Below are 56,631 nucleotides of genomic sequence, written 5' to 3'. Positions count from 1 at the left end.
GCATTAGATTTTTACAATCAAATGCAAAAGCGGCAGATTTTGAAAGCTAAACTTCAACAGAGTTCCTTACTTGTAAGAGAAGATAATTTGGAAGTTTTGAAAGAATTTGAAAGTTTGCAAGATGATATTTAATCAATTCGAGATTTGGATTGCAGATTTAAATCCGCAGATTGGCACTGAAACTGGAAAAACAAGACCAGTGTTAATCGTTCAAACTAATTTGCTTAACGAAGTGGAACATAATTCTACTATTGTTTGTCCGATCACCACAAATGTTAGAAATGCAGAATTCATCCGGGTTTTTTTAGATTCTAAAAAAAGCAATGTTTTTGAGGATTGTGAGATCATGATTGATCAAATCAGAGCTTTAGATAACACCAGATTCATCAAAAAAATCGGCGTAATTTCTCCGCAAATTATAAATGAAGTAAAATTAGGTCTAAAGATAGTCCTTGATCTAGAATAATGAATTACCTCGCCCATTCTTTTCTCGCTTTTACCGACGAACAAATTGTTGGTCAGTTTTTGGAAGATGTTATTCCAAACCGGGATCGCTTTTCTTTTTCCAAAAAAATACAGGAGGGAATTACTTTGCACCGGGAAATCGATACTTTCACCGATGCTCATCCTGAGCTTCGGGATGCTAAGAAGATTTTCAGTCCGTTGGTGAGATTGTATTCCGGGGCTTTTGTAGATGTTTCGATGGATTATTTCCTCGCCAATTCCTTATCAGATCAAGTTTTGAAAAACCATGCTGAAAAAGTTTATTTAGTTTTACGGAAGTATGAAGATTTACTTCCCGAAAAATTGATTCGAATGGTTAATGGAATGGAAAAAGACAATTGGCTCTACAATTACAAAGAAGATTGGGGCATCAAATATTCCATGCAGAATGTCTTGAACAAAGCAAAATATTTAGATAAAGATCTGCCGGTTTTTGAGGTTTTCATGAATAACAAGCCACAATTACAAAAGCATTTCGATGTTTTCTTTCCCGAACTTTTGGCTCATGCAAAAATGATTAACGCACAGTTTTAAAAGTTTTTGTACAGATACCGATTCGGGTAATTCAGTTTGTCGCTTTGTCTTTTACCGTCTACAATAATGTGGATGATATTCATTTGATCATCAAAATAATTGTATAAAAAACTTACGGCGGTTTCAACTTTTTTAGGTGGCTTTACGATTTCTGATTCCAGAAAGATATTCACAGATTCGCTTTCTTCCTCATAACCCAAGTAATTAATTTTCCGAAATTGATTGTCTGCTTTCAGTTTCAGATATTCTTCGCAGTATTTTTTTAAATACTCATTAATTTGCTGTTTATAAGTTGAATCGTTAAAATGAACGGCTTTTCCGTATTTTTCTTTCAAAGCATTTTCTAAATCATCCAGGAAAAATTTGCCGCTTATTTGAAAGGTTTTTGATTTTGAATTATAGTTAAATTCAACAGAACCAACATGATAAGGATGTGGTTTTTTGGCAGGCGAAAGTGTAAAAAGTAGGATTGCGAAAAAGATAAGAAGTTTTTGCATGCCACAAAATTAAAAATAAATTTTGTATTATCGTGCTCTTCAAAAATTAAGAATAAATGCAGGATTTCATTTTCTATTTAAAGCTCGGTTGGGAGCATATCATTTCCTTAGATGCCCTGGATCATCAGCTTTTCGTCTTGGTATTAGTTGCCGTATATACTTATTATGACTGGCGAAAAATTTTAATTTTAGTCACTGCATTTACGATCGGGCATTCCATTACATTGGCTTTAAGTGTTTTAGATGTTTTTAGAATTCCGGGGGACTGGGTTGAGTTTTTAATTCCGCTGACCATATTAATTACGGCGCTGGATAACATCTTGATGCGGAACAAGCAGAATAATCTCATGCAACTGAACTATTATCTCGCCTTGGTTTTTGGTTTGATTCACGGGATGGGTTTCGCAAATACTGCAAGATTGATGATGGCTGAAGAGCAGAATATTTTAATTCCTTTGGTAGGATTCAATATTGGTTTAGAACTCGGACAGGTTTTAGTCGTGTTAGTCATTTTACTGATAGAATTTTTACTCATCAGATTTTTCAAATTAAAAAAATTGCATTGGGTGGTTGCTGTTTCTACGATTACTTTACTTATTTCCCTTAAATTGTGCCTGGAAAGATTTCCTCTTTTCTAAATAATATCTTATTCAAAGCTTTGCTTCTGATTTAATTCTTTATTTTTACCTAAATTTTCAATTATAATATCTCTGAATATGAAATTTAATAGTCTTCTTGTCGTAATCCTGCTACCTTTAGGATTTGCTGCACAAAATATACAGAATAATCCCACCAGTAATCACGGCAATAAATTCGAACAACTCGGAACCATTTTACCAACGCCGAATATTTATAGAACTGCATCCGGAGCTCCGGGGCAGGGTTATTGGCAAAATAGAGCAGATTACGATATATCAGCTTTTCTTGATGAGGACAAACGAAATCTGCGTGGTTCAGAAACCATTACTTATTACAATAATTCACCAGATGATCTGGAATATTTATGGTTACAATTAGATGAGAACGAACAGTCATCTGTAAAAAATGCGGGTTTTGAGGAAAGTTTAATGTTACCCAAAATGGTGAGTTCAAACCGTTTAAAAACAACAGATCTACCGGAAAAGGATAATGGTTACGGTGTTAATCTGGAAAAAGTAACAGATGCATCAGGAAACTCGCTGAAATATGTAGTGAATAAAACGATGATGCGAATAGACCTTCCTAAAGTTTTGAAAAAAGGAGATAAATTCACTTTTAAGATAGACTGGAATTACAATATTCCAAACCGTATTGTAATGGGCGGAAGAGGAGGTTATGAAAATTTTCCGGCAGATGGTAATGATTTGTATACGATAACGCAATGGTATCCAAGAATGTGCGTTTACAGTGATTTCAAAGGCTGGCAAAACAATCAGTTCACCGGAAGAGGTGAGTTTGCTTTGGTTTTTGGAGATTTTAAAGTTGCTATGAATGTTCCGGCTGATCATATTGTTGCTGCAACTGGTGTTGGTAAAAATTACGATCAGGTCCTAACTTCGGCACAATTGGCGCGTTGGAAGCAAGCGCAGAACTCAAATGAACCAGTAGAAATTGTGACGCTGGAGGAGGCTGAAAAAGCAGAGAAATCTCAATCTAAAGAAAGAAAGATCTGGAAATTTGATGCTGATAACGTTCGTGATTTCGCCTGGACTTCCTCAAGAAAATTTATCTGGGACGGTATGAAAGTTACGATTCCTGAAAATAATAATCAGGTGATGGCCATGAGTTTATATCCGAAAGAAGCCTACAATCTTTACAGAAAATTTTCTACAAGAGCAGTTGCCCATACGATAAAAACTTATTCTGAATTCACGATACCTTATCCATATCCTGTCGCACAATCGATCGAAGCCGCAAACGGAATGGAATATCCAATGATCTGTTTTAATTATGGCAGAACAGAAAAAGACGGAACTTATTCTGAAGGTATAAAAAACGGAATGATCGGTGTAATTATTCACGAAGTTGGACATAACTTTTTTCCAATGATCGTGAACTCGGATGAAAGACAATGGTCCTGGATGGACGAAGGTTTAAATACTTTTTTAGAATATTTAACGGAGCAAAAATGGGATAATAAATTCCCCTCCCGACGCGGACCGGCTTACGAGATCGTTGATTACATGAAACTGCCGAAAGAACAGTTAGAACCGATCATGACCAATTCTGAAAACATTATTCAGTTTGGACCAAACGCCTATTCAAAACCTTCTACAGGACTGAATATTTTGCGCGAGACCATCATGGGAAGAGAACTGTTCGACAAAGCTTTTAAAACGTATGCCAAGCGATGGGCTTTCAAACACCCGGAACCTGCAGATTTTTTCAGAACTATGAACGATGCAAGTGCCGAAAATCTTGATTGGTTTTGGCGCGGTTGGTTCTACGGCATTGAACCAGTTGATATTTCTATTGATAAAGTCACGGTATCATCGCCCAATTTAGATGCTGTTCCTAAATCAAAAGAAATTAGTTACACGGTAGATCAACCTTTGCAAAGTACCTTCGAAGATATTTCGAAAATAAGAAACAGAGCAGATAAAAACATCACTTTTTACACCGATAAAGATAAAGAAACGCAGGATTTCTACTGGCGTTATGATCGCGGAATGGAAAAAGTAGATCAGGCTAAAACTTATACTTTGAAGAGTGATAACTTGGAGAAAGTTGATGCAGCAGATAAATCTAAATTAAAGAATATTACCGCGTATCAAATCGATTTCAGTAATAAAGGTGGTTTGGTAATGCCCATTATTCTTGAATTTACTTTTGAAGATGGAAGCAAATTAACAGATAAATCTTCAGCACAAATCTGGAGAAAAGATGAGCAGAAAGTTTCTAAAACTTATTATTTCGATAAGAAATTGAAATCAATTCAACTTGATCCAATGCGTGAAACGGCTGATATTGACACCACGAACAATTTCTGGGGCGAAATTCCTGCACCGACTTCTAAGTTTGAAGTTTTCAAAATGAAAAATCAGGATGCGGCGAGAGGTGCAGCTCAGGGAAAAATAAATCCAATGCAAGCGGCAGGAAAGAAATAATTCGCTACTTGCAAGATTAAATAAAAAGCTGCTTCCCGATTGGAAAGCAGCTTTTTAATTTAACATTCAAAAAAAGGGATTTACTTCCAGAAGAACCATTCTTTTCCGTTATAAATACACATTAGTTTTTTTACCGGATCATAACTCATCATTCCCGCTGCAGGTGATTTTACATTCGTAACAGGATCGATAATGTGCGGCAAGATAAGTGCTTTATCGGGAGCTTCTAAAACCAAAACACCTTCCGCAATAGATGTTCTGCTTCCGAAAATTACGGTTGCATTAGCGTAGTCTGTACCATTTAATAATATTGGAGAAATTCCCGGTTTATCGGTAAGTTCTTTCCAAAATCCATCATTATATTTCACCTTCGAGGAAGCTAAATCAAAAACAATTGTTCCCGGCGTAACATTCGTCATGGTGGCGTTATTAGTAACATTGGGCAAAATAATTCCTTTTGTTGTTCCCGCAGGAAAGTCTAAAATTCCACTGCCATCTACGGTCGTTTTCCCAATTGCGATCTGGCCGTAAGCGATATTGCATAGGAGTATTAATATTATTTTTTTCATCTTTTTAATCGTTACAAGTTTGTTTTATACAAGCCCAGGTTGTTCCATTGTACATTTTCAAGCAATCCACTCTGGTGTCATAAACTAACATTCCAGCAACGGGATTTAGGATAGAAGTTTCTGGAGTTTCTATTCTCGTGATAACGAAACCTTTTGTATTGGATTCCATGGTTAAAAATCCATTAGGAATATCTTTTGGCCAATTTGCAGTACTTCGCTGATCTCTGCTGCTAATTCCAAAATCGGTGTAGGAAGCTGGTGTACCGGTAGCTCCAGGTTTAGAGCAGGGACAGATATCGCTCGTTAATTGGTTCGACCGAATAGAACATCCGCCAGGAAAAGTTACGATAACGTAATAAACTGCACTTACCGGATCATTTGTTGAAGTTAACGTGTAGGAATTAGTTGTTGCACCTGCAATGGGAAGGTTATTTCGGTACCATTGGTAGCTTCCTAATCCAGCAGTAATCGTCATTACACTTTTACCTACGCAAGGATAGGGATAAAGCGTATCTAATGCAATTGTATAAATAGGAGTTTCCCCGAATCCGGAATAATAACCACCATAACCTGCATTTGTTTCAGCTCCGAAAATTTCAGCCTGAATGGTTCCAGCAGAAGTTACCTTTACATTACCATTAGTGTTAATAGCGTAACGGTAAGAAACCCAATTGCTAGATCCTGTAACTATGCCACCTCCAGTTGGGGATGTTGTCGGTAATGTGACACCATTAATTGTTGCAACCGGAATATTAGCCGTTCCTGCAGCTGCTAAAACAACCAGCTCCGTTCCTGTATAAACAGTGGTTCCAATTCTTCTTGCGTCAGGTACCAGATCAACCTGTGTTTGTCCGAAACAGGACAAAGGTGGAATGAACATTAAACTATTGGTGTTGTCTTGATTATTCCCATAAATTTTATGGAAAATATAAGCCGGGTTTGTTACCCTTACAAACATATTATTTGCAGTATTAAAAGAAGTCGACGGAACCATTACATAGTCACCAGCCAAAGCGAGCGTCGCAAATGGCAAAGCATTTCCGTTAACATATATTGCTGTATTTGCTTCTGTAGCCACTACAATTACTTTTTCTCTGGCAACACCGTTTCCTTTCATAATTACATGTTCCAGCCCAAGTTGATTAATGGGAACAAGTTGATCAAGTCCAATATCCCGGTTATCACTGGAACTTCCCTGTTGTAATAATCCTCCAACAATAACACTTATATTTTTGTCCGACTGCACTCTCGCGCCTAGCCAACCCTCATCTTGTGCTGTTCTTGTATTTACCACAACCGGAGCATATAAAATAAAAGACTGTCCTTTCTGTAAAGTACGGGACATGCTCGGGCCAACCAAAGTCGTTCCGCCAGACCCATTGATGAATTTAGTTCCCGGTTTAATATTAGAAATAAATACAACGGTATTGTCTTCGGTCGCCATCACGGAAAGCATATTTCCGGTTTCAGCAATCGTTGTCGTAAATTCTATTGGCGATCCACCCCAACGAAATTCTTTTCCCAGCGCCACTTTACCTTTTGTTAGTACAGATCCTGCTTGTGGGATCGATCGTGCTCTGTAATTCACATAAAATTTTTGTGAAGAAGTGAAAACCAAACCTTCCTGCGTTCCTGTTATTATAGTTCCAGATTTAATCAAAGGAACGGTAGTAGGAGTGTTTCCCGGATTTATTACGGTATTAGTATTGTCTACAAACTGCAGTCTTATTGGATTAGCATTGTTGAAGGTAAGTGTTCCTGTTGTGACATAAGTTACTGCGTTAGAAGTTAAATTAGTAACAGAAACTCTTGGGGTTCCAGCACCTGCTGGATAATTCATTTGCACTGTGATATTCCCCGTTGAAGGTGTTGAAAGATAGATGTATTCTTCGGAAAGACTTTGAGTTGTGTAAGATCCACATACGATAGGATTCAAATAATGAATATTGTCCAGTTGCAAATTACTGCGGTAATTTTTGTCTGATAAAGAATTTTTTCCTGAGCCTACTTCTAAGATCCAGTCTCCATCGGCTCCAGTAATATTGGTAGACGCGGAAACTGAAACATGCAAAGCTTTTTCAAGATAGTGGATCGCCGCCATACCCTTTGGGCCTTGCGCAAAATCGCACCCATAAATATAAAGTTCCTTTTTTCCTTTTATTTCCTTTTGAAATTTTTCAGCGATCTGCACTGCGTTAAGCCACTGGTTATCAATAAATAATTCACCCGTTTTACCGTGACTGAAGATATGAAAAGATTGAGGGGAAGTGTTTTTGCCGCTAACGGACAATTCAGAAATTGAGGAATCTATATAAACAGATGATTCTGTAAACGTTTTTCCGTAAAGTAGTGTCTGGCAAATAATTGCCAGTACAACTAATAAATTTTTTTGCATAAGTGTGTTTGGTTACTGTAATGTTTGCGTGTATGCTTTAATAAAATTCTGCCATAATTTCTTACCACTTCATTTTAAAGTGCCATTTTATCACCTTCTTTTACGTGGCACAAAATTAGTAAAAATTGCTGTATAAAAAAATTTAAAATATGTCAGTACAATTCAAACCATTAGCAGACCGTGTTCTTATTGAACCAAATGCTGCAGAAACAACTACCGCATCCGGAATTATTATTCCAGACACTGCTAAAGAAAAACCACAGGAAGGAACTGTAATTGCAGTTGGACCAGGTAAAGTAGATGAGCCAACTACCGTTAAAGAAGGTGATAAAGTTCTTTATGGTAAATATGCAGGATCCGAATTGAAGTTGGATGGTAAAGATTATTTGATCGTAAAAGAAAGTGATTTATTAGGAGTTATTGGATAATATCCTGCAGAAACTTCGAATTGCGAAATTCTAAAACACAAACAGTTTAATCAGGTACATTGATTTTGTACCTTAATATAAAGAAATTATGGCAAAAGAAATAAAATTCGATATCGAATCAAGAGACGCTTTAAAAAGAGGCGTTGATGCATTAGCAAATGCAGTTAAAGTTACCTTGGGACCAAAAGGTAGAAATGTTGTTATAGAAAAATCTTTCGGTGCGCCACACGTTACCAAAGATGGAGTTTCTGTAGCAAAAGAAATTGAGTTAGAAGACAGAGTAGAAAATATGGGCGCTCAAATGGTGAAAGAAGTTGCGTCCAGAACCAGCGATATCGCAGGAGACGGAACAACTACTGCAACTGTTTTAGCTCAGGCAATCGTTCGCGAAGGTTTGAAAAACGTTGCGGCAGGAGCAAACCCAATGGATTTAAAAAGAGGGATCGACAAAGCGGTTGCTGAAGTTGTAAAAAACTTACAGTCTCAGTCTCAAAAAGTTGGTGATTCTTCAGAAAAAATCAGACAGGTTGCTTCAATCTCGGCAAATAACGATGATACCATAGGAACTTTAATCGCCGAAGCTTTTGGGAAAGTGGGTAAAGAAGGAGTGATCACGGTTGAAGAAGCAAAAGGAACAGACACAACAGTTGATGTTGTGGAAGGAATGCAGTTCGACAGAGGTTACCAATCTCCATATTTTGTAACGAATCCGGAAAAGATGGTTGCAGAATTAGAAAATCCTTATATCCTTTTAGTAGAGAAAAAAATCTCTTCAATGAAAGACTTACTTCCAGTTCTGGAGCCCGTTGCTCAGGCAGGAAAATCTTTATTAATAATCTGTGAAGAAGTTGAAGGTGAAGCTTTAGCAACTTTAGTAGTCAATAAATTGAGAGGTTCTTTAAAAATTGCTGCTGTAAAAGCGCCAGGTTTTGGAGACAGAAGAAAAGCAATGTTAGAAGATATCGCGATCTTAACAGGTGGTACAGTTATTTCTGAGGAAAGAGGTTTCACCATGGAAAACGCTACATTAGAAATGCTTGGAACTGCTGAAAAAGTGGTGATTGACAAAGACAATACAACTTTGGTAAATGGTGGAGGAGACGAAGCTCAAATCAAAGGAAGAGTGAGTCAGATCAAAGCGCAAATGGAAACTACAACGTCTGATTACGACAAAGAAAAACTACAGGAAAGACTTGCAAAATTAGCAGGTGGAGTTGCAGTTCTTTACGTTGGAGCAGCTTCTGAGGTAGAAATGAAAGAGAAAAAAGACAGAGTTGATGATGCACTGCACGCAACCAGAGCCGCAGTAGAAGAAGGAATTGTTCCTGGTGGTGGAGTTGCTTTGGTAAGAAGCATTCCGGCTTTAGATACTTTGAAAGGTGAAAATCAGGATCAGGATACAGGAATCAAGATCGTGAAAAGAGCCATCGAAGAGCCATTAAGACAAATCGTTGCTAATGCAGGTGGCGAAGGTTCTGTGATCGTTGCGAAAGTAGCGGAAGGAACTGGAGATTACGGTTTTAATGCGAAAAACGACACGTTTGTAAACATGTTCGAAGCAGGAATCATTGATCCTACAAAAGTAGTTCGTGTTGCCCTTGAGAATGCAGCTTCAGTTGCAGGAATGTTATTGACTACAGAATGTGTGATCACAGAAGTGAAAAGCGCAGAACCGGCAATGCCAATGGGAGGCGGAATGCCCGGAATGATGTAATATCAAACAAATCGGAGCAATCCTTTTTAAATATAAGATCCGTTCAATTAATTTTGAACGGATTTTTTTGGTTTTTTGAAGCCGTCTCGTCCTTAAGACGAGATGCTCTCCACTCTACCTGCCTGTCGGCAGCCAGGTCTTTTTCTCTTCGTTCCTCGTCAAAAAAGGATGCCGTTGCGATCAGGGCTATCAATTTGGTTTCTATTAAAAAACAATTTAATAAATCTAAAAACGAAATAGGTTTTGAGTTTTTGAAATAGTTCCAAAAAAAATACGTCCCATTCGGAACGCATTTTTTATTATATTCAAAACTTCTAAATCGTAGTCAATCTCAAAGTATTTGTTTTTCCACCTTCATAAGCCGGAGTAGCATTCAGATTAATTACGAAATCACCTTTTTCTACAAAGCCGTGCGTATGCGTTAACATATTTACCTGAATAATCGTTTCATCCGTGGATTTTTCCAGATCATAATGGAACGCGCGAACACCCCAAAGTAAATTCAGCATCGTTAAAACTCTTTTATTAGAGCTGAAAACGATAATGTTTGAATTAGGTCGGTGTGCAGAAATCTGAAAGGCGGTGTAACCGGAATATGTTAAAGTAATAATAGCTTCGACATTAGTCGTTTTCGCAATTCTTACTGCAGCAAGACAAACTCGATTTGTAATGAAACGTTCATCAATACAATTGAATTCATGTTCGATAGGAGAGTTTTTTGACTGATAAAAATGAGTTTGTTCAATGTTTTTTACAATTTTCGACATATTCTTTACCACATCAACTGGATATCGTCCCACCGAGGTTTCTCCGGAAAGCATCACCGCATCAGCACCATCCAGAACGGAGTTCGCAACATCATTAACCTCAGCTCTCGTTGGTGTTAAACTGTTGATCATCGTTTCCATCATCTGGGTGGCGATAATTACTGGTTTGGAATATTTTCTTGCTATCTCTACTAAATTTTTCTGAATGGCAGGAACTTCTTCCATAGGAACTTCAACACCTAAATCTCCACGTGCAACCATTAAACCGTCACATTCTAACAAAATTTCTTCGATATTTTTTACACCTTCAGGTTTTTCAATTTTAGCAATGATCGGTGTTTTCTGTTTGTTCGTTGGATGATTTTTGATGATCTCTTTTAAATCTCTAATATCCTGAGCGTGACGCACAAACGATAAAGCGATCCAGTCCAGCTCCAAATCGAGCATGAAATTAGCATCTTCAACATCCTTTTCCGTTAAAGCGGGAAGTGACACATCGGTATTCGGAAGGTTAACTCCTTTTTTGGAACTTAATGGTCCACCTTGAATCGTTTTCGCACGAACCGTATCTATTTCGTTCGTTTCAATAACTTCTAAAACCAGTTTACCATCGTCTATCAGAATTCTTTCCCCGACTTTTACATCCTGTGGAAATTGCTGATAAGTCATGTAAACTCTCTTGGAATCTCCTTCAATTTTTTCATTGGTGAAAGTTAAAATATCACCTGGATTTAAGTAAGATCCTTCTTTTACAACTCCTACCCGAAGTTTCGGGCCTTGTAAGTCTCCAAGAATTCCAACAGAAAAGCCATATTCCTGGTTCAGCTCGCGAATGGATGCTACATTTCTTTTAACTAAATCGTAATCGGCGTGAGAAAAATTTATTCGAAAAACATCAACTCCCGCCTGGATCAACTGCAAAATAACTTCTTTGTCAGAAGAGGCAGGACCGAGCGTAGCAATGATTTTTGTCTTTTTTAAATATTTATTCATAATATTGAATTATTTGGTAAAGCGCTTCGATAGGGCTTAGGGGAAAACTCTGTATTGGGAACATAAGATTTTCCGGGAGCAAAATTAAGGAAAAATCATCAAATGGCTCCGATGTTTTGAGGAGATAATCCACATCCTGAAAATGATCAAGTAAAAACTTAGTCTCCTGTTCTCCCGAAAATAATTCGACAGCAACCTTTTTCTGAATATTTTGCGTGGATTTATTTGCTATAAACTGAATGCAAACTTTGGAATCGCAGTGGAACCCTTCAAATCTAGGGAAATAATAATCATAGTAAGTCCCATGATAAATTAAATCTGATATTCGGGAAAATTTAAAGGCGTTATGAACATTGAGCTCATAAAAAAGTTCATGATCCGGAAGTTCTTTTGCGAGACGAACTAAACCTAAAATAATTTCTTCATCGTCGTCGTCAATATCAAGCAGGATCCTTTGAGATTTCAATGATACTTTGTTTTTTATTTAAGATGTAAAAAGCCCGTTGCGCCGCTTTTTCTTCTGCTTTCTTTTTGGAAGTTTCTGTAGCGTTGGAGATCTTTTCATCATCAAGCCAAACATAACTTCTAAAAACCAGATTTTTATTCGGCTGCATTTCTTCGCAGGTTTCATACTTAATGCTGACTTTCTTTTTTTGGCTCCATTCTAAAAGCAAGCCTTTGTAGCTCACAATTTTATTTTCGAGCTTATTAATTTCAGAAGGGGTTAAAAGCCTTTCTAAAACTACTTTTTTACAAGTCTCATAATCTACATCAAGATAAAGCGCGCCAACCAGAGATTCGAAAAGGTTTCCGGTAATGTTCTCGCTCAGCATCGTGGTAGATTCTGTCTGCAAAAATTTCGTCAGGCAAAGTTCTGTTCCTAATTTATTTAGGTTTTTTCTGTTGACGATTTTGGATTTCATCTGGGTAAGATATCCTTCATTCGCATCTGGGTAAGTCGCGAAAAGATGACAGGAAATAATAGCTCCCAAAACAGAATCACCTAAAAACTCAAGTCTTTCGTAATTTTTTATCTGTTTGTTTCTGGAAGATGTTTTAAGAGAAAAAGCTTCGCGGTAAAGGTTGATATTATGAACTTGACAACCCGTAATTTTACTTATTTCGGTGGTCAAAAAATAATCCTTTTCCGAGAGGGTTTTTTTTCTGTTGATAAGGAAGTGAGAAAGGTATTTCTTTAACTCCATCCGTATGATCTTAGATTTTGGAGAAAAGTACACAGGCATTGTGTCCACCGAAACCGAAAGTATTGCTCATTCCGATATTTACTTCTTTTTTCACCGCGTGGTTAAAAGTAAAGTTTAAACGGCTGTCAATCTTTTCATCATCTGTAAAATGATTAATTGTAGGCGGCACGATACCGTGAGTAATGGTGTGCAAAACTGCGATAGCTTCAATAACACCGGCAGCACCCAAAAGATGGCCAGTTATTGATTTAGTAGAATTAATTTGAATGTCGAAGGCGTGTTCACCCAGTAATCGGGAGATTGCATTAGATTCAGCGATGTCACCCAATGGAGTAGAAGTACCATGCATGTTGATATGATCTACTTCGTTAGTTGATACACCTGCATCTTCTAAACAATTCTTCATTACGAGATAAGCTCCTAAACCTTCAGGATGTGGTGCGGTCATATGGTAAGCATCTGCGCTCATTCCACCACCTTTTAATTCGGCATAAATAGTGGCACCGCGTTTTTTCGCGTGCTCGTATTCCTCCAAAATAATTGTTCCTGCTCCTTCGCCCAGAACAAATCCATCTCTGTCTTTGTCGAATGGTCGTGAGGCAGTTTTAGGATCGTCGTTTCGGGTAGAAAGTGCCATCATTGCGTTAAATCCGCCGACTCCACTTGCTGTAACTGCTGCTTCGGAACCTCCGCAAACAATAACGTCTGCCTTTCCTAACTGGATCAGCATTTTTCCGTCGATCAGTGCATTTGCAGATGAAGCACATGCTGAAACTGTCGTGTAATTAGGACCGTGAAATCCGTATTCTATCGAAATGTGACCTCCAGTAATATCGGCGATCATTTTCGGAATAAAGAAAGGATTAAAACGGGGAATATCTGTTCCTGCCCATTCTAAAACTTCTTTTTCAAAAGTTGATAAACCTCCAATTCCAGAACCCCAAATAACACCAACTCTGTTTTTATCTACATTGTCTTCGATAATCCGAGAATGTTCTACGGCTTCTCTTGCGGCAACGAGTCCGAACTGAGTGTTTCGGTCCATCTTTTTCGCTTCTTTCTTATCGAAATAGCGCAGCGGATCGAAATCTTTAACTTCGCAGGCAAATTTGGTTTTGAAATTTGTGGCATCAAAAAGAGTAATAGGAGCGGCACCGCTCTCACCTCTCACAAGGCTTTCCCAGTAATCTTTGGCATTATTTCCAACGGGTGTAATAGCGCCGAAACCGGTAACAACTACTCTTTTTAATTCCATAAATTTTTTTCTTGTTGATAGAATATTATTTGTTCACTACTTCTTCAATATAAGCAATAGCGTGTCCTACAGTTGTAATTTTTTCTGCTTGGTCATCTGGAATTTGAATGTTAAATTCTTTTTCAAATTCCATGATTAATTCTACAGTATCCAAAGAATCAGCTCCTAAATCGTTAGTGAAGCTAGCTTCTGGAGTTACTTCTGTTTCCTCAACGTCGAGTTTATCAGCGATAATAGCTTTTACTCTTGATGCAATGTCTGACATAGTAATTTATTTTAGTTAATTGTTAATTGATGCAAATATATAAAATTCTTTATGATTTGCCGTTTTTTTAATGATAATTAAGTGATAAGTGTAAGGCTCTTTTAATGAATTGGAAACAAGACTGTTCCTGAATTCTTTATGCTAATATATGATTTTTTATCTAAAAAATAATTAATGAAATCATAAATTTTTGATAAAAGCTATCATTCCCAAAGCCTATGCCTATTAGTAGATCTCAAAAAAAAAGCAGACCGAAATGAATCGGGCTGCTTTTAAATATTAATAATTTGATTATTATTTTTTAATCACTTTGAATGATTCGTTAACACCTCCATCAAGAATAGTACTGATAATATAAACACCTGGAGCTAATTTGCTCATGTCTACTTTACCGTTAACTATTTTAGTTGATACTGGCATTTTTTGACCTGCGATGTTGTAAACATGTACAGTTTCAATTGTTTTCTTAGAATTGATTGTCAAAATGTCTTTCACAGGATTTGGATAGAAAGAAACATTTTTGTTTCCACTTTCAGATACTGCAGCTGAGGCACATTCTGCATCTATAGACCAAATACTGTCATAGTGTTGACCAGGCGCAGGTGCATAAATAACTTGAGCATAAGTAGCTCCATTATCTGTAGAACCGTAGTTTGAAGCAGTTACCCATCCTTCGGTATATTTATAACCGATCCAATAGATACTTGTTGCTGATGCTGAAGTAGCTTGTAAAGACAACCAATATCTTGTATCTGCAGCAGCATTTACCGGCAATTCATAATTTGCAAGGTCTAATTTAACTGCAAATGTAGGGTAGCCTGCAAAAGTATCAGGTAAAGCAGTAACGCTCACCGGAACAACTCCAGTCCATGTTTTAACAACTGCTCCTGGTGTGTTTGTGCCACTGTCGCTCATAAGTACAATGTCAAACGAAGCGATATCTGCTCCTCCAGTAGTTGCTAAAGGTACCATGCTGGCAGTAATTGACTGCATTTTGTATTGAGCACTTTCCATTGGAACGAAGAAATCGTTTGCAAGAGCGAAATTTAAACTTTTCGTAATGTTACTTGCCAAATCTGCAACACCAGTGTAATTTTGATCGCAGCCATAATCTGGTTCTGTTGGAACAGTTCCACATTTAACTAATCTAGAATGGGTAGTTGTACTGGTACCGCTTCCACAAGCGCTGTCTGTATGAGCATAGAATCTAACATTACCGGATAAGGTAGAAGTCCAGGTAAGACTTCCTGTTCCCGAACCTAAAACGGTAGTTCCTGTAGCATCTGCAATCGTAATAAAATACGCAGCATTTGAAAGGGAGAATGTATATGAAGTACCCATTGTTACTGTAACAACAGAGTATTCGCCTGCCCAACCAGCAGTAGTAATTGCCGTTGCAGAACCATTACAAGCTGGAACAAATGCAGCCGCAGGATATTGTCCGTTTGGTGCAGTTAAACATCCTGTTGGCGCGGCAGCACCGACTGCTATAGTGTAGTCTTCAGTTTCACCATAACCTTGAGCTTCATCACAAGCCATATCTCCAGTTGCAGTGGTGTCACCTACGGCAGCAACTCTAACGCGCATCTTGTAATTTCCATTTGCAGTTCCTGCAGGAATTGCTAAATTTCCTGAAATCACAGTTCCAGCGGTAAATTTATTACCTAAAAAGGTAAATTCCGAAGTTTCGAAAAGATCATTATTGTTATAGTCAACCCAAACAGATACTGCTTCGTAAGCCCAAGATCCATTAAAAACGGTTACCGCAATTGGATAACTCATGCCTGCAAGAATCGGCGTGCTCGTCGTCATTGCCGTAAAATCGCCATAACCATTTGTGCTACAGGTTGTAGTGTTGTTGATTCCGGCAAAATTTACATTCGTTATTAAATCTCCATCTGTACAGTCCAGTACTGGCATACAATAAGCTGCCGGAGCGTAAGAAAGATTTTGCGCAGAGCCTGGCGCAATTACAGGTTTTTGTGTTAAAGGTTTTGTTGAAACTTTTGATTGAGCATTTTGCCCAAAAGATGCCAACGGAAGTAGCGCCAACATCAACAGAGATAATTTTGTTCTCATAAGGAATAAATTTTAGTTAAACAATATTTATATTGGCACTAAATTATAAAAAATAATCAACAAAAAACAATTTTCATTAAATTATTTGTCATGAAATTCAAAATTCATTGCTTATTGTTGAATTTCAATCTCGTCCTATTAACCCAGAAATCCCTTCAATAAGGAGTTAGATGAATTTTTCAATTACTTCTTTTAAAGAAAATTATGTATCGAAAAATTTTAATTTCATTAAGAATTACTACTGCATAAACCATTCATTAACAAGCGACGCAGCTAGTCTGGCCGTCTGCTCAGAAGGATCATATTGAGGATTTACTTCTGCTACATCCAACGCGATAAGTTTATCAGACTGTAATAGATGCTTGTACAAATGCATAAAAGAAGCATCAGCAAAAATTCCATTAAAAGCAGGGGCAGAAACGCCGGGTGCGATTGAAGCATTAAAAACATCCATGCAGATTGTAATATATAAGACATCAACCTCAGCTAAAAAATTATCCAGTTTTTCATATAGGGTAGGAAGATTCTCAAAAAAGATCTCTTCAGCTAAAATATATTTCATACCGAATTGATGCGCAGTATCGAAAAGTTTTAGAGTATTAGAATTTCTTTGAATACCAATATGAAAAGAGTGAACCTTATCTAAATTAGCAATTTGCCAGAATCCGGTTCCGGAGGTTGGCCCAATTTGCGGTTCTACAGCACGATTGTCGAAATGGGCATCAAAATTAATAATACCAACTTTTTTATTAGGAAAGGCTTTTTTGATTCCGGAATAATGCGCAAACATTACTTCATGTCCGCCACCAAAAACGATTGATTTGCCGCCTTTATTCAAAATTGCCTGAACTTTTTCGGCAAGTTCGTTTTGAGATTTTTCTAAATTTCGATCCTGACATTCAATATTTCCGAAATCTTTCAACGCAAATTTTAAATCAGTAACCGGAAAGTTAGCGATATTCTTTCGAATAACATCCGGCGCAACTTTCGCGCCAACCATTCCCTTATTTCTTCCTACGCCTTCATCTACGGCAAAACCATGAAGCACAAAATCATTTTCTGTGATCTGTTCGTAATCATTTTCCAAAGAAACCCTTTGAAAAATTCTGTGGTAAAGTGGTTCATCACCATCGAAGCGTCCTGTCCAGTTCATTTTTTATTTGCAGTATCAATTAATATTTACGTTTTCTACCTTCATATTTGAGGCAAACGCCATTGCAGCATCTTTAACCCAGGCATGTTCCCGTTGCGCTTTTCTTTTTGTTTCCAGCCGTTTTTTGTTGCACGGACCGTTTCCTTTTAAAACCTCCATAAATTCATCCCAGGGTAATTCACCGAAATCATAATGTTGCGTTTCTTCGTTCCATCTTAAATTTTCATCCGGAACTTTCAAACCTAAAAATTCTGCCTGAGACACCGTAACATCTACAAATCGCTGACGTAAATCATCATTGCTTTCCCGTTTCACTCTATAATTCATCGATTTTTGAGAATTTGGAGAAGATTCATCATTCGGTCCAAACATCATTAAAGCTGGCCACCAAAAACGGTTTAAAGCTTCCTGTGCAAGATCTTTCTGTTCTTTTGTTCCGCGACAAAGCGTCATTAAAATTTCATAACCCTGTCTCTGGTGAAAAGACTCTTCTTTACAAATTCTTACCATTGCGCGGGAATAAGGTCCGTAAGAATTTCCCATCAACATTACCTGATTCATAATCGCAGCACCATCAACGAGCCAGCCGATCGCACCAATATCTGCCCAGGATAGCGCAGGGTAATTGAATATACTGGAGTATTTCGCTTTTCCGGAAAGCATATCGTTATATGTAGAATCTCTGTCTGCAGCGATTTCTCCGTTATTTAAAGTTTCTGTGGCTGCATATAGATAAAGACCGTGACCAGCCTCATCCTGAATTTTCGCAAGCAATGCCATTTTTCTCCTCAAAGTAGGAGCACGGGAAATCCAGTTGGCTTCCGGCAGCATTCCTACAATTTCGGAATGACCATGTTGAGAAATTTGGCGAACCAATAATTTTCTGTAATCATCGGGCATTACGTCCTTTGGTTCTACTTTATTTTCTGCCTGAACGTATTCTAAAAATTTTTCTTGATTCATGATAGTTGCATTAAAAAATTAATTGGAGATCATCGCTTAATCCGTAATAATAGCAATTTCTTCCGGTATGTAAATTCCAATTCGGCCCTCCGAAAATTCCCCGACGACAAAAGTGATCGTTTTCTCCGGACTTTTTATTTCGTATTGATTAAATAAATAAGGATTGCCACTCAGCGGACCAATAACTTCTATTTTTCTGTCTGAACAGTACCAATAATAATTCCAAATATTTAATCCGTCTATTTTAAATTCCTTATCAACTTCGATAAGGGCAATAAATCTCCAGTTTGCCATGACTTAATTTTTTTGATAGTTATTTAGACATCGTAGTTCAGCATCACAATATTCGTGGTTGGATGACACTGACATGTTAATACAAAACCTCGCGCAACCTCATCGTCTGTTAGGGCGAAATTTTTCTCCATAAATACTTCTCCGTCCATGACTTGGGCTTTGCAGGTGCAGCAAACGCCGCCTTTACACGCAAATGGAACCGGAAGTTTCTCATTTAAAGCTTGATCTAAAATACTGTTTTTCTTTGAATTAAGGTGAAAAGAATATTCGTCGTCATCAATAATCACAGTAATCATACTTTCTAAATTCGGAATCGCCTTAAACTCATCGCTCATTTCTGAATTCTGATCATCGTCTGGTGCGGCGTAATATTCATACATGATCTGCAAGGACGGAACCTTCTTTTCTTTTTTAAGATAATCAGATATTCCTTTGATCATATCTGAAGGTCCGCAAATGAAATATGTTGATTCTTGTACGGGTATTTCTGGAAATCTTTCGAATATGAGATCCAGTTTTTCTGCGGAAATCCGTCCTTCGAAAAGCTCATCTTCAAAATGTTTCTCTCTGGAAAGTAAATAGATCACTTTTAATCTTCCTTCGAATTTTTGAACGAGCGCATCAATCTCTTCCTTGAAAATAATTTCGTTCAAACTTTTATTGCTGAAAAGTAAATAAGCAGTACTTTTTGGCTCCTGATAAAGAGCTTCTTTAAGATTCGATAACACGGGCGAAATTCCGCTACCTGCTGCCAAACCTACGTACGTTTTCTGGTTAGAGACATGATAATGCGTATAGAAATGACCTGCGGGCGCCATCACTTCGACAATGTCACCTAACTGTAATTCTTTGTTTAAATAGGTAGAAACTTTTCCGTCCTCTAAATGTTTTACAAGTATTTCGAGATTTGAATTTCCTTCGCTTGGAGAATTGATGATAGAATAGCTCCGACGCAAATCTTCGTCCCCAAAAAGAAACCTTACGTTCAAATATTGGCCTTGTTTATAAGAAAACTCATGTTTTAAATGTTCTGGTATTTCAAAAGAAATGTGCACGCAGTCGTTGGTTTCCTGCGCTACCTTTATTGTTTTTAAAGAGTGAAAATGATTCATATAATATAAAGTCTGTGAATCCCAAATATACTGAAATTCAGAAAAACATTTCTATCAATTATTCGCAGTGATGAATCTTTAACTAAAATGCTATGCTTTAGTAAGAAAAAAAGCCAGTAAATAGCACGGTTTCTAAATTAGATTCCCAAAATTTGGATATTTCGGAAATTTCGTCAGAATAACATTTATTATAATTAGATAATTCGGAAATTTTGTCCTAATTTTATCTGAAATATACGATAGAACGCTTTTTGTGCTAAAGATTTAAGAATTAAATGATTGATATGCATTAAGAAATTAAACCTGAAAATTTGGTTTCTTAATGTTTTTTAAAGAAATTTCAACGCTTAAAAACATAATTATGAACTTAAACCAATATACCGTAAAATCTCAGGAAGCCATTCAAAAAGCACAACAGATTGCGATGGAGTTTGGCAACCAAAGTATTGAACCTCAGCATTTGCTGGAGGGAATTTTTCAGATCGATGAAAATATTTCTGAATTTTTATTGAAGAAATCAGAAGCTGAATTAACCTTAGTTCGAGAACGAAACCGCAGCAATCTTGAAAACTTGCCAAAAGTAGAAGGTGGGAATGTTTATCTCTCTCAATCTGCAAACAAAGTTTTACTGGATGCGCCCAATATCGCAAAAAAAATGGGCGATGAATTTGTGACCATCGAACATTTATGGCTTTCCTTATTAGATGTAAATTCAGATGTTTCTAAGATGCTCAAAGATATGGGCTTAACGAAAAAAGGTCTGGAAACTGCTATTAACGAATTGCGAAAAGGCTCCAAGGCAACTTCCGCAAGTTCCGAAGAAACCTATCAAAGCTTAAATAAATACGCCAAAAATTTCAACGTTCTCGCAGCGGAAGGAAAACTCGATCCTGTAATTGGTCGTGATGAAGAAATTCGGCGGGTTTTACAGATTTTATCCAGAAGAACAAAAAACAATCCCATTTTGATCGGAGAACCGGGTGTTGGTAAAACAGCCATTGCCGAAGGGATTGCGCACCGGATCATTTCCGGCGATATTCCGGAAAATTTGCAGGATAAGACCTTGTATTCTTTAGATATGGGAGCCTTAATTGCAGGTGCAAAATATAAAGGAGAATTCGAAGAAAGGTTGAAGTCTGTTATTAATGAAGTCACAAAATCCGACGGCCAGATTATTCTTTTTATCGATGAAATTCACACCTTAGTTGGTGCTGGAGGTGGCGACGGCGCGATGGATGCTGCCAATATTTTAAAACCGGCTTTAGCGCGTGGAGAATTGAGAGCAATTGGTGCTACCACTTTAAATGAATATCAGAAATATTTTGAAAAAGATAAAGCCTTAGAAAGACGTTTCCAAAAAGTAATGGTTCTGGAACCAGATACAGAATCGGCAATTTCGATCTTGCGTGGAATTAAAGATAAATATGAAGCTCACCACAAAGTTCGGATCAAAGATGAAGCTATTATTGCTGCGGTAGAGCAGTCTCAAAGATATATTTCGGACCGTTTTTTACCGGATAAAGCCATTGATCTGATTGATGAGGCTTCGGCTAAATTAAGAATGGAGATCAATTCAAAACCCGAAGAGCTTGATGTTTTGGATCGTAAACTCATGCAGATGGAAATTGAACTTGCTGCGATTTCAAGAGAAGGGAACGACATTAAAGTCGGTCATTTAAAGGAAGATATCTCAAAAGTTTCGGAAGAGCGCAACGAGATCAATGCAAAATGGCTGAAAGAAAAACAGAAATCAGAAGATCTCACCGCCATTAAAAAAGATATTGAAGCTTTAAAATTAGAAGCGGAACGCGCCTCCAGAATCGGGGATTATGCGAAAGTTGCCGAAATTCAGTATGGCAAGATCAAAGAGAAAGAAGCTGATTTGCAGAAACTCGAACTCGAAATGCAAAATCATCAGAACGAATTGATCAAAGAGGAAGTAACCGCCGAAAATATATCGGAAGTAATTTCAAAATGGACGGGAATTCCGGTGACCAGATTGATTCAGTCGGAGAGAGAAAAATTATTGCATCTTGAGGATGAACTTCATAAAAGAGTTGTTGGACAAGAAGAAGCGATTGAATCCGTTGCAGACGCGATCCGAAGAAATCGTGCGGGATTAAGTGATGAGAAAAAACCCATCGGCAGTTTTCTTTTCCTCGGAACAACCGGAGTCGGTAAGACAGAATTGGCAAAAGCGCTCGCAGAATATCTTTTCGATGACGAAAATAATATGACGCGAATCGACATGAGCGAATATCAGGAACGTCATTCAGTTTCCCGTTTGGTTGGTGCGCCTCCGGGATACGTTGGTTACGACGAAGGTGGTCAGTTAACAGAAGCTGTTCGAAGAAGACCTTATTCCGTGGTACTTTTAGATGAGATTGAAAAAGCCCATCCTGATGTTTTCAACACGTTACTGCAGGTTTTAGATGATGGTCGTTTAACGGACAATAAAGGTCGGGTGGTGAATTTTAAAAATTCAATTATCATCATGACTTCTAATCTGGGATCGCATTTGATACAGGAAAATTTCGCAACACTCACCGATGATAATGTTGATGCTGTTCTTGATAAAACGAAAGAGGAAGTTTTTGCACTGCTGAAACAGACTTTAAGACCCGAGTTTTTAAACAGGATCGATGAGATCGTATTGTTTCAGCCCTTAAACAAAAAGGAAATTGGCAAGATCGTGCATTATCAGTTGCGTGGTTTTAATCAGATGTTAGAGAAACGTGGGATTATAATGACGGCTACAGAAGATGCAATTCATTATATCACGAATAAAGGATACGATCCAAGCTTCGGTGCAAGACCACTGAAAAGAGTATTGCAACAGGAAGTTTTAAATAAATTATCAAAAGAAATTTTAGCAGGAAATGTGAACGATGGCGATCGAATTACACTCGATTACTTTGAAGAAAGCGGTTTGGTTTTTCGGAAAACAGAGTAAGTTGTTTTGGGAATTAGAATTTTTTAAATTAAAATGAGTTAAAAAACGTTCAGATGTTAAACCATTTGCGATTACCACTAATATTTATTAGCCTGATTTACAATCCTAATGAATCATATAGACAAAATAAGGCGTAATAAATTTTGTCAGTTCACAAAATATATATTTCTTTGCTATATTCTAAACGCTGTTAAAAGCTAAGGAATAAATTTTTTTTCATCATTTGTGTTTTAGAATCCATCAGTCATGATGGATTCTTTTTTTTGTGATGATCATTCGTAAAGTGTATGAAACATAAATTTGTCGCAGGTTTCTTCCTAAAGACATTTCAATTTTCCCATTTAATTGCCTAGAAAAAGAAAATAAGATCATTTTGATGAGCGATTTGTAGAACTCCTTTTTCTCAAGATAGTCTGCAATTCAATTAGTTTCACTACTTTTGCACCTCGAAAATTCACATAATAATAAGCATTCATCACTATGATTTCGGTTCAAAGTTTAGGTCTTCATCATTCAGGAAATTATCTTTTTCAAAACGTCAATTTTACCATCAAAAAAGATGATAAGATCGGTTTGGTAGGGAAAAATGGAGCAGGTAAATCTACGCTTCTGAAGATGTTGACGGGCGAAATCAATTTCTATGAAGGCAGCATTGTTCAGGAAGGAACCGTGACGATCGGTTTTTTAAAACAGGATCTTGATTTTGTTAAAGGAAGAACAGTTTGGGACGAAACCATGCAGGCGTTTGAACAGATCAATGCAATGAAAAACGAATTAGATGAGGTGAATCATCAACTCGTTACCAGAACCGATTATGAAAGTGAAGCTTATGAAAACATCATTCACAGAATGACCGAACTGAATGATCTTTTGATGCATTACGACGCCTATAATTTGGAAGGTGATGTGGAGAAAGTATTATTAGGATTAGGTTTCAAAGCAGATGATTTCCAAAAGATAACCGATGAGTTCTCTGGCGGTTGGCGAATGAGAATCGAACTGGCAAAATTGCTTTTACAGAAAAATGATCTTATGCTTCTGGATGAGCCGACCAATCACCTGGATATGGAATCGATCATTTGGTTAGAAGAATTCTTAAAAGATTATCCCGGATCGATCGTCCTGGTTAGTCACGATAAGCAATTCATGACTTCAGTTTGTAACCGAACTTTCGACATTAATAACAAAAAAGTTGACGATTACAAAGCCAACTACACCAAATATCTCGAACTCAGTAAAGAGCGAAAAGAGAAACAAACGCAGGCAAAGAAAAATCAGGATGTGGAGATTAAGCAGATGGAAGATAACATCAATCGTTTCCGTGCTTCTGCGACCAAATCTTCTTTCGCGCAATCTTTGATTAAGAAGCTGGATAAAATGGAAAGAATTGAAGTTGATACTGATGACGTTTCCAAATTTAATATTAGGTTTCAACCCGCAGTTACTCCTGGGAAAGTAGTCTTTGAAGCGAAGAATCTCGGAAAAGCATATGGTAATAAACAAGTTTTTGATGAGGTTGATTTCTTCATCGAACGTGGACAACGAATCGCTTTATTAGGACAAAATGGTCAGGGTAAAACCACGATCGCAAAAATTCTTTCCGGAGAAATTACCGATTATTCTGGTGAATGGAATCTTGGACACAACGTAAACATTGGCTATTTTGCCCAAAACCAGGAAGAAGTCTTGACCCCAAATAAAACTGTTTTAGAGGAAGCCGAAGATTCTGCGACTGAAGAAACGCGTCCTCGTGTTCGTGATCTGTTGGGAAGTTTTCTCTTTCAAGGTGATGATGTGACCAAGAAAACAAAAGTCCTTTCCGGAGGGGAGCGTAACCGTTTAGCTTTGTGTAAATTATTGCTTCGTCCATTCAATACTTTGATTATGGATGAGCCGACAAATCACCTCGACATTCAATCGAAAGAGATCATTAAGTTAGCGCTACAGAAATTTGAAGGAACGCTGATTGTAATTTCTCACGACCGGGAGTTTTTACAGGGATTAAGCGATAAGATTTTCGAGTTTCGTGATGGAAGAATGAAAGAATTTTTGGGTGATGTTAATGATTATCTGGAGTTCCGTCAGAAAGAAAGCATCCGCGAAGTTTCTGCTGAAAAGTCGAAACTACAGGAAATGCGAAACGAACCTGTTGTTGCAAAAGTTGTTGAAAAGCCTGTGGAAAAAGCGCCGGTTATCGTTACCAAAGATCAAAAGAACATTCAAAATAAAATTAAGAAAGTAGAAGAGAAAATTTCTGAACTCGAATTGAAGATTGAAGAAATGGAAGCGACTTTCACTTCAGAAAATCCTTCTGAGGAAACTTTGGAATTGTACAATGCGAAGAAAGCAGATCTTGATCTGGCTTTGCAGGAATGGGAATTTTTGGGAACGCAGTTGGAAGATTAAAAAAAGCAGCTGAATATTATTAGAGAGGAAAAAAAATAAATTTCTTAAATGTTAATTACTTCTGAATTGAATTGAAATTTTTTTTCGCTACAAAACACTTTAATTTTATCTTTGAAATTATTTATTAATCGATCTTCATTTCCAAGGGTAAATCCGAAAATCCCTTCTCCACCGCCACCAGAAATTATTTCGATTGTGCATTTACCAATTTCAAATTTAATGATGAAGACAATCATTACATCAGAATTGGTTGCGAAACTATAGTGTTGTCCGAAAAAAAGCCGTAAATCTTCTTCTTTTTTTTCAATCTTGGGACCTGATATTTCTCGTAAAAAATGCAAGATTTCATCTTTAATTAATTCATTTCCAGAAATATTGATTTTAAGATTTTTCATAAAGTAGTCAACAATAAAGACGGATTAGTCTGCCATACTGATGATATGAATAGGTAAAATGTAATTGGCAGATGCTGTTTTTCCACCAATTTTCGACAAATTACCTTCAAAGAATTTTGTTGGAATATTTTTAATGATTGCAATTACTTTTTTTTCCATACTATTTAGTTGAGCATTTGGTTCCGAAATATTTTTCATATTTATTTTCATTACGGCTATTTCATAATTTGCATTTACAGTAAAATTAATTTGATATTTTATGCTGACCTCTTCACCTTGGAAAATATCTTGAACTCTTTTGGCAACCCAATTTTGCAAATCTTTGCTTAAAGGTTTTGTTAGTTCGTTACAAGCTTTATCGGGAAAAATAACAATTCCTTTCGTGCTTACGCATTTCGATGACAAGTGTAAACAATAAAATTTTCGTTTTGTTGCTCATTTTTTTTTTTTTAATTTTTTCTAAATAGAATATGGTAAATCTATTAAATTAGTTTTATTTAAAAATTTCGAAAATTATTTGGTTTAATAAATAATGAGAAATTAAAATCTCCTGAAATTACTCGGTGAAAAATAATATCTCGCTGTTTTTGTTTCCTCGTTATTTACATCAAGTTCATACCAAGGCGAAATTTTCGGGTTGAAAGGATTTTTCAAAACATGAATCGATTGAGCCGGCGTAAAACCCTACGCAAGTAAAAATAATTTTTCTCCTTTTTTATTTTCCGAGACTCCTGCGATAAAAACAACGTGTCCCGGACTTCCGGCATTGATCAAAATATCGCCTGTTTTTAGATCACTTGTTTTCAGGATCGATTGAGTTTCTTTATTCAAAGAAATTGTTCCCGCATAATTATAGATCAACTCTAAATATTTTCTGAAGTTTTCATAGGAATCATCGAAAGATGCAGTTTTTCTGAATTTCACAGAATTCCCATTGACAAAAGCACGTGTTCCATTTTGGAAATCATTCCAGGTCAGAAGATCGCCGCTTGTAAAATGAAATTTAATTTCATCGAACATTTTGTTTTTGAATAAATATTCCGCCCGAAGCCGGATAACCGCATCGGCACATTGTTGCAGATCCTTCGTTCCGGTGTCAATATCAAAAATAGCCTCGTGCAGATCTTGGGTTGCGATTTCAGTTCCATCGTATTTCAAAATGGGCGATCCGTACTTTTTTAGCGGAAAGCTTTCCAGGTACTCACCAAATGAGTTTGGCTTTTCACTTACATATTCGAAATCTTCGGGTGCAGGAAACCGTTCTTTTATTGTGTTTTTGTCTTCATTAATTTTAATGGAAGGATTTATTTCAATATTTATCGTTTTATCTTCTTTCAAAATAGAAGGTTTCAGGTTTTTCGATTTTCCGCAGTTCAAGAACAGAACAAAAATCCCCAGAATACAAAGTTGTTTCATATTTTAAAGATAACTATTTTTATAAACATCCAGCATCCAGCATCCAGCATCCAGCATCCAGCATCCAACATCCAACATCCAGCATCCAACATCCAACATCCAACATCCAACATCCAACATCCAACAACCCTCGCCTAACATCCGACCGAATTTCCTATCTTTGAACTTTAACCTAATTTCTATGAATCACAGTCCGGTTGAAGGTTTTTCTAAACTTTCTAAACAAAGAAAAATAGATTGGCTCATTAAAGAATATCTGAATGAAGACCGCAGTTATGAACAGATTCTTCAGCAATATTGGAATGGCGATCACGCACTGCAAAAACTCCACGAAGAATTTTCAGAAAACACGATCTCCAACTTTTACATGCCTTATGGAATTGCACCCAATTTTCTGATCGATGGAAAGTTGCTCGCTTTACCAATGGCGGTCGAAGAAAGTTCGGTAGTTGCAGCAGCTTCAAAAGCTGCGAAATTCTGGATCGATAAGGGCGGTTTTAAAACGACCATCATCAACACAAAAAAATTAGGTCACACTCATTTTATTATGGATGTGGAGGCGCATAAGTTGCAGCATTTTTTCAATTTTAAACTAAAGAAAAGATTATTTGAAGCCACCGAAGCCATTACCAAAAACATGCGGAATCGCGGCGGCGGAATTTTAAACATCCGACTCGTTGATAAAACTGCAGATCTGGAAAATTATTTTCAGCTCAAAGCGAGTTTTGATACGGTTGATTCTATGGGTGCGAACTTTATCAATTCCTGCCTAGAGATTTTCGGTAAAACATTGAAAGAAGAAGTTCAAAAGGACGAAAGCTTTACGCAGGAAGAAAAAGATTCTTTACAAATCGTGATGAACATTCTTTCCAACTTCACACCCGATTGTATTGTAAGAGCGGAGGTTTCCTGTAAAATCGAAGATCTTAAAGACGACAGCGGAATTTCAAACGAAGAATTTGCAACGAAATTTAAACGTGCAGTAACTATCGCAGAAATTGAACCTTTCCGCGCTACAACTCACAACAAAGGAATTATGAACGGTGTCGATGCGGTGGTGATCGCCACCGGAAATGATTTTCGTGCAACCGCAGCTTGTGCTCATGCATACGCCGCGAAAGATGGTAAATATTCCAGTCTAACGCATTGTACGATCGACAATGGAATTTTTCGGTTTTGGATCGATCTGCCTATTTCTGTTGGAGTTGTCGGTGGTTTAACAAATCTTCATCCGTTGGTTAAATTTTCTTTAGCGCTTTTAGGAAAACCTTCTGCACAGGAACTCATGAGTATTCTGGCAGTTTCCGGATTGGCGCAAAATTTTGGCGCACTGCGTTCTTTGGTGACGACTGGCATTCAGAAAGGTCATATGAAAATGCACCTCTTCAATATTTTAAATCAGCTTGGCGCGACAGAAGAAGAAAAAAATCATTTCGTGACTTATTTTAAAGACAAAACCGTTACGCATCATGAAGTGATTAGTGAGTTTAATTTAATGAGAAATAAATAAATTATATTTGTAATAAATGATCCCAAATGGAAACTTTAATTTTAAATAACGGTTCAAAAAAAGACTTAGATCTTCTTTTGGAGATTGCAAAAAAATTGGGTTTGAACTTAACAGTTTCAAACGAAGAAGACCGATATGATCGCCTTCGCAAATTGGCTAAAAAATTAGATGATTCTGTCGTTCCAAACGAAATTTCTATGGATGAAATTGTAGAAGAAGTACGATTGGTAAGAGAAGAAAGGCAGGATTATGGAAAGGAAAATAATTCTTGATACCAATATTTGGATTTCTATATTTTTAAGAAAGAAAAATCTTGATTTCTTGGAATTTATTGTAAATAACGAAATAGTTTTAATTGCTGATAACAATTTGAGAAATGAATTAGTGAGTGTTATTTCGAGAAAGAAATTCAAATCTATTTTTTCTGCGCAAGATATTGTTGTCGCAATGGAGTTTTTTGATACTTTCTCAACTTTCATTAATACTCAAAAGGAGTTTTTCGGTAGTCCAGATATTAAGGATGATTTTCTTTTTGATTTAGCTTTTCAGTCAAAAACAGAAACTATTGTTTCAGGAGATAAAAAGTTGCTTAATTATATGGTTAAAAGAGTATCGGTAATTTCTTTAGCAGAATTTTGGGAAAACTTTAAAAATTAAACTATGTTTCAACTCGTTCTGGGACTTTTAATTTTAATATTTGGGATTTTTCTGAAAGTCACCAAAGAGCCGGGATTTGCAAAATCAAAAAGGTTTTCCTGGATGTTTATTGCAATCGGACTTTTATCCATCATCGCAGAATTGGTCATAATGTATCAAACTAGAATTATAGCATGATGGAAAATTTTAAGATTAAAAAAGGATTGTTTTTGGTGTTGATAATGCTATCGGTTTTGAGTTTTTCGCAGCAGAGAAATTTAAAGATCACTAATCTCGAGCCTCAGTCTGAAAATTTTATATTTCCTCTAATTTCGTATTCGCAGAAACCTTTAGTAGAAAAAAAGATCAATACTTTTTTGCAGGTGGATGAGTTGGAGTTTGTCCCAAATTCAGGCAAAAATCCTTATCAGTTAGCTTCTACTGCTACAAATTCTTATCAAAACTATCTCTATTTTTACAGCTGGAAAAAGTTAGAAACTCCACGAAATATTCTTTCTTTTGAAATGGAAGGTGAAGCGAGTGGCGCTTATCCGGAAGGTTTTACAAACTATAGAAACTTTGATTTACGAACAGGGAATTTTATTAATCTGGAAGATCTTTTTCAGCCTAATTCCTATTCGAAAATCGAAAAAATCATCAATGATAAAATAAGGAACAGAGTCAAAGATTACATCGTAGAACTGAAATCTACGCCAACACGTGATCAGGATGCGGAAGAACAGATTACGATGTACGAAGATTGTTTTACTGAAAATACTTTAGCCTACTTAAAATTTTATTTTCAAATGAACCAAATGACCGTTGTTGCGGGTCGGTGTTCCAATCATGCTTTGCGTGATTTAGACGATCTGGGAAGTCACGAAATTGTTTTTAAGTATAAGGAACTCGAGACGTATTTTAGTCCGTATGCGAAAAATTTATTGTCGGATTCTGATGTAGCGATTTCTCAGGGAAGCATTCAGAATAAATTATACAAAGGAAAAATTGACGGGAAATACACGATCATGCTTTTCATGAAACAAATTTACGATGACAGTTCCTTCTCCTGTGTTTATTGGTATGAAAAAAACAAGAAACTCATTGAGTGGCACGGAAACTTTAATAATAATCACATTTCTGCAACCGAGGATGATTATCATGATGAGAACTTAAGAGAATGGATTCCACGAGCAAAAATCGAAGCCGATCTGAAAGGAAGTAGGATCACTGGAACTTGGCAGGATTATAAGACAAAAAAGAATTTAAATTTAGAATTAGAGGAATTATGAAAAAAATTGCGCTGCTGGTACTGTTCTTTTTTAGTACTCATTTTTTATTTGCTCAGAATAAGAGCGTTGATATTAAAAAAGAACTAAGCAAAATTTATGGTGATTTTCAAAAGAAAGATTCAGAATTAAATAAAAAATATTTGAGTAAATACCAATCCCCATATAAAGCAGGAAATATCGATGAAAAAAAAGTCTCAGATTCTTTACACAAAATAGATTTTAAGAAATATTACGTGGAATTAAGTCCATATAAAATACAAAAAATTGAAAGTCTTGAGAAGCTTTTGGGATTACTGAATGAGGAAAATCCAATGATAGGAAAGATAACAGTATATTCCAAAGACAAACCAGAAGAGGTAGAAAAAATAGATGAAGCCAAGAAAAATCCCGAATATTCCCACTTGCAATTTATTGGGATCACAACCGATGAACAGTTAGATTTAATTGAGGATAAAGATAAAATTCAAACCATAAGAAAAGATTTTGTTGCGAATTTTGATAGTTATTATTTCAGTGATTCTGGCGCAAACGTATTGTCTGCAAAGATTTCTTTTGTTTTAGATGATGACGGTTACTTTAAAAAAATAAAACCTGTAGAAGGAAATAAAGAATTCGCCTATTTTTGTGCGATAAGTTTGTACATGATGCATAAGAAATACGAACCTACTACTTACAAAGGAAAACCTGTTCTCACCAGATATCAACTTCCTGTAAAAATGCAATTTGAATAAATTAAATAAAAAAAATTAAAATAAATGAAAAACACCACATTAATTATCGGAGCAGTTTATGGATTAATTTCCGTGATCTTAGGAGCTTTCGGCGCACATGCTTTAAAGAAAGTCATTTCTGTTGAAAAGTTGGCAAGTTTCGAAACTGGAGTTCGCTATCAAATGTACTCCGCCCTGTTTTTATTAGTAGTTGGCTACATTTTAAAATTTGAAACGCCTGCAGAAAAATGGATCTCTATTTTAATGATCGCCGGAACATTTATTTTTTCGGTGAGTATTTATCTCTTGGCATTTAGTGAAGTTGCTGCAATTCCGTCGAAACTTATCGGACCGGTAACCCCGCTTGGTGGTTTATTGATGATCATTTCCTGGGCGATGTTGATTTTCTATTTTGTAAAAAATAAAGTTTAAAGATCTTTTAAAAATTATATTTAAATGTTTTTTCTATTCGGTTTCAACAAAAAGCCAAAAGGCAAACAACAACGCAAGATTGTGAAAAATGGCGTTGAGGTGAACGCGATCATTACGGTTTACAAGAGGTATTTTGAACTTTTCTTAATCCCCATAATTCCACTTGGAAAAAGTTACAGTATTTATATACCTCATTTTGATGAATATTATGAACAGGGATTTTTTGGAAAAATGCCCGTCGAATATTTAGAGATTTGTGAACAGGTTGGAAGACTTTACTAATGCTGACCAAACCAAGAATCGCATTATTCATCGGGATTTTATGCATCTCGATTTTCCCTGTAATTGTCAGGATGAATTTAACGTCGGGTTTAACCTCTGCATTTTACAGAATGGCGATCGCAACAGCGGTCATTTTACCTGTTGCGATCTATAAAAACAAACTTAAACTGGAGAATTACAAACTCCTTCTTTCAATAGCGGTTTGCGGAATTTTATTTGCTTCCGACATTGCCGTTTGGAATATTTCCATTCAAAATTCCTCCGCGACACAGGCAACTTTATTAACCAATCTTTCCCCGATTTGGGTGGGCATTTTTTCTTTTATTTTTTTGAGTTACCGGCCGCGCAAAAGTTTTTGGCTCGGAACATCGATTGCTTTAATTGGAATGATCGTTTTTGTGGGCATTGACACGATTTTAGACTTAAAACTTAATGCTGCATTTTTCCTCGGAATTCTTTCGGGGTTACTGTACGCGGTTTATATTTTGGTCAGTAAAAATGTGTTAGCGAAATTGGAAGTCATCACTTTCATTACCTACAGCATGCTGTTTTCCACTATTTTTCTCTTCGTTATCAACTTAATTTTCGGTGAAGCATTTTTTGGCTTTTCAAATGAAGCCTGGATCTCGCTTTTAATACAGGGAATTGTTTGCCAGTTGATCGCCTGGTTACTCATCAGTTATTCCATTCAAAATATGCGGGCAACAAGAGTTTCACTTAGCTTATTAAGTCAGGCGATTTTTGCAACGATTTTAGCTGCGATATTTGTGAGTGAAAAAATAACTCCAGTTCAAATTGTCGGTAGTTTGATTATTCTGACCGGAATTGCTACAACTTTTTATGAGAAAAACGCAGTAGCCAAAATTTAATTTATATTGAAAGTAAATAATACTTCAAGTGGAGAATGGTTACGTTCATAATTCAGTAAATTAAAATTTTAGTAGGTCAATTAAAATATTTGAATATACTGCAGTCATTTCTTAATAAATAACCAATATAGCGTATAATTATGTCCAAAAAATTAGATAAAAAATAGGTTGATGCATTGTTTACTTTGCTTTAATTTATAAAATCAAAAGTTAGAACGCTATTATTGAAACGACTTGCTCAATTTTATTTCCTATTATAAAAACTAGAACTTGCTTTATTCATATTAAAAATCTATATTTGTTAAAAATAATATAATATGAATTATTCTAAAATCAAATCCGTTCTAGCGGTATTAGCAATTAGCAGTACGCTTTTAATTTCTTGTAATAAAACTGAAAAAAGTGAAGTAGTAACCGATGCACCTGTTGAAACTGTTACCAATGATGATGTTGCCAATGATGCTGCTAAGCAGGATACGATCAAAATTACATTGAATTCTAATGATAAGATGCAATATGATCTTTCAGAAATCGATGTTTATGCAGGGCAAACAGTTGTTCTAACTTTAAACCATACGGGAACTATGCCGATTGCTTCAATGGGACATAACTTCGTACTATTAAAACAAGGGACAGATCTTAACAAATTCGAAGAGAAAGCTGGTAAAGCTCAAAAAGATGGATATATTCCAACTGATAGAAGCGATATTATTGCGAATACCAAGCTAATTGGTGGTGGAGAAAGTGACACTGTAACATTCATGGCTCCTGAAAAAGGAACATATGATTACCTGTGTTCTTTCCCGGGACATTATTCCGTAATGAAAGGTAAATTTAACGTAAAATAATTTTTAGGGAATTATATTTTCTTAAACATTTAATAAAAGGATTGGTAAGTTTTTACTGATCCTTTTTATTTTTTCACCGCAATTTGTTCGCCCATTTTGATGGTCGTTTCTAAACCTTTTGAAGTGTTTGTCAGTAAATCTTGATCAATATTAATTCTGTCTTTTTCGAACAACAAAACTACGGTTGATCCTCCAAATTTGAAGTAACCTTTTTCTTCACCTTTGCTAACAGTCTTACCAGAGTAAGTTTGAATCATGCTTCCGACCATTGTTGCACCAACTTCTACCATAATCACATCGCCAAAAGCGGGACTTTTTATAATGCCATATTCTCTTTTATTCAGCCAGAAAATTTCGGCTTTTTTACGAAGTGCTAAAGGATTTACGGAATAATAATAACCATCAATTTTAGTATTTGAACTTGCTGTAGTTCCACTTACTGGGAAATGATACCGATGATAATCCGGTGGTGCAAGCCGAAAAACGATCATTGCTCCATCTTCATATTTCTTCGCTAAGTCGGGATTATTTAAAAAGGAGTCTACATTAAATCTGAAGCCTTTTATATAAAAATCAGAATTATTTACATTGGTGTACGCTAAAATTTTTCCATCTGCAGGAGAAGCTACTGCGAGGGAATCTGCAACAATTGGTCTTGCATTTGGTTTGAGTTTTCGAGTAAAAAAATCATTAAAACTGGAAAAATTCTGTTTTTGTGCGATCGTGATATCTACTTCGTAATTTTTGATGAATGGCTTAATCTTATCAGCTGACGATGGTTCGTCCATCATATCGCCGTAGATGGAACTTACTATTTTTCGTTTTGCAATGGTCCATAAAGTCGCTTCGCCAACGGGATTATGGTAGAGCCAATCTAACCATTTTTCCCCGTAAACATTTTCAATTTTTACCTGTCCGGTTGCTCTCTCCACATATCTGATAGGTGTCTGGGGCGGAACGGGAAAAATTGCGAGAAAGAAAATGACTGCTGCAATTAACCATATTGCGAGCCATTTTTTATTTGGTTTTTTAAATTTCATATTTATAAGTTGATGAACGACAAATTTAGTTAATCATTGAAACACTTTGGTCAATATTTGCAATTTAAAACAAAATTTGAGAATGGCACAAATGCTCAGGTTTAGTCGACTATCATAATGATTCAACAATTTGTTTTCGTCCGCACACATTTCACAGATTTACACGGATGAACTCTTGACACTTTTGAGAAAAGAACTTATTAAATGATCTGTGTAAATCTGTGCGCGAAAAAAATAACACCTATGAAAACTTGCTGAAAATTACAAATCTTCTAGTGATAAACCAATCGCGCCCCGACTTGAGTGGAGCTCTTTTTTATTGGTGGCTGAGCGGAGTCGAAGCCACCAATAAAAAAAGCGGGAACGGAGGGCGGAAAGGCGCCCTAAAAAAAATTAAAAAATAAGCCTTTCGACAACGTCAAATGTGCGCCCAAATAATTTAAACACGAATCCCAGTATCTAAGCAAATTTTCTTAAATTTGTAAATCTTTAAAAAAAATAAATATCTAACAAAAATAATATGAATCTTCACGAGTACCAATCGAAAGAAATTTTGGCAAAATACGGCGTAAACATCCAACGAGGTTTTATCGCAAATAATGTTGACGAAGCTGAAGCTGCAGCGAAAAAGTTGACAGAAATGAACGGAAACGAAGGCTGGGTTGTTAAAGCACAAGTTCATGCAGGTGGACGTGGAAAAGGCGGCGGCGTAAAGTTTTCTCCAACCATGGAAAAACTGAAGGAAAATGCCAAAAACATTATCGGAATGCAGTTGGTGACTCCACAAACTTCGGCAGAAGGGAAAAAAGTGAACTTCGTATTAATTGCGGAAGACGTTTATCAACCGGGCGAAACGGAAACGAAAGAATTTTATGTTTCTATTCTTTTAGACAGAGCACAGGGAAAAAATATGATTGTTTATTCTACAGAAGGTGGAATGGATATTGAGCACGTTGCAGAAGTAACGCCGCACTTAATTCATAACGAAGTTGTTGATCCGGGTGTTGGTTTGCAAGGTTTCCAAGCAAGAAAAATCGCTTTCAACTTAGGTTTAGAAGGTGCTGCTCATAAAGATTTCGTAAAGTTCATTGCTTCTTTATACAACGCTTATGTTGGAATTGATGCTTCACTTTTCGAAATTAATCCAGTTTTAAAAACTTCTGACAATAGAATTATCGCGGTTGATGCTAAAGTTTCTTTAGATGACAACGCGTTATTCCGTCACAAAGATTTGGCTGAATTAAGAGATACAAGAGAAGAAGATGCAACTGATGTTGAAGCGGGTGAAGCTGGTTTGAACTTCGTGAAGTTGGATGGTGACGTTGCCTGTATGGTAAACGGAGCCGGTCTTGCGATGGCGACAATGGATATCATTAAATTATCTGGTGGTAATCCTGCAAACTTCTTAGACGTTGGTGGTACTGCTGATGCAGAAAGAGTTCAGAAAGCTTTCGGAATTATCCTGAAAGATCCAAACGTAAAAGCAATTTTGATCAATATCTTCGGTGGAATTGTACGTTGCGACCGTGTTGCACAGGGGATCGTAGATGCTTACAAAGCAATGGGAAGCCTTCCTGTTCCTTTGATCGTTCGTCTTCAAGGTACCAATGCAGTTGAAGCGAAAAAGTTGATCGATGATTCTGGTCTGCCGGTTCATTCGGTGATCACTTTGGAAGAAGCTGCTAATAAAGTAAAAGAAGTTTTAGGTCACTAAGATTTTCAAAATATAAAAGAGAAACCGTTTCATTAATTTGAGACGGTTTTTTTTTATTTCTTTTTAGGAGCTATTTCCGGCTTGGAATTTACCCTGACCTGTCGAAGGACTTTATCTTTTTCTCCTCGTACCTCGTCAAAAAAGGATGCCGTTTCAATCCGGGCTAGTTACGATTTCCGCTCCCAACGCTTTTTAATTCTTATAAGTAAATGATGCGGCAAAAATTGAAGACGCTGTTTTTTATGGATAACATTAGTTTAGCTCGATGCAAAAAGGAAATCATCAATAAAAAGTAAGATTCAGTGAAAATATAAATGGTTTTTAAATTCGTTAATATCTAAAAAACGACTATTTCGCAATATTTGTTGCGATAAATATATTAGGATCTTGCGCAATATTGCTATATTTACTACTTGCAAAAAAATCATGAAATTCCTTTTTTCATTGCTAATGATTTCACTTTTCGGTTGTGCTTCTCAAGTACCGAATTCAAACGAAGTCCCTGTTAAATTTGAGGACGCAAACCACTTTCCTTACGAACTTATTTCAGAGAAATTTAAGATAATAGATTCTCAGGTTCAGATGGATGGTGTATTTTCTATCATTCATTCTAAGTCCAAAGGCAACCGCTTAGCTCCCATTCCATTTGTTAATGACACGGAATCCTATTTGATCTTTAAACCGCTGTTGAAAAATTCGAACGATATCGAGATCAAAGAAATCTATTTAGAAAACGATATCCTTTATGTAATTATACAGCCACTCGATAATCCTCAAATAAAAAGTTCGGGTAGGATCACGCCGAACATACTGGTGAAATTGTTACAGAAAGTTTCTTCGAAAAAAGTGATCGTTAAATAATCTTAAACAACAAATCTAATGAAAACAAAAATTTTTACTCTTTCGTGTTTACTCATCGCAATGATGGGTTTCAGCCAAAATTACTGGCAGAAAACAAACAGTGCGGCTAAAGAAAATTTAGCTCAGAGATGGGTTCAGCCTAAAACGAGTTCGGTTTATCAAGTCAACTTAGATAAAATAAAAAGTGACCTTTCTCATGTTCCGCAAAGATTTTCACCGGATCACAGTCACTTAATTACCTTTCCCGGAACCGATGGGAAATTTAAGGAATATATAGTACAGGAAGCACCGGTTATGGCTGCAGAAATGCAGGCAAAGTATCCAGATCTTCGTTCTTATGTCGGTTGGCAAAAAGACCAGCCAAAAAATTCAATCCGTTTCAGCGTAACTCCAGAAGAGGGGATTAGCGCCATGTATTTTGATGGTTGGGATATTAGTTATCTGGATAAATATACCAATGATAATTCTCAGTATATCATTTATAAAAGAAGTGATTTGCCAATTAACGATCGCCTTTTCGAATGCAATGTCGAAGGTTTGAAAGGTCAGATGACAGATGATCTTACGGGGAAAGCTCCTCTAGTTTCAGATGGTCAGTTCCGAACTTACAGATTGGCATTATCTGCTACAGGAGAATATACTGCTTTTCACGGAGGTACGGTAGCCAGAGCTTTAGCTGCAATGGTCGTAACAATGACAAGAGTTAATGGGATTTATGAAAAAACCATCTCTGTCACCATGGTTATGATACCCAACAATGTATTGATCATTTATACAGATGCAGCGACAGATCCTTTCACAAACGGTAATCCCGGCTCAATGATCACCCAAAATCAAACGAACACGAATACGGTAATTGGAACTGCAAACTATGACATTGGACACGTTTTTGGTACTAACAGTGGTGGTTTAGCTGGCCTCGGAGTTGTTTGTACCACGGGAAAAGCCAGAGGAGTTACAGGTTCCGGAGCACCGGTTAACGATCCTTTCGATATTGATTATGTCGCTCACGAAATGGGACATCAGTTTGGGGGAAATCATACCTTTAGAGCAAGCACTGCTTCTTGCAGCGGAAATGCAAATAATTCTACTGCGTATGAAGTAGGTAGTGGAACTACCATTATGGCTTATGCCGGAATTTGTGGTGTAAACAATGTGCAGCCAAATAGCGACGCTTACTTCCATTCTGCCAGTGTAAATGAAATGTATTCGGTGATTAAAAGAGCAACCGACTGTTCTGTAAAAGTATCTAATAATAATGAGGTACCCACTGCAGACGCCGGATTGGATTATACAATACCAAAAGGGACTGCCTTTGTTTTAACAGGAGTGGGAACCGATCCGGATAATGATCCAGTTTCTTATTTATGGGAACAGTTAGATAATCAATCAAGTACACAGCCGCCCGTATCCACTGCGATAGCAGGTCCTGTTTACCGTTCATTATATTCAACACCTTCGCCTTACAGGTATTTTCCTGCGATGAGTTTTGTACTGGCAAATAATCTTGTGCCGAAATGGGAAGTAACTCCAGGTGTAGCGCGAACATTAAATTTCTCTCTTTTAGTTAACGATGATCGGGCAACCGGAAATCAGGCGGCCAGAGATCTAATGGTGGTAAAAGTTGATGATGCCGGACCATTTATCGTAACCTCTCAACCTTCCAATATTGAATTTGATGCGGCCGATACGATCACCGTTACCTGGGATGTCGCTGGAACTGACGTAGCACCGGTAAACACACAGAATGTAACGCTTCTTTTGTCCAGAGATAATGGCGCTAATTTCGATGTAGTTCTCGCGGCGGGTGTTCCAAACAATGGTTCAGCCAATGTAAATCTTCCAAATGAAGATATTGCTTCTGCAAGAATCATGGTGAAGGCGGACGATAATATTTATTATGCACTAAACGCTTCTTTCTTCTCTATTAAGAAAACTTTAGCCACCGTTGAAAACAGTCGTAAAAACATTGGTATTTATCCAAATCCTGCAAAATATGAAGTAAATGTGAAAATGAACGATGCAGAAAATGCTCAGTTCACTATCTATGATGTTTCAGGAAGAGTAGTGAGCTCAGGAAATGTTGCAAGCGACGGAAAAATTAACGTTGAGAAATTACTCAACGGCAATTACATTTTGAAACTGGTCATGAAAAATGGGGAACAACTCTCCGAAAAATTAATGATCAAAAAATAATTAAAAAGATTTTGAAATAGAAGAGGGTGCTAAACAATAGCATCCTCTTTCTTATTTTTCCTGAAGTTTATCCGACTACTAAAAAAATATTTTTCTTCTTTACAGCAATGGAAATAGTCTAATTTTTTTTGATAAATCCTGGTGAATAATTCCACCAATTTCAAAAAAAAGTTCAGCTTTACAATGAATCGAAATTATTTATTCGGACCTCATTCCGCTCCAGCTTTATTAACCATTTGAGCGGCGAGATCTACTTGTGTGGCTAATTGTACGCCTTCACTTTCGAGCTTACTTTTTAATCTCATCAAGGCATCTGTTTTTACTTTGTTGATGCTTGCACCACTTTTCATAAAAAATCTAATCTGCATATAAAAAACTCCGAAAGATTGTTTTTGGATAAAGACCTGTGCATCTTCGACATGATCAGCAAAATCAAAAGTTTTAATTTCAGCCAAAATCAGATCACTCACTTTCTGCAGATCCTGATTATTTGAAATTTGAATATCTAAAAATACTTTTCGCTGTCCGGACGCAGAATAATTAGTAAATGGCGCGCTGAAAACCAACTGATTCGGAACATGTACCTTTTTACCTTCGTCTGTAATAATTTTGGTAGTTAAAAAATCAATACTTTCTACCGTTCCGGAGATATCTTTTATTGTGATATAATCACCTACGGCAAAAGCTTTATCAACACTGATCAAAGCACCGGAAAACATCGATGACACTAAATCTTTCAAGGCAACTCCGGCAATTACTCCTGCAACTCCCAAACTTCCGATAAACTTCAAGACAAATCCGCCCATTCCCATGATCTCGAGAGAAATGAAAGCTCCGGAAAGGACAATAAGGAATTTAAAAACTTTAATTAAAGTTACCACAGACGTATTTTCGCTTTTCGGAAAAAACTTGTGGAAAATTTTTACAGCTATTTTACTTAAAAAACTGCTCAACGTTAGAAAGAGGAGGAAAACCAAAATCCCAACCGCAATGCTTGGTGTAGCCCTCGCAAAACCGCTGTACCATTTGTTCAGGACAGACATTATTGTTTCGTAATAATTCATAAATTAATTGTATCACTAAATTAAGTTCTCTTCATAGCAAAATGCTTTCCAAAAGTTTATTATACAAATCTGCAGGAAAAAAAGCGATGAACAGAATTTTTGTACTGCTGTTACAGTCAATTTTTTTGAAGGTAAAGCGGTCTTTAATATAAACAATTTTGTTAGAAATACTATATTTCATTCCGATCTCTGAAAAATTCAAAAACTAAAACGTTCAAAAACCAATCACTCTACGGTTCAATTACTTCGGGCCAAACGCAAAAAAACCTATCTTTGTCGGCCACAAGAAAAACGGCTTGTTGATTCCAGATTCGTTTGGGGTAGGAAAGTCCGGACACCTTAGAGCAGCAAAGCGGATAACATCCGTCGGTCGCGAGATCAGGACAAGTGCAACAGAAAGTATGTATATTAATTTATAGTGAAACCAGGTAAACTCTTTGCGGTGCAATGTTAAGTATATCGGATTTTTTCAGCAATGAAAATAGGAGTGGCTCGCTCCAAAAACCGAGGGGTAAACAGCTCAAGTTTTGCAGCAATGTAACGCGTAGATAAATAACAGGCATTCTGGTTTCGGCCAGTTTACAGAATCCGGCTTATAGTTTCTCTTGTGGGTTTTTAAAAAAAAATAAAAGAAGCAGAAATTTAAATTTCTGCTTCTTTTTTACTGATTTTATAAAGACTAATTTTTTTTTGGATCAGTCTTTACTCAAATTATTCATTCTCCAATTCTTTTTTCGCATCATCTAAACCTGCAGTTGCTTTTTCTGAGAGCGTCGGAAATTTCAAATTCATGTTTTCCATCGCATCAATAATGATCTGGATTGCTGCAACTCTTGCAAACCATTTGTGATCTGCGGGAATCACGAACCAGGGCGCACAATCTCTGGATGTTTCGTTAATTGCTTCTTCATAAGCCTTCATATACTGAGGCCACAATGCACGTTCGGATAAATCAGCGGCTGCAAATTTCCAGTTTTTTTCGGGTTCGTTAATTCGGTCCAAAAATCTTTTCTTCTGTTCTTTTTGAGAAACGTTAAGGAATATTTTAACTATCGTAGTTCCATTTTCCGACAGATGTTTTTCGAAATTCCGAATACTTTCATATCTGTTTTTCCAGAATTCTTTGTCAAAATCATCTACGGAATCCCAGACTTTCTCGCTTAAGTTATATTCCGGGTGAACTTTGCAGACTAAAACACTTTCGTAGTAGCTTCGGTTAAAAATCCCGATCTTACCTTTTGCGGGCAGTGCGATATAATGTCGCCACAAAAAATCGTGATCATATTCTTTGGTACTTGGAGCTTTAAAACTGTGCACTACGCAACCCTGGGGATTTACTCCACCAAAAACGTGTTCGATCAAAGAATCTTTTCCCGCCGCATCCATCGCCTGTAAGACGATTAATAAAGATTGGCTTCCGTCTGCATATAGTTTTTCCTGCAATTCGCGGAGTTTTTCCTGCTCTTTATCCAGCATTTTTTTGCCTTCACTTTTCTCCAGTTTACCGGAGTATTCGGTGTTGGCATCTTTCATAGAGAACTTTCCTTTTACAATATAATTGTCGCTAAAATCTAGATCCATTCTTTTAATTTTATATAAAAATAAAAAAATCACTTCAATTACGAAGTGATTTTATCTTTTATTTTGAAAGTTGTTTTTTACAAAGCAGCTTATTTAGCTTTTACAGGAGTGGCTTTTCTGCTTTTTTGCATTTGTGCTGCAGGCATTGCTTTAGCTTCCATTTTCATTTCTGTCGCTGGCATTGCAGCTGCGCCATCGATTGTACCTTTAATGTTGATTACCGATCTGCTGTTTGCAGGATCATTAGAATAAACCTCGATAATTTTAGTAAAAGGTCCTACAATCGTCGTGTTGTAACCTACTTTTATTTCTGCAGTTTTGCCTGGCATGATTGGATCCTGGCTCCATTCCGGAGTTGTACAGCCACAAGAAGCCTGAACTTTAGAAATAATTAATGGCTTATCTCCTGTGTTTTTTACAACGAAAAGACGGTGTCCGTCTGCGCCAGCTTTAACCGTTCCGTAGTCGAAAGTTGTTTTATCGAAAGAAATAGTTTGTGCAGAAGCAAATACTAAAGAAGCAGTTAGGAATAAACCTGATAAAATCTTTTTCATATTTTTAATTTGTTTTTATTGATTGTTTGATAAAATTTGAAAGACAAAGTTAAAAATTATTTCAATATGAATATCATTTTTTTTAATTTACCTATTTTTGCAACTATTAAGCCAAAGAAAAGACTTTATGCAAATTTCAGAAAAATATAATCCTCAGGAGACCGAAAATAAATGGTACAAATACTGGTTAGAAAATAATTATTTTCATTCCGAACCGAACGAAAAACCACCTTATACGATTGTAATTCCGCCTCCTAATGTTACGGGCATTCTGCACATGGGACACATGTTGAATAATACGATCCAGGATGTTTTGGTGCGTCGTGCAAGAATGCAGGGATTTAATGCATGCTGGGTTCCGGGAACCGATCACGCCTCTATTGCAACAGAAGCGAAAGTCGTGGCAAAACTAAAATCTGAAGGTATCAATAAAGCTGATCTTTCCCGCGAAGAATTTTTAAAACACGCCTGGGAATGGACCGATAAATATGGAGGAACGATCTTGGAGCAGTTAAAAAAATTAGGATGCTCCTGCGACTGGGAAAGGACGCGTTTTACTTTAGAACCAAAATTATCTTCCCAAGTCATTAAATCTTTTGTTGATCTATATAATAAAGGACTAATTTACCGAGGTTACCGAATGGTGAATTGGGATCCGGAAGCCAAAACGAATATTTCTGATGAAGAGGTAATATTCAAAGAACAAAACGGAAAACTTTACTATTTAAAATATAAAATTGAAGGAACGGAAGAATTTCTTTCCGTCGCAACAACTCGCCCGGAAACGATCTTCGGAGACACGGCTGTTTGTATCAATCCAAATGATGAGCGTTATGCGCATTTGCGTGGTAAGAAAGTAATCGTTCCTATTGTTGATCGGGTAGTTCCAATTATTGAAGATGATTATGTAGATATTGAATTTGGAACCGGTGCTTTGAAAATTACACCTGCTCATGACACTAATGATTACGAGATCGGGAAACGACACGGTTTGCACATGATCGATTCTCTGGATGATGATGCGAATTTAAACGAACACGGATTACATTACGCCGGAAAAAACAGATTCGAAGTTCGGAAGCAAATTGCGAAAGAATTAGAAGAAAAATGTCTTTTGTTGAAAGCAGAAGATTATGTAAATAAAGTCGGGACTTCCGAAAGAACTGGCGCTGTCATCGAACCTAAAGTTTCTGTACAGTGGTTTTTGAAGATGGCAGATATGGCAAAACCCGCTTTAGAGGTCGTAATGAATGATGAGGTGAAATTTCATCCGGAAAAATTCAAGAATACTTATAAGCATTGGATGGAAAACATCCGCGACTGGAATATTTCCCGACAGTTATGGTGGGGACAGCAAATTCCAGCCTATTATTTTGGCGAAGGTGAAAATGATTTTGTCGTAGCAGAAACGATTGAAGAAGCTTTGACTTTAGCCAAAGAAAAATCCAAAAATCAGGAACTTACCGTAGAAAGTTTAAAGCAGGATAAAGATGCGCTCGATACCTGGTTTTCTTCCTGGTTGTGGCCGATCTCAGTTTTCGACGGTATTACAGATCCTGATAATAAAGAAATTAATTATTATTATCCCACTTCGGATCTGGTTACAGCTCCAGATATTATCTTTTTCTGGGTAGCCCGAATGATCATGGCGGGAATTGAATACCGAAAGGAAGTTCCATTTAAAAACGTGTACTTCACCGGAATTGTCCGCGATAAACAACGTCGGAAAATGTCTAAACAGTTAGGGAATTCTCCTGATCCAATTGAACTCATCGAAAAATATGGCGCAGATGGCGTCCGTGTTGGAAGTTTATTAAGTTCCGCCGCCGGAAATGATCTGCTTTTCGATGAAGAACTCATGTTGCAGGGACGAAATTTTGCTACAAAGATCTGGAATGCCTACAAACTAATTCAAGGCTGGAAAACAGAGACAACGATAAAAGCCAACGATTCCGACCAACAAGCCATCGCGTGGTTCGGCAATCAAATGGATAAAACCATCACAGAAATTACCGATCAGTTCGACAAATTCCGGATTTCAGATGCGCTGCACTTATTGTACAAATTGATTTGGGACGATTTCTGTTCCTGGTATCTCGAAGCCATCAAACCGAATTACGGCGAGCCTATTTCTGAAGAAGTTTATGATCAGACGATTACCTATTTTGAGGAATTAATGAAACTGCTTCATCCATTCATGCCTTTCCTTTCCGAAGAATTATGGCAGAATATTGCAGAAAGAAGTACCGATGAAGCTTTAGTGATTACGCAGCAGAGAAAAGTAGAAAGCTTTAACGAAGAGATCATTAAAAAGTTCGAAACTTCGAAAGAATTAATTTCGGGAGTTCGGAATTATCGCCAGAGCAAAGGAATTTCTCCGCGCGAAGAAGTGGAAGTATTTACCAATGCATCAGCTTTTGATAATGAAAATCTGGTAAGAAAATTAGCGAACATTTCGCAAATTAATTTCACCACAAAAACCGATAAACCAAGTTACTCCTTTTTAATTGGCGGAACGGAAATTTCAATTCCTTTAAGCGAAAAACTCGATTTAGCGGAGGAAAAAATTAAAACAGAAGACGAGATCAAATATTTAAAAGGTTTTTTAATTTCTGTGGAAAAGAAATTATCTAACGAAAAATTTATAGCCAATGCAAAATCAGAAGTTGTAGAATCTGAACGTAAGAAGCAAAAAGATGCGCAGGATAAAATTGTTCTGCTCGAAGAAAAATTAAAAACGCTCTAAATATATTTCCTGAAAACTAACTTATAAAGGCTAAAAGAACCCTCTTTTTTTAGCCTTTTTTCTTTTACCTTTGCTCTTTGATCATACTTATGGAACACCTGCAAAATATTCAAAAACTTTTCAGCAAAAATTTTGTCGAAAATCCTTTAATTGAAACTTTCGAAACCGGAAAAATTACACTTCCCACCGGAAGATTAATTGCGTGCGATCCTTTGATCACTAATGACATGAAGGAGTTTAAGATCAATTTTCCTCAAGGCGAATTTCCTGTTTTAGTTCATAAAGAAAGAGACAGCAACTGCATCGCTTACGTAGAAATAGTTTTTGGCGAAGAGGAAATTGTAGAGTGGAAACTCGCAACCACCGAAGATCAGAATATTGAAGAACTGAAAGGCGAAGAAATTTTTGGTTATCCTGTAGAAAGTGGAATGGGATGTTTTATGGATTTCGAAACTCAGGAATGTTTGAACCAGTTAGAGAAAAGATTGTTTCATAGAAAAGCCGCTGAGTTTATGGGAATTTACGAAGAGTTTTTCCACGAACATTTTTTTGATGAAAATGGTGCGATTGATCAATTTGCATTCTTAAAACCCGACGAAGAAAAAGAAGGAAATATATTTGCTTTCGAGACTGGTTATGGCGAAGGATTTTATGCAAGTTATATCGGATTCGGATTAGACGATCAGCCTTTAAAAATAGTTACAGAATTTATAGAAATAGGTAGTTAAATTAAAGTTAAAAATTACCGAATCTCTAATTAAAAGAATAAATTTGTTCGGCAATCCCACAAGGCGCGATTTATCGCGTCTTTATATTTTAAGTAAATTAAAAAGTTCAAACCTTAGAAATAATGAATATCACTTCAGAGCAACCGAAAATTATCGTTGTAGGCAGTTCTTCTATCGATTTAGTGCTGGATACAGAGCATCTTCCGAACCCCAATGAAACGGTGATGGCAGTTCAGTCTGAAAGTTTTTTTGGTGGCAAAGGTGCAAATCAGGCCGTTGGTACAGCACGACTTGGCGCAAGTACGTATTTTATCGGCTGTGTCGGAATGGATCCAAAAGGACAGCAAATACTTCGGAACCTGGTCGACGAAGGTGTAAATGTTGGTTTTGTTTCAGAGGATGAAGATATCCCAACCGGAACTGCATACGTTACTTCCTCGCATGGAGTGAACTCAATTGTCGTTGTTCCTGCTGCTAATTACTGCATGACCGTTTCTCATATTGCCGAAGCAGAAAAAATATTTGCAACCGTAGATCTGGTTTTGCTTCAATTAGAGATTCCAATGGAAGTTGTAGAATTCACAGTGGATCTGGCGCTGAAAAATAATAATAAAATTGGTATCTATGCTTCGCCGGCAAAAAAATTATCTGCGAAGATCATCGAAAATGCAAGTTTTATTGTAGCAAAAAGCAACGAGCTTTCTATCGTTTTTGGTGATGAGCAGCGGGAAGAAATTTTAAGAAAATATCCGAATAAACTTTTTGTTCGCGATGATTCTAATTCTACAACGTATTTCAACGGGTCTGTAATGAAATATTACCGCAACGATCACGATTCTCTTTTACATAAGATAGGAATTGGGGACGCTTTTACTTCGGGTTTTGCGGTCGCTTTCTGTCACGGTAATTCGGTGGACGAATGCGTGAAATTCGGAAATGATGTTTCTTTGAAAGTGGCTAAAAAAAGAGGTTCCCAAAGTGGCTTACCTTATTTAAAAGATCTGATCGAAGAGTAAATCCTATTTTCAACATACCGAAAATTTTCTCAAGACTTTATAAATTCCTTATTTTTAAAGAATTATTTCTCTGTTTATTAGTAGAGAAAGATTGTTAAAAATGCAAGAATTATTTCTAAAAACTTCGGACCAATATTCAATTGCTGTTAAAATATTTGAGCCTCAAACTCCGAATGGAAAATTACTGCTCATCAATTCTGCAACAGGCGTAAAACAACAGATCTATTTTTCCTTCGCAAAATACTTCGCCGAAAATGGCTTCACGGTTATTACTTACGATTATCGTGGGATCGGAGAATCGAAGCCTTCAAAAATGAAAGGTTTCAAAGCCTCAATGCGAATTTGGGGAACTGAAGATTTTAAAACGGTTACCGATTTTATTAAAAACAATTATTCAGATCATCGAAAATTTTGTCTCGGACATTCTGTGGGAGCATTGATTTTAGGAATGAATAGAGATGCTGACATTTTCGAAAAATTCATTTTCGTGACTACGCAAGATGCATATGTCGGAAACCTTACGTTGAAAGTAAAAATCGCCGGAATCCTCGGTTTTGGAATTGCGGTTCCTTTTACCACGGAGCTATTTGGTTATTTTCCTGCTCATCGTTTCGGTTTGGGTGAATCTTTACCGAAAGGAGTTGCCTACGATTGGCGAACTTTAATTCTAAATAAAAAATCGACAAGCCGGCTTTATGAAAAAATTGAGAAGGATTTTTCAAAAAATTTAACTCAGGAAACGTTCATTATTTACGCCGAAGACGATCCTTGGGTGACGATGAAAGGAATGGAAAATCTCATGAATAATGTCTATCCGAATTTAAAGAAAACCTACCGAAAAGTTCTGGTTTCAGAATCTCCCAAAAAGGAAATCGGTCACGTCAATTTTTTCCGGAGTTTTAATAAAAGTCTGTGGAAAATAGTCTTACATGAACTTTAAAAAAAATCCGGAACCGTTTAGCTTCCGGATTTCTTTAATTATTGAAATTGGTTTTCCAGACTTTTCAATTCCGAAATAATGCCGTCTAACTTTGCATCCTGTTTTTTAATTTCCTTTTTACCGAGATAAAAATAGGCGAAAAGCATCCAGGAATAGGTGATGGCAAATGCAAGAATCATTTTCCAAAGATCTACATTCTTTAGTAATTCGTACATGTAAATTCCCAATGCTGTTCCAAGGAAAAGGTAGTAAACCGGCATATTCCAGTGTCTTTGACTTTTCTGAAATTCTCTGAAATTCTGCCATTGTCTCAAATGAAAACCTGGCGTTTGGGTTTCATCAATATTGCTGATTTTTTTTGCCGTAAAGATCATTAGAAAGGCCTGAAGAAAACAGACGATCGAAATAATGATCATTGATGACATAATAGGCATTGTTTTTAAATTTGAGTCTAATGAAATCATTAAACCAATGATAAAAATTCCGGTTACCAGGAGCAGAATTGCACCTTTGGTATAAGTGTTTTTAAGTTTCATACGATTGTTTTTTATTTTTGAAATATTGGTTTTTTTTGTTGGGATCTTTGTTTCAGATTGTTGCCAAAGATTTTCCAGTTCTTTAAATTCTTCCATAATTGGTATATATTTCCTGAAGTTCTTTTTTGATTCTGTGAATTTTTACACGCAGATTATTTTCCGTGATTCCTGTAATTTCTGCGATTTCTTCGTAAGGTTTCTCTTCCAAAACCAATGTGATAATAATTCGCTCGCTTTCCTTTAATTTACTGATGCATTCGTACAAACGGTTGATTTCTTTTGAGTTATCGTAGGTTTCTTCGTGCACCAATTTTGAAAGAATTATTTCGGAATTTTGATCTTTGTTTTTTTCTTTCTTCAATCCAACCAAACACGTATTGATGGCGATTCTGTAAATCCAGGTTCCAATTTTACTTTCCCCTCGGAATTTGGCCAAACTGTTCCAGACTGCGATCCAGGTTTCCTGATGAAGATCGTCTGCGAAAAGTCGGTCACCCGAATAACTCAGACATAACTTGTAGATCCTGGGAGAAAATTCGTGATAAAGTTGATCAAAATCGTAAGTCATCTTTTTGGAGTTTTGCAGAAGTCAATTTTTAATTTTGGATTTTTCATTTGAAAAGTTTTCTGGTTCATAAAAGCTCTTTTTCCAATTTCTTTACATTGGATATAATTATTCTGAAATTATTACAAAAATTTTAAAAAAATAGCTCAAAGATTTTAGTTCTCAATTTCAGCGCGTCTTTTAAATTCCTTAAATTTACATCAAGCATTTAAAAAATATGAAAATATATACTAAAACTGGCGACAAAGGTGAAACTGCATTGTACGGTGGAACCCGCGTTTCCAAAGCTTCCGCACGAGTAGAATCTTACGGAACAATTGATGAATTGAATTCCTTTATCGGATTCGCAAAATCTGAGATTTCTGATGAAAAAGTTTTAAATCAACTTAAAAAAATTCAATTCGATTTATTCACTGTCGGTTCAGAATCTGCAACGCCAACTGATAAATTAACTTTAGCCAATGGGAAATCACGCCTGGCTTTAATGATTACCGACACAGAGATTGAAGAGCTTGAACATTGGATGGATGATTTTGAAACAGAACTGAAACCGCTTCAATATTTTATTCTTCCCGGCGGCGGAAAAGGACCAACTTCACTTCATATCTGCAGAACGGTTTGTCGCAGAGCCGAAAGAAGCTTGGTTTTCCTGAATGAATCGGAAGAAGTTCGTCCGGAACTAATCAAATATCTCAACCGACTTTCTGATTATTTATTTGTTTTAGCGCGTTATGTTTCGCATTTACATAACGAGGAGGAAGAATATTGGAATCCAAATAATAGAAAGTAGAAACGTTTTTGAGTTGTAAAGAAGTCTTTAGATTAGTTTCAAACACTCAAACACTCAAACATTCAAATACTTACATACTGAATTGAAAGCACTTCTTTTTATCAACGGAGTTCCGCCCAATAATCTTCCCGAAACGGAAGGTTATTCTTTGATTGCCTGTTCCGACGGCGCTTTTCATTATTTAAAAGAGAAGAAGTTTCCGCTGGAAAAATTAGATTTTATTTCAGGTGATTTCGATTCGCATTCCGGGAAAGATGAAAATATCTACGAAGAAAAATTCATTTATACTCCCGATCAGGATAAAACTGATTTTCAAAAATCCTTAGAAATTATCAAAGAACGAGGTTATACAAAAGTTGATGTTTATGGTGGAAGTGGCGGCGAAATGGATCATTTCCTAGGGAATTTGACCGTTGCTTTTCTCTTTAAAAATAATCTCAACATTACTTTTTTTGATGAATATGGAACCTATTTCTTTTCACCGAAAGAATTCGTTTTAAATAATGCAAAAGGAAAAACTATTTCCTTGTATCCTTTTCCATTTACTAAAAATATTACGACGAAGGGTTTGCAATGGCCTTTAAATAAAGGAGATCTAGAAATAACGAAAAGAATTGGAACAAGAAATGTTGCAAGTGAAGAAACCGTTTCTGTTGATTTTGAAAGTGGAGATTTGGTAGTTTTTGTTTCTAAGTAGAAAAAGTTGTTTTTCTATGAATGAAAAACTTCAAACATAATTCTATTGCAGTCTTATTAAATCTGAATAAATAAATCATTAAAACCACTTTTTTTTCTCAAATTTGCATTTCTAATTCATATACACTTTTCTATACAATGAAGATTAAATACTCAGAGCTTATTGACCAAACCCTATATTTCCCAACCGAAGAATTTAACGTTGCGGATAATACTTTACAGTTCCACGATATTCCTTTAATGGAAGTGGTAGAAAAGTTTGGAACGCCTTTGAAGTTTAATTATCTGCCAAAAATTTCGATGAATATCGAGCGTGCTAAAGGCTGGTTCAAAGAAGCTATCGAAAAACATGACTACAAAAAAGGCTATAAATACTGTTATTGTACCAAATCCAGTCAGTTTGCTTTTGTCGTAGAAGAAGCTTTGAAAAATGATATTTCCCTGGAAACTTCTTCGGCTTATGATATGGATATTATCCGTTCGCTTTACGAAAAAGGAACGTATGGAAAAGATGTAGAAGTCATTTGCAACGGTTTCAAAACCGACGATTATCTGGCAAAAATTTCAGATCTTATCAATAATGGTTTTCAAAATATTATTCCAATTCTCGATAACTATCGGGAGCTCGATAAATTGACAGAAAGTATCGACACTACTTTTAATATCGGAATTAGAATTGCTTCTGAAGAAGAACCAAAATTCGAATTTTATACCTCCAGATTAGGGATTGGTTACAAGGATATTATTCCTTATTACAGTCAGAAAATTGCAGAACATCCGAACGCAAGACTGAAGATGTTGCACTTTTTCATCAACACCGGAATTAAAGACACTGCTTATTACTGGAACGAATTATACAAATGTTTGCGCGTTTACGCCCGTTTGAAAAAAATTGCTCCGGAAGTTGATTCTCTTAATATTGGTGGTGGTTTTCCAATTAAAACTTCTTTAAATTTCGATTACGATTACCAGTATATGGTGAACGAAATCGTATCACAAATTAAAAAATTCTGTGAGGAAGAAGGTGTTGAAGAACCAAATATCTACACTGAGTTTGGTAGTTTTACCGTTGGTGAAAGTGGGGGGCATTTGTACAAAATCATCTCTCAAAAGCGCCAGAATGACCGTGAAAAATGGAACATGATCGATTCTTCTTTCATGACCACTTTACCCGATACTTGGGCGATTTCCCGAAAATTTATTATGCTTCCACTCAACCGTTGGGAAGATACTTATGAACGTGTTTTTCTGGGTGGATTAACCTGTGATTCTGATGACTACTATAATTCTGAGCAACATACGAACGCCATTTATTTACCCGTTTTCAGCGAGACAAAACCTTTATACATCGGCTTTTTTCACACCGGAGCTTATCAGGAAACCATCGGCGGTTACGGCGGCGTTCATCACTGTTTGATGCCGCAACCGAAACATATTTTGATTGATAAAGACGAAGAAGGAAACTTCACTTACAAAGTTTTTCGCGAAGAACAAAAAGCAGAAGATGTTTTGAAGATTCTTGGATATTAAAAAAAATAATTTCACATATAATAAAAAGGAGCAACCAGTAAGTTGCTCCTTTTTAATTGAGGTCGCGCTGTCCACTTTATCTTTTTCTTTTTTTTTGCAAAAAAGAAAAAGGATGCCGTTTCCATCACGGCTAGAATTACAGGTAGTTTGTCGTTCGAAGGATAAGAAAAACCTTAAAAATATTTCGAGATCTTTTCAAACTCAATTTCTCCAAAATCTGAAATAACCAAATTCGCTTTGTCATAATTTTGACCTATCGAATGTTCACTTTTGTAAGCCGTGCAAAAAATTCCTGCAGAGTGAGCTGCTAAAATCCCGTTCGTAGAATCTTCGATCACCATGCAATTTTCTTTGGACTCATTTGCAATTTCTGCGGCAAGTAGAAAAATTTCCGGATGAGGTTTCGATTCTTTCAAATCTGCACCACTTATTTTTCCAACGAAATATTTTCCTAAATCGAATTTCTCAAAGACCATATTTATTGTGATCATACTTGCAGAAGAAGCCAGTACGAGTTTAATTCCGTTTTCAAAATAATTTTCAATCAAACTTTTAACGCCGGGAAGAAGATGAAAATCTGCATCGTTGTAAAAATAATCTTTGAAATATTTTCTTTTAATGACCGCTAATTCTTCATGTTTTTTTTCGAGTTGATACTTTGCAATCAAGGTCGTGCAAACTTTTTTCGTCGAAGCTCCTGTAAAAGAAGTATATAATTCTTCGGAAACTTCAATTTGCAAATCATCAAACATTGTGAAATAAGCTTTTCGGTGGAGTGGTTCAGTATCGACAATGACTCCATCCATATCGAATAAGACTGCTTTTAATGCCATAAATTTTTAGTTAAAGATAATTCTGTTCTGGAATAAATAAAAGATTCCAAGTACTGCAAAAAGTAGAATTGAGAATGCAAAAATAGAATAAGGATTCGCAAAATTCACCGTCCAGCCTAAATATTTGAATCTTTTAGGTGGAAATAAACGCTTGTCGTTTTTGTTATAATAGAAAATACCTAATTTCCAGTTTTCTGGATTTTCTGAATCGTTCGTAGGAATGTTTGTTTTCATCGCATCTATTTTGAAATTAATAAATCTTTAAAATTATTTCAAGGACAAGATCCAGGAACTGATTTTATCTAAAATCTTTGGTGAAAATGTTTCTGTGATTTGACTGTACTCGGCAGGATTTCCTGTTTTTGCAGTTTGGAAAAGGTGATTCAAACCTTCAAATTCTACGGTTTCAAAATGTTTATTTTCAGCTTTTTCCAGTGATTTTTTAATTCCGGCTAAATTTTCTTTGGCAGAAACCTGCAGATCTAAACTTCCACTAACTGCTAAAACGGGAATTTTTACTTTTGATAAATAGCGATCAGGATTAAATTGAATAAAATACCTGAACCAAGGAGTTGAAACTTGCTTTGCCTGAATTGCGGCAGTTTCATCTATTTTCTCCTGAGAAATCTGACCTTTTGGTAATTTGCTTAAATCTTCAATTAAAATAGATTTTAGGTCGGATTCTAAATTTTCACCTTTATAACTATTAACAAAAGCGTAGATTTTTTTATTAAGTTCGGTATTTGTTTTTAATACATTTTCATCTGCGCCGGAAATTTTTGATATATCGGAACTCTGTTTCTGCAGCAGATCTTCAATCGGAATTCCGGGTGCTGCAAGCAAAACCAAAAACTTCACCTTTTTATTCAAATCCGAAACTATCGGCGCGATCATTCCGCCTTCAGAATGACCGAGCAACCCGATGTTTTTGTAACCGCTCTTTTCTAAATAATTAACAGCAGAATTGATGTCGGTTGCAAAGTCTGCAGTTGTTGCGCCGTCTTTACCTCTTTCAGAACCACCAATTCCTCGGTCATCTAACCTCAAAGTAGCAACTCCTTTTTTCGCCAGATCGTCAGCAATGACGAGAAACGGTTTATGCCCGAAAATTTCTTCGTCGCGATTCTGTGCACCACCACCTGTAATCATTACCAGAATCGGGGAATTTTTGTCGAAAATTTTTGGAGTTGCAATTGTTCCGGCCAGCAGATTTCCCTGAACATCATTTTTAAAAGTAATCTCTTTCGTATCGTAGTTAAAAGGAGGTTTTGGCTCTTGCGGTCTATTGCCTGTTGGCGCTGTATCGTTTTTCGTTAAAACTAAGGGCACATTCATTCCATTCTGTGTAAAATTTCCTTCAATCTTTTCCCCATTGAGTTTTCCCTTGTAACTAATTCCTAAATTGGAAGCTTCGAAAGTGACTTCATTATTTTCGAATGTAGTTTTTTGAATAGGAATTCCTTTCGCACCCTGCATTGGACTATCAAAAGAAGATTTGATCTGAGTTTCATCTTCTTCAATGTGAATAACCAGCGGTAACTTTTGTCCCTGAACATCAAGATTTCCGTACCACGTTCCAAAAATGCTTTGAGCAAATAAATTTTGCACTAAAAGAATGAACGTAACTGCAATTAATTTTGTTTTCATAATTAAAGTTTTATAATAGAGGTAATAAATTGACAAGCTGGAAGTGAAATAAATAATACGATCGCAAAAATGGAGATCTTCTGCCAGGATTTAATGTTGGTCGCTGTTCGGAAGCCATTGTAAAGCAGAGCAATGCTGTAAATGATAAACGGTAAAGTCAGACCAACAAACAGAAGAACCATCATTAAATCCCCGATTTCTAACGGAGCGTTCTGCGATGTTTTATTCGCAAATTTTCCGAGATCAATTAATTGACTGGCGATAATGACAACGAAATTCAAGACCTGAGAAATAAGCACAGCGTTTAAAATATCGATGAGTCGGGTTTTGCTGTTGAAAATTTTACCTAAAATAAATAAAACAAGGACCGCGAAAATAATACTGAAGGCACAGTAAAAAAAAGTGGTCGTCAGATTTGAATTTTCTACTGGAGAAAAATGAAAAATACTATCCATTTTCATTTTCCCAAAATAAAGGACTAATCCGTTAATAATAAAGAAGACGCTGCCGAAAATCAAAAGCTGTTTCTCCGAAAACTTCACAAACGGATTAAAAATCGTTTTCCAGTTCATATTATTTAATTTTAAGTTGCTTGATTTTTTCAATCAAATCATCCATTTTATTTCGCATGGTCGGATAGGAAAGTTCCGCTTGTTTTGCCATTTCTTTAATGCTCCCGCTGGAGAGAAAAAATTCGAGGATAAAATCCTGCTCATCTCTGTTTAATTTTAGATAAAGTGGAAGGTCATAATTTCCGTTCACCGTCGTGTCACAATGATTGCATTTCATTTGGCTCACATTGAGTGAATTTTCGCAACTAGGGCAATGTGTAGGAAGCTTCATTCGTTTAATTGATTTCAAATTTAATAAAATTAAATATTTCTTTAACAAAGTTAAAAATTATATTGTAATTGCAAAATAATTGTGGAGAAATTTAGAAAATCGATAGCACAACTAAATTCGTTTTCACAATTTATATTTCAACCGAAAATATTTATCTTTGACGCTCTAAATATTAAATTTAAAATATAATGAAAACATACGCAGGAATTCCGGAAGAAAATGCGCAGTTAGAAACTTCCAAAGTAATGCTCGTTACCGTTCCTTACGACGGAACTTCCACCTGGGGAAAAGGTGCTGATAAAGGTCCGGCTCTTTTTTTAGATGCTTCCGAAAACATGGAATTGTACGATATCGAAACGAATACTGAACCTTATTTGGAAGGCATTTTTCTCGGTGGCGACATCATTGAAAAATCTTCGCCCGAAGCGATGACGGAAGCGGTTTATCAAAAAACAAAAGAACTTTTGAGCAACGACGGAAAATTATTCACTCTTTTTGGTGGTGAACATTCTGTTTCTATCGGTTCAATTCGTGCGGTTGGAGAGAAGTATGAAAACCTCACGATTTTGCAGTTAGATGCGCATACCGATTTACGTCCGGATTTTCACGGATCGACTTCCAATCATGCTTGTGCGGTTTTTGAAGCGAGTAAAAAACACAATTTGGTTCAGGTTGGAATTCGTTCTTGCGACATCGAAGAAATGGAGCATGTGAATAAAGAGCAATGTTTCTGGGCACACGAAATCGCTAAAAAAGAAGACTGGATCGATGATGTTTTAGAAAAAGTTTCCGGAAATGTTTATATCACGATTGATTTAGATGCCTTCGATCCTTCAATTGCGCCATCAACCGGAACGCCAGAACCAGGCGGTTTGCAATGGTATCCAACTTTAGAATTACTGAAAAAAGTTTTTGAAAAATGCAATGTGGTGGCTTTTGATATTGTAGAATTAATGGATTCTCCGATGCCGAAACCAACTGCTTTTCTTGCTGCGAAATTGTATTACAAAATGTTGGCTTATTATCATATTTCGAGAGATTAGTGCAAAAGATTAAAAGATGATAGAAACAAATTATTAGACCTAAAAAAGCCATTTAAAATTTTTTGAAAGGCTTTTTTAATTAAGTTTTCGATTATCTAAATTTTCTACCCTGATACGCAGAGATGAAAAGTCCGAGTACTGCACTTATG

58 protein-coding genes, 1 other RNA gene and 1 pseudogene (2 of these 60 running past the window's edge) are annotated in these 56,631 nt (G+C 36.4%); 31 read left to right on the top strand and 29 right to left on the bottom strand.

The features are described 5' to 3' along the window. The 3 genes in view from ACZ9HT_RS00830 to ACZ9HT_RS00820 are tightly spaced (each overlapping or abutting the next) and all read left to right on the top strand, a layout consistent with a single transcriptional unit that may run on beyond the window. On the top strand, nt 1-132 hold the 3' portion of the coding sequence (locus ACZ9HT_RS00830; RefSeq protein ID WP_476038534.1) for a hypothetical protein. Its footprint begins 99 nt before the window's first position; only the last 132 of its 231 coding nucleotides appear in the window; its start codon lies beyond the left edge, outside the window; the stop codon is at nt 130-132. Then, nucleotides 122-466, top strand: a complete 345-nt coding sequence (locus tag ACZ9HT_RS00825; protein ID WP_476038533.1) for a type II toxin-antitoxin system PemK/MazF family toxin — start codon at nt 122-124, stop codon at nt 464-466. Before ACZ9HT_RS00830 ends, ACZ9HT_RS00825 begins: the two co-directional genes overlap by 11 nt. After that, nucleotides 466-1,038, top strand: a complete 573-nt coding sequence (locus tag ACZ9HT_RS00820; protein WP_476038532.1) for an acyl carrier protein phosphodiesterase — start codon at nt 466-468, stop codon at nt 1,036-1,038. The genes ACZ9HT_RS00825 and ACZ9HT_RS00820 overlap by 1 nt, the downstream gene beginning before the upstream one ends. On the opposite strand, the gene ACZ9HT_RS00815 is transcribed toward ACZ9HT_RS00820, so the two are convergent. After that, on the bottom strand, nt 1,035-1,535 hold the full coding sequence (locus tag ACZ9HT_RS00815) for a DUF6702 family protein (protein ID WP_476038531.1): 501 nt from the start codon (nt 1,533-1,535) through the stop codon (nt 1,035-1,037). The genes ACZ9HT_RS00820 and ACZ9HT_RS00815 overlap by 4 nt on opposite strands. Before the next feature lie 56 nt (nt 1,536-1,591). On the opposite strand from ACZ9HT_RS00815, the gene ACZ9HT_RS00810 reads away from it, so the two are divergent. Beyond that, nucleotides 1,592-2,173: a HupE/UreJ family protein gene (locus tag ACZ9HT_RS00810; RefSeq protein ID WP_476038530.1), complete on the top strand. Its 582-nt coding sequence runs from the start codon at nt 1,592-1,594 to the stop codon at nt 2,171-2,173. A gap of 78 nt (nt 2,174-2,251) precedes the next feature. After that, nucleotides 2,252-4,621, top strand: coding sequence for a M1 family metallopeptidase (locus ACZ9HT_RS00805; RefSeq protein ID WP_476038529.1), 2,370 nt, complete (start codon nt 2,252-2,254; stop codon nt 4,619-4,621). Between the two features lie 80 nt (nt 4,622-4,701). Here the strand turns inward: ACZ9HT_RS00805 and ACZ9HT_RS00800 are convergent, their stop codons facing one another. Then, nucleotides 4,702-5,190 carry a hypothetical protein gene (locus ACZ9HT_RS00800; protein ID WP_476038528.1) on the bottom strand — a complete coding sequence of 163 codons (489 nt, stop codon included), beginning with the start codon at nt 5,188-5,190 and terminating at the stop codon, nt 4,702-4,704. A 4-nt stretch (nt 5,191-5,194) separates the two neighbouring features. Continuing rightward, complete coding sequence (locus ACZ9HT_RS00795; protein ID WP_476038527.1) at nt 5,195-7,585, bottom strand: DUF4347 domain-containing protein; 2,391 nt, start codon at nt 7,583-7,585, stop codon at nt 5,195-5,197. 149 nt (nt 7,586-7,734) lie between these two features. On the opposite strand from ACZ9HT_RS00795, the gene ACZ9HT_RS00790 reads away from it, so the two are divergent. Then, nucleotides 7,735-8,013 carry a co-chaperone GroES gene (locus ACZ9HT_RS00790; RefSeq protein ID WP_476038526.1) on the top strand — a complete coding sequence of 93 codons (279 nt, stop codon included), beginning with the start codon at nt 7,735-7,737 and terminating at the stop codon, nt 8,011-8,013. A gap of 88 nt (nt 8,014-8,101) precedes the next feature. Beyond that, nucleotides 8,102-9,727, top strand: coding sequence for a chaperonin GroEL (gene groL / locus ACZ9HT_RS00785; RefSeq protein WP_476038525.1), 1,626 nt, complete (start codon nt 8,102-8,104; stop codon nt 9,725-9,727). Between the two features lie 314 nt (nt 9,728-10,041). Here groL and pyk read toward each other — a convergent pair whose 3' ends face one another. The 10 genes from pyk to ACZ9HT_RS00735 all read right to left on the bottom strand — a co-directional run bounded on the left by pyk (nt 10,042) and on the right by ACZ9HT_RS00735 (nt 19,813). Beyond that, nucleotides 10,042-11,487 (bottom strand): pyruvate kinase, encoded by a 1,446-nt coding sequence (pyk, locus tag ACZ9HT_RS00780; RefSeq protein WP_476038524.1) that lies wholly within the window; start codon nt 11,485-11,487, stop codon nt 10,042-10,044. Beyond that, nucleotides 11,480-11,953, bottom strand: coding sequence for an IPExxxVDY family protein (locus tag ACZ9HT_RS00775; RefSeq protein WP_476038523.1), 474 nt, complete (start codon nt 11,951-11,953; stop codon nt 11,480-11,482). Before ACZ9HT_RS00775 ends, pyk begins: the two co-directional genes overlap by 8 nt. Next, entirely contained in the window at nt 11,928-12,692 is a 765-nt protein-coding gene (gene rnc, locus ACZ9HT_RS00770) for a ribonuclease III (RefSeq protein ID WP_476038522.1), read from the bottom strand. The genes ACZ9HT_RS00775 and rnc overlap by 26 nt, the downstream gene beginning before the upstream one ends. 10 nt (nt 12,693-12,702) lie before the next feature. Beyond that, nucleotides 12,703-13,947: a beta-ketoacyl-ACP synthase II gene (gene fabF, locus ACZ9HT_RS00765; RefSeq protein WP_476038521.1), complete on the bottom strand. Its 1,245-nt coding sequence runs from the start codon at nt 13,945-13,947 to the stop codon at nt 12,703-12,705. Between the two features lie 25 nt (nt 13,948-13,972). After that, the gene (locus tag ACZ9HT_RS00760) at nt 13,973-14,212 is read right to left on the bottom strand and encodes an acyl carrier protein (protein WP_002976354.1); all 240 of its coding nucleotides are present in this window, start codon (nt 14,210-14,212) and stop codon (nt 13,973-13,975) included. Between the two features lie 294 nt (nt 14,213-14,506). Continuing rightward, nucleotides 14,507-16,291 carry a GEVED domain-containing protein gene (locus ACZ9HT_RS00755; protein ID WP_476038520.1) on the bottom strand — a complete coding sequence of 595 codons (1,785 nt, stop codon included), beginning with the start codon at nt 16,289-16,291 and terminating at the stop codon, nt 14,507-14,509. A 238-nt stretch (nt 16,292-16,529) separates the two neighbouring features. Next, nucleotides 16,530-17,444, bottom strand: a complete 915-nt coding sequence (hutG, locus tag ACZ9HT_RS00750) for a formimidoylglutamase (RefSeq protein WP_476038519.1) — start codon at nt 17,442-17,444, stop codon at nt 16,530-16,532. A gap of 15 nt (nt 17,445-17,459) precedes the next feature. Continuing rightward, nucleotides 17,460-18,407, bottom strand: coding sequence for a 1,2-phenylacetyl-CoA epoxidase subunit PaaA (gene paaA / locus ACZ9HT_RS00745; protein WP_476038518.1), 948 nt, complete (start codon nt 18,405-18,407; stop codon nt 17,460-17,462). Nucleotides 18,408-18,443: 36 nt separating this feature from the next. Then, the gene (locus ACZ9HT_RS00740; RefSeq protein ID WP_476038517.1) at nt 18,444-18,701 is read right to left on the bottom strand and encodes a hypothetical protein; all 258 of its coding nucleotides are present in this window, start codon (nt 18,699-18,701) and stop codon (nt 18,444-18,446) included. Between the two features lie 23 nt (nt 18,702-18,724). Next, nucleotides 18,725-19,813: an FAD-binding oxidoreductase gene (locus tag ACZ9HT_RS00735; protein ID WP_476038516.1), complete on the bottom strand. Its 1,089-nt coding sequence runs from the start codon at nt 19,811-19,813 to the stop codon at nt 18,725-18,727. 361 nt (nt 19,814-20,174) lie between these two features. Here ACZ9HT_RS00735 and clpB point away from each other — a divergent pair, with 361 nt between their 5' ends. Both clpB and ACZ9HT_RS00725 read left to right on the top strand, forming a co-directional pair. Further along, nucleotides 20,175-22,766 (top strand): ATP-dependent chaperone ClpB, encoded by a 2,592-nt coding sequence (gene clpB, locus ACZ9HT_RS00730; RefSeq protein WP_476038515.1) that lies wholly within the window; start codon nt 20,175-20,177, stop codon nt 22,764-22,766. 480 nt (nt 22,767-23,246) lie between these two features. Continuing rightward, entirely contained in the window at nt 23,247-25,172 is a 1,926-nt protein-coding gene (locus ACZ9HT_RS00725) for an ABC-F family ATP-binding cassette domain-containing protein (protein ID WP_476038514.1), read from the top strand. A gap of 44 nt (nt 25,173-25,216) precedes the next feature. On the opposite strand, the gene ACZ9HT_RS00720 is transcribed toward ACZ9HT_RS00725, so the two are convergent. From ACZ9HT_RS00720 to ACZ9HT_RS00705, 4 genes and pseudogenes are all read right to left on the bottom strand, one after another. Then, entirely contained in the window at nt 25,217-25,567 is a 351-nt protein-coding gene (locus tag ACZ9HT_RS00720) for a hypothetical protein (protein ID WP_476038513.1), read from the bottom strand. Nucleotides 25,568-25,591: 24 nt separating this feature from the next. After that, on the bottom strand, nt 25,592-25,972 hold the full coding sequence (locus tag ACZ9HT_RS00715) for a hypothetical protein (RefSeq protein WP_476038512.1): 381 nt from the start codon (nt 25,970-25,972) through the stop codon (nt 25,592-25,594). Nucleotides 25,973-26,107: 135 nt separating this feature from the next. Then, nucleotides 26,108-26,983: pseudogene (locus tag ACZ9HT_RS00710) on the bottom strand (DUF4846 domain-containing protein). Nucleotides 26,984-26,986: 3 nt separating this feature from the next. Further along, complete coding sequence (locus tag ACZ9HT_RS00705) at nt 26,987-27,124, bottom strand: hypothetical protein (RefSeq protein ID WP_476038511.1); 138 nt, start codon at nt 27,122-27,124, stop codon at nt 26,987-26,989. Nucleotides 27,125-27,164: 40 nt separating this feature from the next. On the opposite strand from ACZ9HT_RS00705, the gene ACZ9HT_RS00700 reads away from it, so the two are divergent. The 10 genes from ACZ9HT_RS00700 to azu all read left to right on the top strand — a co-directional run bounded on the left by ACZ9HT_RS00700 (nt 27,165) and on the right by azu (nt 33,559). After that, nucleotides 27,165-28,493: a hydroxymethylglutaryl-CoA reductase, degradative gene (locus tag ACZ9HT_RS00700; RefSeq protein ID WP_476039191.1), complete on the top strand. Its 1,329-nt coding sequence runs from the start codon at nt 27,165-27,167 to the stop codon at nt 28,491-28,493. Between the two features lie 26 nt (nt 28,494-28,519). Continuing rightward, nucleotides 28,520-28,765 (top strand): hypothetical protein, encoded by a 246-nt coding sequence (locus ACZ9HT_RS00695; protein WP_476038510.1) that lies wholly within the window; start codon nt 28,520-28,522, stop codon nt 28,763-28,765. Further along, complete coding sequence (locus ACZ9HT_RS00690) at nt 28,743-29,150, top strand: putative toxin-antitoxin system toxin component, PIN family (RefSeq protein WP_476038509.1); 408 nt, start codon at nt 28,743-28,745, stop codon at nt 29,148-29,150. Before ACZ9HT_RS00695 ends, ACZ9HT_RS00690 begins: the two co-directional genes overlap by 23 nt. Before the next feature lie 3 nt (nt 29,151-29,153). Then, nucleotides 29,154-29,327 (top strand): hypothetical protein, encoded by a 174-nt coding sequence (locus tag ACZ9HT_RS00685; RefSeq protein WP_476038508.1) that lies wholly within the window; start codon nt 29,154-29,156, stop codon nt 29,325-29,327. Beyond that, nucleotides 29,324-30,418, top strand: a complete 1,095-nt coding sequence (locus ACZ9HT_RS00680) for a hypothetical protein (RefSeq protein ID WP_476038507.1) — start codon at nt 29,324-29,326, stop codon at nt 30,416-30,418. The genes ACZ9HT_RS00685 and ACZ9HT_RS00680 overlap by 4 nt, the downstream gene beginning before the upstream one ends. Further along, entirely contained in the window at nt 30,415-31,149 is a 735-nt protein-coding gene (locus ACZ9HT_RS00675; protein ID WP_476038506.1) for a hypothetical protein, read from the top strand. The genes ACZ9HT_RS00680 and ACZ9HT_RS00675 overlap by 4 nt, the downstream gene beginning before the upstream one ends. A gap of 24 nt (nt 31,150-31,173) precedes the next feature. Then, nucleotides 31,174-31,560, top strand: coding sequence for a DUF423 domain-containing protein (locus ACZ9HT_RS00670; protein WP_476038505.1), 387 nt, complete (start codon nt 31,174-31,176; stop codon nt 31,558-31,560). A gap of 24 nt (nt 31,561-31,584) precedes the next feature. Next, nucleotides 31,585-31,842: a hypothetical protein gene (locus ACZ9HT_RS00665; protein ID WP_476038504.1), complete on the top strand. Its 258-nt coding sequence runs from the start codon at nt 31,585-31,587 to the stop codon at nt 31,840-31,842. After that, nucleotides 31,842-32,711: a DMT family transporter gene (locus ACZ9HT_RS00660; protein WP_476038503.1), complete on the top strand. Its 870-nt coding sequence runs from the start codon at nt 31,842-31,844 to the stop codon at nt 32,709-32,711. Before ACZ9HT_RS00665 ends, ACZ9HT_RS00660 begins: the two co-directional genes overlap by 1 nt. Before the next feature lie 317 nt (nt 32,712-33,028). Continuing rightward, nucleotides 33,029-33,559 carry an azurin gene (azu, locus tag ACZ9HT_RS00655; protein ID WP_476038502.1) on the top strand — a complete coding sequence of 177 codons (531 nt, stop codon included), beginning with the start codon at nt 33,029-33,031 and terminating at the stop codon, nt 33,557-33,559. Nucleotides 33,560-33,624: 65 nt separating this feature from the next. Here azu and ACZ9HT_RS00650 read toward each other — a convergent pair whose 3' ends face one another. Continuing rightward, the gene (locus tag ACZ9HT_RS00650; protein WP_476038501.1) at nt 33,625-34,599 is read right to left on the bottom strand and encodes a phosphatidylserine decarboxylase; all 975 of its coding nucleotides are present in this window, start codon (nt 34,597-34,599) and stop codon (nt 33,625-33,627) included. 520 nt (nt 34,600-35,119) lie between these two features. Here ACZ9HT_RS00650 and sucC point away from each other — a divergent pair. The 3 genes from sucC to ACZ9HT_RS00635 all read left to right on the top strand — a co-directional run bounded on the left by sucC (nt 35,120) and on the right by ACZ9HT_RS00635 (nt 39,370). After that, nucleotides 35,120-36,313: an ADP-forming succinate--CoA ligase subunit beta gene (sucC, locus tag ACZ9HT_RS00645; protein ID WP_476038500.1), complete on the top strand. Its 1,194-nt coding sequence runs from the start codon at nt 35,120-35,122 to the stop codon at nt 36,311-36,313. A 426-nt stretch (nt 36,314-36,739) separates the two neighbouring features. Continuing rightward, nucleotides 36,740-37,174 (top strand): hypothetical protein, encoded by a 435-nt coding sequence (locus ACZ9HT_RS00640; protein ID WP_476038499.1) that lies wholly within the window; start codon nt 36,740-36,742, stop codon nt 37,172-37,174. 18 nt (nt 37,175-37,192) lie between these two features. Continuing rightward, nucleotides 37,193-39,370 carry a reprolysin-like metallopeptidase gene (locus ACZ9HT_RS00635; RefSeq protein WP_476038498.1) on the top strand — a complete coding sequence of 726 codons (2,178 nt, stop codon included), beginning with the start codon at nt 37,193-37,195 and terminating at the stop codon, nt 39,368-39,370. 209 nt (nt 39,371-39,579) lie between these two features. Here the strand turns inward: ACZ9HT_RS00635 and ACZ9HT_RS00630 are convergent, their stop codons facing one another. Beyond that, nucleotides 39,580-40,434 (bottom strand): mechanosensitive ion channel family protein, encoded by an 855-nt coding sequence (locus tag ACZ9HT_RS00630; RefSeq protein WP_476038497.1) that lies wholly within the window; start codon nt 40,432-40,434, stop codon nt 39,580-39,582. A gap of 283 nt (nt 40,435-40,717) precedes the next feature. On the opposite strand from ACZ9HT_RS00630, the gene rnpB reads away from it, so the two are divergent. Then, nucleotides 40,718-41,046, top strand: an RNA gene (gene rnpB, locus ACZ9HT_RS00625) — RNase P RNA component class A. A 99-nt stretch (nt 41,047-41,145) separates the two neighbouring features. On the opposite strand, the gene ACZ9HT_RS00620 is transcribed toward rnpB, so the two are convergent. After that, complete coding sequence (locus ACZ9HT_RS00620) at nt 41,146-42,015, bottom strand: polyphosphate kinase 2 family protein (RefSeq protein WP_476038496.1); 870 nt, start codon at nt 42,013-42,015, stop codon at nt 41,146-41,148. A gap of 89 nt (nt 42,016-42,104) precedes the next feature. Beyond that, nucleotides 42,105-42,569, bottom strand: coding sequence for a DUF1573 domain-containing protein (locus tag ACZ9HT_RS00615; protein ID WP_476038495.1), 465 nt, complete (start codon nt 42,567-42,569; stop codon nt 42,105-42,107). A gap of 127 nt (nt 42,570-42,696) precedes the next feature. Between ACZ9HT_RS00615 and ACZ9HT_RS00610 the strand changes: the two genes are divergently transcribed. The 4 genes from ACZ9HT_RS00610 to ACZ9HT_RS00595 all read left to right on the top strand — a co-directional run bounded on the left by ACZ9HT_RS00610 (nt 42,697) and on the right by ACZ9HT_RS00595 (nt 47,999). Further along, nucleotides 42,697-45,315, top strand: coding sequence for a valine--tRNA ligase (locus tag ACZ9HT_RS00610; RefSeq protein WP_476038494.1), 2,619 nt, complete (start codon nt 42,697-42,699; stop codon nt 45,313-45,315). Nucleotides 45,316-45,404: 89 nt separating this feature from the next. Beyond that, the gene (locus tag ACZ9HT_RS00605) at nt 45,405-46,043 is read left to right on the top strand and encodes a DUF4241 domain-containing protein (RefSeq protein WP_476038493.1); all 639 of its coding nucleotides are present in this window, start codon (nt 45,405-45,407) and stop codon (nt 46,041-46,043) included. 122 nt (nt 46,044-46,165) lie between these two features. Further along, complete coding sequence (locus ACZ9HT_RS00600; protein ID WP_476038492.1) at nt 46,166-47,059, top strand: ribokinase; 894 nt, start codon at nt 46,166-46,168, stop codon at nt 47,057-47,059. A 100-nt stretch (nt 47,060-47,159) separates the two neighbouring features. Further along, nucleotides 47,160-47,999: an alpha/beta hydrolase family protein gene (locus ACZ9HT_RS00595; RefSeq protein ID WP_476038491.1), complete on the top strand. Its 840-nt coding sequence runs from the start codon at nt 47,160-47,162 to the stop codon at nt 47,997-47,999. Nucleotides 48,000-48,037: 38 nt separating this feature from the next. Here ACZ9HT_RS00595 and ACZ9HT_RS00590 read toward each other — a convergent pair whose 3' ends face one another. Together ACZ9HT_RS00590 and ACZ9HT_RS00585 are read right to left on the bottom strand one after the other, a co-directional pair. After that, nucleotides 48,038-48,631, bottom strand: a complete 594-nt coding sequence (locus tag ACZ9HT_RS00590) for a hypothetical protein (protein ID WP_476038490.1) — start codon at nt 48,629-48,631, stop codon at nt 48,038-48,040. Then, nucleotides 48,618-49,103, bottom strand: a complete 486-nt coding sequence (locus ACZ9HT_RS00585; RefSeq protein ID WP_476038489.1) for an RNA polymerase sigma factor — start codon at nt 49,101-49,103, stop codon at nt 48,618-48,620. Before ACZ9HT_RS00585 ends, ACZ9HT_RS00590 begins: the two co-directional genes overlap by 14 nt. 214 nt (nt 49,104-49,317) lie before the next feature. Between ACZ9HT_RS00585 and ACZ9HT_RS00580 the strand changes: the two genes are divergently transcribed. The 3 genes from ACZ9HT_RS00580 to ACZ9HT_RS00570 all read left to right on the top strand — a co-directional run bounded on the left by ACZ9HT_RS00580 (nt 49,318) and on the right by ACZ9HT_RS00570 (nt 52,116). Further along, on the top strand, nt 49,318-49,890 hold the full coding sequence (locus tag ACZ9HT_RS00580; protein ID WP_476038488.1) for a cob(I)yrinic acid a,c-diamide adenosyltransferase: 573 nt from the start codon (nt 49,318-49,320) through the stop codon (nt 49,888-49,890). 82 nt (nt 49,891-49,972) lie between these two features. After that, nucleotides 49,973-50,587 carry a thiamine diphosphokinase gene (locus ACZ9HT_RS00575; protein WP_476038487.1) on the top strand — a complete coding sequence of 205 codons (615 nt, stop codon included), beginning with the start codon at nt 49,973-49,975 and terminating at the stop codon, nt 50,585-50,587. A 137-nt stretch (nt 50,588-50,724) separates the two neighbouring features. After that, nucleotides 50,725-52,116, top strand: coding sequence for a type III PLP-dependent enzyme domain-containing protein (locus ACZ9HT_RS00570; RefSeq protein ID WP_476038486.1), 1,392 nt, complete (start codon nt 50,725-50,727; stop codon nt 52,114-52,116). 173 nt (nt 52,117-52,289) lie between these two features. Here the strand turns inward: ACZ9HT_RS00570 and ACZ9HT_RS00565 are convergent, their stop codons facing one another. The 5 genes from ACZ9HT_RS00565 to ACZ9HT_RS00545 are packed head-to-tail and all read right to left on the bottom strand — an operon-like array spanning nt 52,290 to nt 55,439. Continuing rightward, entirely contained in the window at nt 52,290-52,949 is a 660-nt protein-coding gene (locus tag ACZ9HT_RS00565; protein WP_476038485.1) for an HAD family hydrolase, read from the bottom strand. 6 nt (nt 52,950-52,955) lie between these two features. Then, nucleotides 52,956-53,183, bottom strand: coding sequence for a DUF5808 domain-containing protein (locus tag ACZ9HT_RS00560; protein ID WP_476038484.1), 228 nt, complete (start codon nt 53,181-53,183; stop codon nt 52,956-52,958). A 33-nt stretch (nt 53,184-53,216) separates the two neighbouring features. Then, the gene (locus ACZ9HT_RS00555; RefSeq protein ID WP_476038483.1) at nt 53,217-54,596 is read right to left on the bottom strand and encodes an alpha/beta hydrolase family protein; all 1,380 of its coding nucleotides are present in this window, start codon (nt 54,594-54,596) and stop codon (nt 53,217-53,219) included. Between the two features lie 2 nt (nt 54,597-54,598). Next, nucleotides 54,599-55,168 carry a YIP1 family protein gene (locus ACZ9HT_RS00550; RefSeq protein ID WP_476038482.1) on the bottom strand — a complete coding sequence of 190 codons (570 nt, stop codon included), beginning with the start codon at nt 55,166-55,168 and terminating at the stop codon, nt 54,599-54,601. Nucleotide 55,169: 1 nt separating this feature from the next. Continuing rightward, nucleotides 55,170-55,439 carry a DUF2089 family protein gene (locus ACZ9HT_RS00545; protein WP_476038481.1) on the bottom strand — a complete coding sequence of 90 codons (270 nt, stop codon included), beginning with the start codon at nt 55,437-55,439 and terminating at the stop codon, nt 55,170-55,172. Between the two features lie 188 nt (nt 55,440-55,627). Here ACZ9HT_RS00545 and speB point away from each other — a divergent pair, with 188 nt between their 5' ends. Further along, complete coding sequence (speB, locus tag ACZ9HT_RS00540) at nt 55,628-56,482, top strand: agmatinase (protein ID WP_476038480.1); 855 nt, start codon at nt 55,628-55,630, stop codon at nt 56,480-56,482. A gap of 91 nt (nt 56,483-56,573) precedes the next feature. Here the strand turns inward: speB and ACZ9HT_RS00535 are convergent, their stop codons facing one another. Next, a protein-coding gene (locus ACZ9HT_RS00535; RefSeq protein WP_476038479.1) for a hypothetical protein crosses the window boundary here: on the bottom strand, nt 56,574-56,631 show its final stretch. 191 nt of this gene lie beyond the right edge of the window; 58 of the gene's 249 nt are visible here — the last part of the coding sequence; its start codon lies beyond the right edge, outside the window — the gene reads right to left on this strand; its stop codon occupies nt 56,574-56,576.

This window comes from Chryseobacterium sp. UYP7, assembly GCF_056279225.1.
This window is presented reverse-complemented; position numbering and strand designations above follow the sequence as displayed.

Bases quoted from the DNA above. Each gene is read 5' to 3' on its own strand.
- ACZ9HT_RS00545 (WP_476038481.1), bottom strand. From the start codon at position 55,439: ATGAAGCTTCCTACACATTGCCCTAGTTGCGAAAATTCACTCAATGTG.
- ACZ9HT_RS00705 (WP_476038511.1), bottom strand. From the start codon at position 27,124: ATGTTAGGCGAGGGTTGTTGGATGTTGGATGTTGGATGTTGGATGTTG.
- speB (WP_476038480.1), top strand. From the start codon at position 55,628: ATGAAAACATACGCAGGAATTCCGGAAGAAAATGCGCAGTTAGAAACT.
- ACZ9HT_RS00695 (WP_476038510.1), top strand. From the start codon at position 28,520: ATGGAAACTTTAATTTTAAATAACGGTTCAAAAAAAGACTTAGATCTT.
- ACZ9HT_RS00735 (WP_476038516.1), bottom strand. From the start codon at position 19,813: ATGAATCATTTTCACTCTTTAAAAACAATAAAGGTAGCGCAGGAAACC.
- ACZ9HT_RS00595 (WP_476038491.1), top strand. From the start codon at position 47,160: ATGCAAGAATTATTTCTAAAAACTTCGGACCAATATTCAATTGCTGTT.
- ACZ9HT_RS00670 (WP_476038505.1), top strand. From the start codon at position 31,174: ATGAAAAACACCACATTAATTATCGGAGCAGTTTATGGATTAATTTCC.
- ACZ9HT_RS00820 (WP_476038532.1), top strand. From the start codon at position 466: ATGAATTACCTCGCCCATTCTTTTCTCGCTTTTACCGACGAACAAATT.
- rnc (WP_476038522.1), bottom strand. From the start codon at position 12,692: ATGGAGTTAAAGAAATACCTTTCTCACTTCCTTATCAACAGAAAAAAA.
- groL (WP_476038525.1), top strand. From the start codon at position 8,102: ATGGCAAAAGAAATAAAATTCGATATCGAATCAAGAGACGCTTTAAAA.
- ACZ9HT_RS00610 (WP_476038494.1), top strand. From the start codon at position 42,697: ATGCAAATTTCAGAAAAATATAATCCTCAGGAGACCGAAAATAAATGG.
- ACZ9HT_RS00565 (WP_476038485.1), bottom strand. From the start codon at position 52,949: ATGGCATTAAAAGCAGTCTTATTCGATATGGATGGAGTCATTGTCGAT.
- ACZ9HT_RS00810 (WP_476038530.1), top strand. From the start codon at position 1,592: ATGCAGGATTTCATTTTCTATTTAAAGCTCGGTTGGGAGCATATCATT.
- ACZ9HT_RS00560 (WP_476038484.1), bottom strand. From the start codon at position 53,183: ATGAAAACAAACATTCCTACGAACGATTCAGAAAATCCAGAAAACTGG.
- ACZ9HT_RS00585 (WP_476038489.1), bottom strand. From the start codon at position 49,103: ATGACTTACGATTTTGATCAACTTTATCACGAATTTTCTCCCAGGATC.
- ACZ9HT_RS00825 (WP_476038533.1), top strand. From the start codon at position 122: ATGATATTTAATCAATTCGAGATTTGGATTGCAGATTTAAATCCGCAG.
- ACZ9HT_RS00790 (WP_476038526.1), top strand. From the start codon at position 7,735: ATGTCAGTACAATTCAAACCATTAGCAGACCGTGTTCTTATTGAACCA.
- ACZ9HT_RS00720 (WP_476038513.1), bottom strand. From the start codon at position 25,567: ATGAAAAATCTTAAAATCAATATTTCTGGAAATGAATTAATTAAAGAT.
- ACZ9HT_RS00755 (WP_476038520.1), bottom strand. From the start codon at position 16,291: ATGAGAACAAAATTATCTCTGTTGATGTTGGCGCTACTTCCGTTGGCA.
- ACZ9HT_RS00740 (WP_476038517.1), bottom strand. From the start codon at position 18,701: ATGGCAAACTGGAGATTTATTGCCCTTATCGAAGTTGATAAGGAATTT.
- ACZ9HT_RS00555 (WP_476038483.1), bottom strand. From the start codon at position 54,596: ATGAAAACAAAATTAATTGCAGTTACGTTCATTCTTTTAGTGCAAAAT.
- ACZ9HT_RS00570 (WP_476038486.1), top strand. From the start codon at position 50,725: ATGAAGATTAAATACTCAGAGCTTATTGACCAAACCCTATATTTCCCA.
- ACZ9HT_RS00700 (WP_476039191.1), top strand. From the start codon at position 27,165: ATGAATCACAGTCCGGTTGAAGGTTTTTCTAAACTTTCTAAACAAAGA.
- ACZ9HT_RS00815 (WP_476038531.1), bottom strand. From the start codon at position 1,535: ATGCAAAAACTTCTTATCTTTTTCGCAATCCTACTTTTTACACTTTCG.
- ACZ9HT_RS00665 (WP_476038504.1), top strand. From the start codon at position 31,585: ATGTTTTTTCTATTCGGTTTCAACAAAAAGCCAAAAGGCAAACAACAA.
- ACZ9HT_RS00675 (WP_476038506.1), top strand. From the start codon at position 30,415: ATGAAAAAAATTGCGCTGCTGGTACTGTTCTTTTTTAGTACTCATTTT.
- sucC (WP_476038500.1), top strand. From the start codon at position 35,120: ATGAATCTTCACGAGTACCAATCGAAAGAAATTTTGGCAAAATACGGC.
- paaA (WP_476038518.1), bottom strand. From the start codon at position 18,407: ATGAATCAAGAAAAATTTTTAGAATACGTTCAGGCAGAAAATAAAGTA.
- ACZ9HT_RS00650 (WP_476038501.1), bottom strand. From the start codon at position 34,599: ATGAAATTTAAAAAACCAAATAAAAAATGGCTCGCAATATGGTTAATT.
- ACZ9HT_RS00805 (WP_476038529.1), top strand. From the start codon at position 2,252: ATGAAATTTAATAGTCTTCTTGTCGTAATCCTGCTACCTTTAGGATTT.
- ACZ9HT_RS00635 (WP_476038498.1), top strand. From the start codon at position 37,193: ATGAAAACAAAAATTTTTACTCTTTCGTGTTTACTCATCGCAATGATG.
- fabF (WP_476038521.1), bottom strand. From the start codon at position 13,947: ATGGAATTAAAAAGAGTAGTTGTTACCGGTTTCGGCGCTATTACACCC.
- ACZ9HT_RS00580 (WP_476038488.1), top strand. From the start codon at position 49,318: ATGAAAATATATACTAAAACTGGCGACAAAGGTGAAACTGCATTGTAC.
- ACZ9HT_RS00620 (WP_476038496.1), bottom strand. From the start codon at position 42,015: ATGGATCTAGATTTTAGCGACAATTATATTGTAAAAGGAAAGTTCTCT.
- ACZ9HT_RS00685 (WP_476038508.1), top strand. From the start codon at position 29,154: ATGTTTCAACTCGTTCTGGGACTTTTAATTTTAATATTTGGGATTTTT.
- ACZ9HT_RS00605 (WP_476038493.1), top strand. From the start codon at position 45,405: ATGGAACACCTGCAAAATATTCAAAAACTTTTCAGCAAAAATTTTGTC.
- ACZ9HT_RS00600 (WP_476038492.1), top strand. From the start codon at position 46,166: ATGAATATCACTTCAGAGCAACCGAAAATTATCGTTGTAGGCAGTTCT.
- ACZ9HT_RS00680 (WP_476038507.1), top strand. From the start codon at position 29,324: ATGATGGAAAATTTTAAGATTAAAAAAGGATTGTTTTTGGTGTTGATA.
- ACZ9HT_RS00550 (WP_476038482.1), bottom strand. From the start codon at position 55,168: ATGAACTGGAAAACGATTTTTAATCCGTTTGTGAAGTTTTCGGAGAAA.
- ACZ9HT_RS00725 (WP_476038514.1), top strand. From the start codon at position 23,247: ATGATTTCGGTTCAAAGTTTAGGTCTTCATCATTCAGGAAATTATCTT.
- ACZ9HT_RS00590 (WP_476038490.1), bottom strand. From the start codon at position 48,631: ATGGAAGAATTTAAAGAACTGGAAAATCTTTGGCAACAATCTGAAACA.
- ACZ9HT_RS00615 (WP_476038495.1), bottom strand. From the start codon at position 42,569: ATGAAAAAGATTTTATCAGGTTTATTCCTAACTGCTTCTTTAGTATTT.
- clpB (WP_476038515.1), top strand. From the start codon at position 20,175: ATGAACTTAAACCAATATACCGTAAAATCTCAGGAAGCCATTCAAAAA.
- ACZ9HT_RS00640 (WP_476038499.1), top strand. From the start codon at position 36,740: ATGAAATTCCTTTTTTCATTGCTAATGATTTCACTTTTCGGTTGTGCT.
- hutG (WP_476038519.1), bottom strand. From the start codon at position 17,444: ATGAACTGGACAGGACGCTTCGATGGTGATGAACCACTTTACCACAGA.
- ACZ9HT_RS00630 (WP_476038497.1), bottom strand. From the start codon at position 40,434: ATGAATTATTACGAAACAATAATGTCTGTCCTGAACAAATGGTACAGC.
- ACZ9HT_RS00760 (WP_002976354.1), bottom strand. From the start codon at position 14,212: ATGTCAGACATTGCATCAAGAGTAAAAGCTATTATCGCTGATAAACTC.
- ACZ9HT_RS00660 (WP_476038503.1), top strand. From the start codon at position 31,842: ATGCTGACCAAACCAAGAATCGCATTATTCATCGGGATTTTATGCATC.
- azu (WP_476038502.1), top strand. From the start codon at position 33,029: ATGAATTATTCTAAAATCAAATCCGTTCTAGCGGTATTAGCAATTAGC.
- ACZ9HT_RS00800 (WP_476038528.1), bottom strand. From the start codon at position 5,190: ATGAAAAAAATAATATTAATACTCCTATGCAATATCGCTTACGGCCAG.
- pyk (WP_476038524.1), bottom strand. From the start codon at position 11,487: ATGAATAAATATTTAAAAAAGACAAAAATCATTGCTACGCTCGGTCCT.
- ACZ9HT_RS00690 (WP_476038509.1), top strand. From the start codon at position 28,743: ATGGAAAGGAAAATAATTCTTGATACCAATATTTGGATTTCTATATTT.
- ACZ9HT_RS00795 (WP_476038527.1), bottom strand. From the start codon at position 7,585: ATGCAAAAAAATTTATTAGTTGTACTGGCAATTATTTGCCAGACACTA.